This is a genomic window from Candidatus Dormiibacterota bacterium (assembly GCA_035544955.1).
Lineage (GTDB): Bacteria > Chloroflexota > Dormibacteria > CF-121 > CF-121 > CF-13.
The window spans coordinates 171889-228361 of record DASZZN010000033.1; the positions used below are offsets into that span (position 1 = coordinate 171889).

At 66.4% G+C, this 56473-nt stretch carries 61 protein-coding genes, 3 pseudogenes and 1 riboswitch (2 of these 65 running past the window's edge); of the genes and pseudogenes, 12 read left to right on the forward strand and 52 right to left on the reverse strand.

Annotation, left to right across the window (positions count from 1 at the left end; all coding sequences use genetic code 11):
- The 7 genes in view from VHK65_12055 to VHK65_12085 are tightly spaced (at most 60 nt apart) and all read left to right on the forward strand, a layout consistent with a single transcriptional unit that may run on beyond the window.
- Positions 1–390 carry the final stretch of an ABC transporter permease gene (locus tag VHK65_12055; GenBank protein ID HVS06877.1) on the forward strand. The gene continues 657 nt to the left of window position 1, outside the view, so the window shows 390 of its 1047 coding nt (coding positions 658–1047); its start codon lies off the left edge, out of view; the stop codon is at positions 388–390.
- Positions 387–2015, forward strand: coding sequence for a hypothetical protein (locus VHK65_12060; GenBank protein HVS06878.1), 1629 nt, complete (start codon positions 387–389; stop codon positions 2013–2015). The genes VHK65_12055 and VHK65_12060 overlap by 4 nt, the downstream gene beginning before the upstream one ends.
- A gap of 27 nt (positions 2016–2042) precedes the next feature.
- Positions 2043–3041: an AAA family ATPase gene (locus tag VHK65_12065; protein ID HVS06879.1), complete on the forward strand. Its 999-nt coding sequence runs from the start codon at positions 2043–2045 to the stop codon at positions 3039–3041.
- A 2-nt stretch (positions 3042–3043) separates the two neighbouring features.
- Positions 3044–3922, forward strand: a complete 879-nt coding sequence (locus VHK65_12070; protein ID HVS06880.1) for a DUF58 domain-containing protein — start codon at positions 3044–3046, stop codon at positions 3920–3922.
- Positions 3919–5742, forward strand: a complete 1824-nt coding sequence (locus VHK65_12075) for a VWA domain-containing protein (GenBank protein ID HVS06881.1) — start codon at positions 3919–3921, stop codon at positions 5740–5742. Before VHK65_12070 ends, VHK65_12075 begins: the two co-directional genes overlap by 4 nt.
- A complete protein-coding gene (locus VHK65_12080) occupies positions 5732–8437 on the forward strand; it encodes a VWA domain-containing protein (GenBank protein HVS06882.1) in 2706 nt (901 codons plus the stop codon). The genes VHK65_12075 and VHK65_12080 overlap by 11 nt, the downstream gene beginning before the upstream one ends.
- Positions 8438–8497: 60 nt before the next feature.
- On the forward strand, positions 8498–9004 hold the full coding sequence (locus VHK65_12085) for a YggT family protein (protein HVS06883.1): 507 nt from the start codon (positions 8498–8500) through the stop codon (positions 9002–9004).
- On the opposite strand, the gene VHK65_12090 is transcribed toward VHK65_12085, so the two are convergent.
- From VHK65_12090 to VHK65_12140, 11 genes are all read right to left on the reverse strand, one after another.
- Positions 9001–12564: a DNA polymerase III subunit alpha gene (locus tag VHK65_12090; GenBank protein HVS06884.1), complete on the reverse strand. Its 3564-nt coding sequence runs from the start codon at positions 12562–12564 to the stop codon at positions 9001–9003. The two genes, VHK65_12085 and VHK65_12090, sit on opposite strands and share 4 nt — an antisense overlap.
- Positions 12561–13793: a class I SAM-dependent RNA methyltransferase gene (locus VHK65_12095; protein ID HVS06885.1), complete on the reverse strand. Its 1233-nt coding sequence runs from the start codon at positions 13791–13793 to the stop codon at positions 12561–12563. Before VHK65_12095 ends, VHK65_12090 begins: the two co-directional genes overlap by 4 nt.
- Positions 13793–15244, reverse strand: a complete 1452-nt coding sequence (gatB, locus tag VHK65_12100) for an Asp-tRNA(Asn)/Glu-tRNA(Gln) amidotransferase subunit GatB (GenBank protein HVS06886.1) — start codon at positions 15242–15244, stop codon at positions 13793–13795. The genes VHK65_12095 and gatB overlap by 1 nt, the downstream gene beginning before the upstream one ends.
- Positions 15244–16716 (reverse strand): Asp-tRNA(Asn)/Glu-tRNA(Gln) amidotransferase subunit GatA, encoded by a 1473-nt coding sequence (gatA, locus tag VHK65_12105; GenBank protein ID HVS06887.1) that lies wholly within the window; start codon positions 16714–16716, stop codon positions 15244–15246. Before gatA ends, gatB begins: the two co-directional genes overlap by 1 nt.
- Positions 16713–17015: an Asp-tRNA(Asn)/Glu-tRNA(Gln) amidotransferase subunit GatC gene (gatC, locus tag VHK65_12110; protein ID HVS06888.1), complete on the reverse strand. Its 303-nt coding sequence runs from the start codon at positions 17013–17015 to the stop codon at positions 16713–16715. Before gatC ends, gatA begins: the two co-directional genes overlap by 4 nt.
- 10 nt (positions 17016–17025) lie before the next feature.
- Positions 17026–17148 (reverse strand): hypothetical protein, encoded by a 123-nt coding sequence (locus VHK65_12115; protein HVS06889.1) that lies wholly within the window; start codon positions 17146–17148, stop codon positions 17026–17028.
- 209 nt (positions 17149–17357) lie between these two features.
- Positions 17358–20810 (reverse strand): EAL domain-containing protein, encoded by a 3453-nt coding sequence (locus VHK65_12120; GenBank protein ID HVS06890.1) that lies wholly within the window; start codon positions 20808–20810, stop codon positions 17358–17360.
- Positions 20811–20939: 129 nt separating this feature from the next.
- Positions 20940–23000 (reverse strand): NAD-dependent DNA ligase LigA, encoded by a 2061-nt coding sequence (gene ligA / locus VHK65_12125; protein HVS06891.1) that lies wholly within the window; start codon positions 22998–23000, stop codon positions 20940–20942.
- A complete protein-coding gene (locus tag VHK65_12130; protein HVS06892.1) occupies positions 22997–25195 on the reverse strand; it encodes a UvrD-helicase domain-containing protein in 2199 nt (732 codons plus the stop codon). Before VHK65_12130 ends, ligA begins: the two co-directional genes overlap by 4 nt.
- Positions 25196–25273: 78 nt before the next feature.
- A complete protein-coding gene (locus VHK65_12135; protein HVS06893.1) occupies positions 25274–26740 on the reverse strand; it encodes a DUF4388 domain-containing protein in 1467 nt (488 codons plus the stop codon).
- Positions 26741–26790: 50 nt separating this feature from the next.
- Entirely contained in the window at positions 26791–27429 is a 639-nt protein-coding gene (locus VHK65_12140; GenBank protein ID HVS06894.1) for a phosphoribosyltransferase family protein, read from the reverse strand.
- Positions 27430–27446: 17 nt separating this feature from the next.
- Here VHK65_12140 and VHK65_12145 point away from each other — a divergent pair, with 17 nt between their 5' ends.
- Both VHK65_12145 and VHK65_12150 read left to right on the forward strand, forming a co-directional pair.
- On the forward strand, positions 27447–27605 hold the full coding sequence (locus VHK65_12145) for a redoxin domain-containing protein (GenBank protein HVS06895.1): 159 nt from the start codon (positions 27447–27449) through the stop codon (positions 27603–27605).
- A 12-nt stretch (positions 27606–27617) separates the two neighbouring features.
- Positions 27618–27956, forward strand: a pseudogene (locus VHK65_12150) (redoxin domain-containing protein).
- A 41-nt stretch (positions 27957–27997) separates the two neighbouring features.
- Here VHK65_12150 and groES read toward each other — a convergent pair.
- The 14 genes from groES to cdaA form a co-directional block, all read right to left on the reverse strand.
- Complete coding sequence (gene groES, locus VHK65_12155) at positions 27998–28300, reverse strand: co-chaperone GroES (GenBank protein ID HVS06896.1); 303 nt, start codon at positions 28298–28300, stop codon at positions 27998–28000.
- A gap of 116 nt (positions 28301–28416) precedes the next feature.
- Positions 28417–29286: an SGNH/GDSL hydrolase family protein gene (locus VHK65_12160; GenBank protein HVS06897.1), complete on the reverse strand. Its 870-nt coding sequence runs from the start codon at positions 29284–29286 to the stop codon at positions 28417–28419.
- 68 nt (positions 29287–29354) lie between these two features.
- Complete coding sequence (gene tsaD / locus VHK65_12165) at positions 29355–30338, reverse strand: tRNA (adenosine(37)-N6)-threonylcarbamoyltransferase complex transferase subunit TsaD (protein ID HVS06898.1); 984 nt, start codon at positions 30336–30338, stop codon at positions 29355–29357.
- A gap of 20 nt (positions 30339–30358) precedes the next feature.
- Positions 30359–30901 (reverse strand): ribosomal protein S18-alanine N-acetyltransferase, encoded by a 543-nt coding sequence (gene rimI, locus VHK65_12170; GenBank protein HVS06899.1) that lies wholly within the window; start codon positions 30899–30901, stop codon positions 30359–30361.
- Complete coding sequence (gene tsaB / locus VHK65_12175) at positions 30898–31542, reverse strand: tRNA (adenosine(37)-N6)-threonylcarbamoyltransferase complex dimerization subunit type 1 TsaB (protein HVS06900.1); 645 nt, start codon at positions 31540–31542, stop codon at positions 30898–30900. Before tsaB ends, rimI begins: the two co-directional genes overlap by 4 nt.
- Positions 31526–31954, reverse strand: coding sequence for a tRNA (adenosine(37)-N6)-threonylcarbamoyltransferase complex ATPase subunit type 1 TsaE (gene tsaE / locus VHK65_12180; GenBank protein ID HVS06901.1), 429 nt, complete (start codon positions 31952–31954; stop codon positions 31526–31528). Before tsaE ends, tsaB begins: the two co-directional genes overlap by 17 nt.
- A 10-nt stretch (positions 31955–31964) precedes the next feature.
- Positions 31965–32930 carry a thiamine-phosphate kinase gene (gene thiL / locus VHK65_12185; GenBank protein HVS06902.1) on the reverse strand — a complete coding sequence of 322 codons (966 nt, stop codon included), beginning with the start codon at positions 32928–32930 and terminating at the stop codon, positions 31965–31967.
- 26 nt (positions 32931–32956) lie between these two features.
- Positions 32957–33937: a sulfur carrier protein ThiS gene (gene thiS, locus VHK65_12190; protein HVS06903.1), complete on the reverse strand. Its 981-nt coding sequence runs from the start codon at positions 33935–33937 to the stop codon at positions 32957–32959.
- Entirely contained in the window at positions 33937–34602 is a 666-nt protein-coding gene (thiE, locus tag VHK65_12195) for a thiamine phosphate synthase (GenBank protein ID HVS06904.1), read from the reverse strand. The genes thiS and thiE overlap by 1 nt, the downstream gene beginning before the upstream one ends.
- Positions 34603–34624: 22 nt before the next feature.
- Positions 34625–34728, reverse strand: a riboswitch (TPP riboswitch).
- 3 nt (positions 34729–34731) lie between these two features.
- Entirely contained in the window at positions 34732–35838 is a 1107-nt protein-coding gene (gene alr / locus VHK65_12200) for an alanine racemase (GenBank protein ID HVS06905.1), read from the reverse strand.
- Positions 35835–37061, reverse strand: a complete 1227-nt coding sequence (locus VHK65_12205; protein ID HVS06906.1) for an NAD(P)H-hydrate dehydratase — start codon at positions 37059–37061, stop codon at positions 35835–35837. The genes alr and VHK65_12205 overlap by 4 nt, the downstream gene beginning before the upstream one ends.
- A gap of 5 nt (positions 37062–37066) precedes the next feature.
- On the reverse strand, positions 37067–38899 hold the full coding sequence (gene glmS / locus VHK65_12210; GenBank protein HVS06907.1) for a glutamine--fructose-6-phosphate transaminase (isomerizing): 1833 nt from the start codon (positions 38897–38899) through the stop codon (positions 37067–37069).
- An 89-nt stretch (positions 38900–38988) separates the two neighbouring features.
- A complete protein-coding gene (locus tag VHK65_12215) occupies positions 38989–39885 on the reverse strand; it encodes a CdaR family protein (GenBank protein ID HVS06908.1) in 897 nt (298 codons plus the stop codon).
- 85 nt (positions 39886–39970) lie between these two features.
- Positions 39971–40810, reverse strand: a complete 840-nt coding sequence (gene cdaA, locus VHK65_12220) for a diadenylate cyclase CdaA (GenBank protein ID HVS06909.1) — start codon at positions 40808–40810, stop codon at positions 39971–39973.
- 25 nt (positions 40811–40835) lie between these two features.
- Between cdaA and VHK65_12225 the strand changes: the two genes are divergently transcribed.
- Genes VHK65_12225 through VHK65_12235 form a run of 3 tightly spaced genes read left to right on the forward strand, consistent with a single transcriptional unit; the run spans position 40836 to position 43120 of the window.
- The gene (locus tag VHK65_12225; GenBank protein ID HVS06910.1) at positions 40836–41621 is read left to right on the forward strand and encodes an alpha/beta hydrolase; all 786 of its coding nucleotides are present in this window, start codon (positions 40836–40838) and stop codon (positions 41619–41621) included.
- 49 nt (positions 41622–41670) lie between these two features.
- Entirely contained in the window at positions 41671–41811 is a 141-nt protein-coding gene (locus tag VHK65_12230) for a hypothetical protein (protein ID HVS06911.1), read from the forward strand.
- A gap of 49 nt (positions 41812–41860) precedes the next feature.
- On the forward strand, positions 41861–43120 hold the full coding sequence (locus VHK65_12235) for an MFS transporter (protein ID HVS06912.1): 1260 nt from the start codon (positions 41861–41863) through the stop codon (positions 43118–43120).
- A 29-nt stretch (positions 43121–43149) separates the two neighbouring features.
- On the opposite strand, the gene rpsI is transcribed toward VHK65_12235, so the two are convergent.
- The 27 genes and pseudogenes from rpsI to rpsC all read right to left on the reverse strand — a co-directional run.
- Positions 43150–43548 (reverse strand): 30S ribosomal protein S9, encoded by a 399-nt coding sequence (rpsI, locus tag VHK65_12240; protein ID HVS06913.1) that lies wholly within the window; start codon positions 43546–43548, stop codon positions 43150–43152.
- Positions 43538–44011 (reverse strand): 50S ribosomal protein L13, encoded by a 474-nt coding sequence (gene rplM / locus VHK65_12245; GenBank protein HVS06914.1) that lies wholly within the window; start codon positions 44009–44011, stop codon positions 43538–43540. The genes rpsI and rplM overlap by 11 nt, the downstream gene beginning before the upstream one ends.
- Before the next feature lie 4 nt (positions 44012–44015).
- A complete protein-coding gene (gene truA, locus VHK65_12250) occupies positions 44016–44741 on the reverse strand; it encodes a tRNA pseudouridine(38-40) synthase TruA (GenBank protein ID HVS06915.1) in 726 nt (241 codons plus the stop codon).
- Entirely contained in the window at positions 44738–45094 is a 357-nt protein-coding gene (gene rplQ, locus VHK65_12255; protein ID HVS06916.1) for a 50S ribosomal protein L17, read from the reverse strand. The genes truA and rplQ overlap by 4 nt, the downstream gene beginning before the upstream one ends.
- 14 nt (positions 45095–45108) lie before the next feature.
- The gene (locus VHK65_12260) at positions 45109–46065 is read right to left on the reverse strand and encodes a DNA-directed RNA polymerase subunit alpha (protein ID HVS06917.1); all 957 of its coding nucleotides are present in this window, start codon (positions 46063–46065) and stop codon (positions 45109–45111) included.
- 25 nt (positions 46066–46090) lie between these two features.
- Positions 46091–46717, reverse strand: coding sequence for a 30S ribosomal protein S4 (gene rpsD, locus VHK65_12265; protein HVS06918.1), 627 nt, complete (start codon positions 46715–46717; stop codon positions 46091–46093).
- Positions 46718–46719: 2 nt separating this feature from the next.
- Complete coding sequence (gene rpsK, locus VHK65_12270) at positions 46720–47112, reverse strand: 30S ribosomal protein S11 (protein ID HVS06919.1); 393 nt, start codon at positions 47110–47112, stop codon at positions 46720–46722.
- A 3-nt stretch (positions 47113–47115) separates the two neighbouring features.
- Positions 47116–47499, reverse strand: coding sequence for a 30S ribosomal protein S13 (rpsM, locus tag VHK65_12275; protein ID HVS06920.1), 384 nt, complete (start codon positions 47497–47499; stop codon positions 47116–47118).
- Between the two features lie 8 nt (positions 47500–47507).
- Entirely contained in the window at positions 47508–47621 is a 114-nt protein-coding gene (rpmJ, locus tag VHK65_12280) for a 50S ribosomal protein L36 (GenBank protein HVS06921.1), read from the reverse strand.
- A 3-nt stretch (positions 47622–47624) separates the two neighbouring features.
- Positions 47625–47831: a translation initiation factor IF-1 gene (gene infA, locus VHK65_12285; protein HVS06922.1), complete on the reverse strand. Its 207-nt coding sequence runs from the start codon at positions 47829–47831 to the stop codon at positions 47625–47627.
- A 127-nt stretch (positions 47832–47958) separates the two neighbouring features.
- Positions 47959–48729: a type I methionyl aminopeptidase gene (gene map / locus VHK65_12290; protein HVS06923.1), complete on the reverse strand. Its 771-nt coding sequence runs from the start codon at positions 48727–48729 to the stop codon at positions 47959–47961.
- Positions 48726–49394: an adenylate kinase gene (locus VHK65_12295; protein HVS06924.1), complete on the reverse strand. Its 669-nt coding sequence runs from the start codon at positions 49392–49394 to the stop codon at positions 48726–48728. The genes map and VHK65_12295 overlap by 4 nt, the downstream gene beginning before the upstream one ends.
- A 25-nt stretch (positions 49395–49419) precedes the next feature.
- On the reverse strand, positions 49420–50721 hold the full coding sequence (gene secY, locus VHK65_12300) for a preprotein translocase subunit SecY (GenBank protein HVS06925.1): 1302 nt from the start codon (positions 50719–50721) through the stop codon (positions 49420–49422).
- Positions 50722–51041: 320 nt separating this feature from the next.
- Positions 51042–51482 (reverse strand): annotated as a pseudogene (gene rplO, locus VHK65_12305) (50S ribosomal protein L15).
- Complete coding sequence (gene rpmD / locus VHK65_12310) at positions 51479–51661, reverse strand: 50S ribosomal protein L30 (GenBank protein HVS06926.1); 183 nt, start codon at positions 51659–51661, stop codon at positions 51479–51481. The pseudogene rplO and the gene rpmD overlap by 4 nt, the downstream one beginning before the upstream one ends.
- A gap of 2 nt (positions 51662–51663) precedes the next feature.
- Entirely contained in the window at positions 51664–52239 is a 576-nt protein-coding gene (gene rpsE, locus VHK65_12315) for a 30S ribosomal protein S5 (GenBank protein HVS06927.1), read from the reverse strand.
- Between the two features lie 10 nt (positions 52240–52249).
- Positions 52250–52618, reverse strand: coding sequence for a 50S ribosomal protein L18 (gene rplR, locus VHK65_12320; protein ID HVS06928.1), 369 nt, complete (start codon positions 52616–52618; stop codon positions 52250–52252).
- A complete protein-coding gene (gene rplF / locus VHK65_12325) occupies positions 52618–53178 on the reverse strand; it encodes a 50S ribosomal protein L6 (GenBank protein ID HVS06929.1) in 561 nt (186 codons plus the stop codon). Before rplF ends, rplR begins: the two co-directional genes overlap by 1 nt.
- A 3-nt stretch (positions 53179–53181) precedes the next feature.
- A complete protein-coding gene (gene rpsH / locus VHK65_12330; protein ID HVS06930.1) occupies positions 53182–53580 on the reverse strand; it encodes a 30S ribosomal protein S8 in 399 nt (132 codons plus the stop codon).
- A gap of 16 nt (positions 53581–53596) precedes the next feature.
- Positions 53597–53782, reverse strand: a complete 186-nt coding sequence (locus VHK65_12335) for a type Z 30S ribosomal protein S14 (protein HVS06931.1) — start codon at positions 53780–53782, stop codon at positions 53597–53599.
- 12 nt (positions 53783–53794) lie between these two features.
- Positions 53795–54418 (reverse strand): 50S ribosomal protein L5, encoded by a 624-nt coding sequence (gene rplE / locus VHK65_12340; protein HVS06932.1) that lies wholly within the window; start codon positions 54416–54418, stop codon positions 53795–53797.
- Positions 54415–54774, reverse strand: coding sequence for a 50S ribosomal protein L24 (gene rplX / locus VHK65_12345; protein ID HVS06933.1), 360 nt, complete (start codon positions 54772–54774; stop codon positions 54415–54417). Before rplX ends, rplE begins: the two co-directional genes overlap by 4 nt.
- A gap of 1 nt (position 54775) precedes the next feature.
- The gene (rplN, locus tag VHK65_12350; protein HVS06934.1) at positions 54776–55144 is read right to left on the reverse strand and encodes a 50S ribosomal protein L14; all 369 of its coding nucleotides are present in this window, start codon (positions 55142–55144) and stop codon (positions 54776–54778) included.
- Positions 55145–55152: 8 nt separating this feature from the next.
- A complete protein-coding gene (gene rpsQ, locus VHK65_12355; protein HVS06935.1) occupies positions 55153–55428 on the reverse strand; it encodes a 30S ribosomal protein S17 in 276 nt (91 codons plus the stop codon).
- Complete coding sequence (gene rpmC / locus VHK65_12360) at positions 55425–55691, reverse strand: 50S ribosomal protein L29 (GenBank protein ID HVS06936.1); 267 nt, start codon at positions 55689–55691, stop codon at positions 55425–55427. Before rpmC ends, rpsQ begins: the two co-directional genes overlap by 4 nt.
- A gap of 272 nt (positions 55692–55963) precedes the next feature.
- Positions 55964–56365, reverse strand: a pseudogene (gene rplP / locus VHK65_12365) (50S ribosomal protein L16).
- A gap of 3 nt (positions 56366–56368) precedes the next feature.
- Positions 56369–56473, reverse strand: partial view of a 30S ribosomal protein S3 gene (rpsC, locus tag VHK65_12370; GenBank protein HVS06937.1) — the end only. The gene runs 879 nt beyond the window's last position; only the last 105 of its 984 coding nucleotides appear in the window; its start codon lies off the right edge, out of view; it ends in the stop codon at positions 56369–56371.

The following is a 56473-nucleotide window of genomic DNA, read 5'->3' on the forward strand; positions in this document are numbered from 1 at the left end:
GCCGTGACATATCTGAGTCCCCTGATTCCCCTGATTACGATCGGGACCAACGGGCCCATCACGAATTTCGGGGTGCGCAACGGCGGCCCGCTGTACGGGACCAGTGGCAGCGGCACGACCACGTGCTCCATCACGCCCGGCGGCATGAAAAGCTGCTACCAGGTCGGCCCGACCGGACCGATCGGAAAAGGCATCATCACGGCCTACCCGGCGCAAGCCACCGGGACGGTCATCCCGAGCGGGCTCTTCACCGGCTGGCAATACTGGCAGGCGACCGTCACGTTGCAGCTCGCCATCTGTCTCGTCGCCCTCATCGTGGGTGCGATGCTGATCCCACCGATTCGCCACCTGCCATGGCGGAGGCGCGCCCCGATAAAGGTCAAGCCATGAACTCGCTCGACGCGATCATCCGCGAACTCGGACGGGCCGCGGCCCGCGCTCGAGCCACGCGCTATGGCGTGCACGCGCTGGTCGCGGCGCTCGCCTGGGTCACCCTGGTACTGGCCATCGCCCGACTCACCCCCTTTGAGGGGCGCGCACTGGTGGCCGCCGTCGGCATCCCGGTCGTGCTGGCCATCGCGGTGCTCGCCTGGCTGATCCGCCGTCCGAGCGCGGCCGTGCTGATGCGGCTCGCCGATTTCCGGCTGGGCCTCAAGGAGCGGCTCTCGACGGCCTGGGAGCGGCGGACCGAATCCGGCCCGCTAGACGATGTGCAGCGGGGCGATGCCCTGCGGCAGGCCGCGGGCGCCCGGCTCGGGACGGCATTTCCCGTGCGGGTGAACCGAGGCGAGGCCTCGCTGATTGCCGTCCTCGCGATCTTTTCGCTGGCGCTCGCGCTGCTCCCCAACCCGATGGACCAGGTCCTGGCGCAGCGCCAGGCCGACCGCCTGAGCCAGGCGCGCGCCGCCAAGGCCCTGCAGACGGCGCAGAAAAAAATCGCCGACAGTCCGAAACCGACGCCGGTGGACCCGCAGGTGCAGAAGATCCTCAAGGATGCCGCCGCCAAGATTCAACAGGCCGACAGCCCCCGCAAGGCCCTCGAATCGATCACGCCGGCCGAACAGCAACTCCAGAGTCTGACCGACCCCGGGACGCCGGCCCTGAGCAGCAGTGCGCAGAACCTCGCCAATGCCTTGAGCGCGACGGCGGCCGGCAAGAGCGCCGCCCAGGCGATCGCCAGCAGCCCGGCCAAGGGGGCACAGTCCGTGCGCGACCTCGCCTCGCAACTGCAGAACCTCTCGCCCAAAGATCGCGAGGAGCTGGCGAAGGCGCTCGCGAAGGCCTCCCAGCAGGCGCAAAACAGCCAGATGCGCGACTCGTTGAGCAAGGCCTCGTCCTCGTTGAAGAGCGGCGACACGACCTCGGCGGCCCAGGCCCTCAATGACGTCGCGAGTCAGCTGGACTCCCTCCAGCAGCAGCAGAACACCGACCAGGCAGTCGCCTCGGCGATCAACGGGCTGGAGTCCGCCCGTCAGGAGCTCGCCACCCAGGCGGACCGCGACGCGAAAGGCCAGGGGGCGCAGGCGAACGCGGGTAGCAGCGCATCGCCGGGCGCAAGTCCCGGGGCCGGTGCCAGCGCGAGCGGTAGCGGCACGGGGACGGGCACGGGGACCGGCACGGGCACAGGGACAGGCACCGGGACCGGGACCGGCACCGGGACCGGGACCGGCACCGGCACTGGGACGGGCACAGGGACCGGCACCGGCAGCGGTGGGTCCGGCGGTTCCGGCGGCACCGGCTCCAATGGCTCGGGAACCGGCGGCGGTTCCGGAGCGGCGAGCACCGAGCGCGTCTACGTGCCCGGCCAGCCGGTGCCCGGTCAGTCGCAGAACGATCCCACGCCGCTTGGCCCGGGACAGGATGTGCCGCTGAGCCCCTACAGCCAGGTGATCCAGGCCTACCAGCAAGCGGCGCTCGACGCCACGGAGCAGAGCCTGATCCCCGGCAGTGAGCGCGACCTCGTACGCCAGTATTTCTCGCAGCTCGGTGAGCAGAGTGCGGCCGGCCCCCGGTAAGGCGCCGTCGCCGCTCGAGGGAGGATCATGATCGCCGAAGAACCGCGCATCGACGCCGCCAGGGTGACCGAACTGGCCCAATCCCTCGAGACCGAGCTGGCCCGTCTCATCGTGGGACAGCAGGCACTGCTTCGCGACACCGTCATCGCCCTAATCGCCAACGGCCATGTCCTGCTCGAAGGCGTGCCGGGTCTGGGCAAGACCGTACTCGTCCGATCGCTGGGCGAGGCGCTCTCGATGAGCTTTTCCCGCGTCCAGTTCACGCCGGACCTGATGCCCGCCGACATCGTGGGGACCAACGTCATCGGCGACGAGGCCGGCCGGCGGGAGTTCCACTACCAGGCCGGACCCATCTTCGCGAATCTCGTCTTGGCCGACGAGATCAACCGTGCCACGCCGAAGACGCAAAGCGCACTGCTGGAAGCGATGCAGGAACGCACCGTCACCGTCGGCACCCAGACCCGCCCGTTGCCGTCGCCGTTTTTCGTCCTCGCCACCCAAAACCCGATCGAGCTCGAAGGGACCTACCCGCTGCCTGAAGCGCAGCTGGATCGGTTTTTCTTCAAGGTCCTGGTGCCCTTCCCCAGCGAGCGCGACCTGCTCGAGATTGCGCGGCGTACCACCGGCGGGTCGACGCCGAAGCTTCGCCCGGTCGCCGATGCCGAAACCGTCCTTGCGGCACAACGGGTGGCACGCGAGGTGCCGATCGCCGAGCACGTGCTGTTGTATGCCGCCCGCCTGATCGGCGCAACCCACCCCGACCGTACCGAGCTCGACAGCGTGCGCCGCTACGTCCGCTGGGGCGCCAGCCCCCGCGGCCTGCAGACCATGGTGCTTGGCGCCAAGGTGCGGGCGCTGCTCGAGGGACGCTACAACGTCGCCTTCGACGACCTCAGCGCCGTCGCCCAGCCGGCGTTGCGACACCGGATCTTTCTGCAGTTCGAGGCCGAGGCCGACGGGATGACCGCGGACCGTCTCATCAGCGAGATCCTGGAGCACACCGTCAAGGAACCGGCGAAGGCCTAGCCGTGACGCCGGCCGTCCTCCTGGAGCCCGCCCTGCTTCGCCGTCTCGAAGGCCTTGCGCTCCAGGTCCGGCGCGCCGTCAGCGGGCAAATGAGTGGCGAACGGCGCTCACGCCGCCGCGGCCAGTCTGTCGAATTCGCGGATTTTCGCAACTACACCGCCGGCGACGACTTTCGGCTGATCGATTGGAACGCGTATGCCCGACTCGACCGGTTCATGCTGCGCCTCTTCGTCGCTGAAGAAGAGTTGCCCCTGAGCCTATTCGTCGATCTCAGCGGGTCGATGGACTGGGGCAAACCGAACAAAGCCGAGGCGGCGAGGCAGCTGGCCGGTGCCATCGCCTACGTCGCCCTGGCGGCGTTGGACCGCGTGCGGCTGACGGTCTTTGCGGACGGCCCGACGTCCGGTGGAGCACCCTACCGCGGCCGGCGCGCCGCCGCGGAACTGTTCGCCCGGCTGCAATCGCTGCCGGCGGGCGGCGTCACGAACTATCAGAAGCTGGTCTGGCCGATTGGCCGGCAGCGGCCGGGCATGAGCGTGCTCATCAGCGACGGCCTCGGCGAGACGTCGATGGATCCGGCGCTGATGGCGTTGCAGCGCGCACAGCAGGAAGGCGCGGTCCTGCAGCTGCTTGCCCCACAGGAGCTGACGCCGGACTGGTCAGGCGATGCCCGCCTGAAGGACGCCGAGACCGGGCTGGAGCGGGAGTTTACCGCCACGCCGCTGACCCAGGGCAGCTACCTGCGTGCGCTGGCCCAGCGCACGGATGATATCGAGCGGGCCGCCCGTCGGCGGGGCCTGCGCTTCGCTCGCCTGTCGACGGCAGAACCCATCGACGAGATGGTGCAGATCACGCTGCGCCGCCTCGGGCTGCTCGGATGAGCTTCCTCGCCCCGGCGGCCGCGATCCTGGCGCTGACGCTCCCGGCCATCGTCGCGTTGTATTTCTTAAAGATCCGGCGGCCGACGCGGATCGTGCCCGCGCTGCATCTGTGGCCCGATCAGATCCGCGACCGCCAGGCCAACGTCCCCTGGCAACGGCTTCGTCCCAGCTGGCTGCTATTTCTCCAGTTGCTCGCCGCCGCGGTCCTGGTGGCGGCGGCCGTCCAGCCGGCGCTCCCCGCCGGCGCCGCGCTGGCCCGCCACAGCATCGTGCTGCTCGACGCGTCGGCATCGATGCAGGCGACCGACGTCGCGCCGTCGCGCCTCGAGGAGGCGAAGCACCAGGTCAATGCCATCATCGACCAGCTCGGGCCACAGGACCGAATGACGGTGATCGCCGTCGGGCCCGCCGCCCGCATCGTCGCTTCTGTCACTGGCGACCGGGACACGCTGCATCGCGCGGTCAACGCCGTCCCGGCGAGCAATGGCGCGGCGGACTTATCAGCTGCTTTGGCGCTGGCCGCGGGCCTGGTCCGCGCGGGCGACGACGCCCGCGCCTACCTGTTCGCCGACGGCATCGTCCAGCCGCTGCGCGCGTCGTTCGCGGCCGGCCTGCCGTTTCCCGTCGAGTACCATCGGGTCGGCGTCTCGGGGGAAAACGTCGGGCTGACGTCGCTAACGGTCCGGACCAGCGCACAGTTGCGAGCCGCCTATCTGCACGTGCAGAACTTCGGTCAGCAGCCGCGCTCGGTCACCGTCGAGTGGCGGGCCGACGGCCACCTGCTCGATGTGCGGCCATTGACGCTCGCGGCCGCCCAGGCGCAGGACCTGGTCCTCCCAGTTCCGAGCGACGCGACGTCGGTCTCCGCGCACCTCGCCGGCAACGACATCTTCGCGCTCGACGACGGCGCGACCGCGGTCGCCAGCACGCCCCGCGCCTTCCGCGTCCAGCTGGTGACCCCAGGCAACGTCTTCCTCGAGCAGGCGCTCCGCCTGCGCACCGACCTCCAGATCGATGTCATCGTCCCGGCGGCCTACCGGGCGAGCGCCGCCTATGCTCTGACCGTTTTCGACCGCTTCTCGCCGCCGCTGCTGCCCGACGGCCCGTTCGTCATGGTCGATCCGCCGTCGGGGTCGGTGCTGGCCGGCGGGCAACCGATCGGCGTCGGGCGCGTCCGTGCCGTCGACGCCGGCGATCCCCTGCTGGCCAATGTCGACCTGCAGGACGTCCATGTCGCCCGCAGCCAGGACTTGAGCAGCTCGACATTCGGCCGGCCGCTGATCAGCAGCCTGCAGACGCCCCTGGTCCTCGTCCGCGACGAGCCGTTTCGTCAGGTGCTGGTCGGTTTCGATCTGCACGAGTCCGACCTCCCGCTGCGCATCGCGTTTCCGATCCTGGTCCAGAACCTGAGTGAGTGGCTGCTGCCCCCGAGCGTCCCCAGCCACAGCTTCCATCCGGACGAACCCGTCACCATCGTGCCCGAGGCGGGTGCAACGTCGGTGACCGTGGTCCGGCCGGACGGCAGCCGCCGGCCCATCGCGACCGCGTCCATTGCGACCTTCGGCGAAACCGACCAGACGGGCCTCTACACCGTCGAACAGGTCGTCGCCGGCAAGGTGGACCGCTCCTGGTTCAGCGTGAATTTGTTTTCTGATCCGATTTCGCAGCTCAAGCCACCCGACCGGCTGACGCTGCCGCCGACGAGGACGACCGTGGTGCAGGCGACCCATCGCGGCCAGCTCGAGATCTGGCCGTGGATCGCGCTCGCGGCGCTTGCCGTCGTGACGGCCGAATGGCTGGCCTTCCACCGTGGGCTTTGATGTAAGCCGCCCCCTGCTGCTGGGGGCGGGCGTGCTGGCGCTGGTCATCATCGTCGCGATCTGGCGCTTCTTTCCGCCGCCATTACCGCCGCGGCGTGCGCGCATCTCGTTGGGGCTCCGCACCCTGATCGTGCTGCTGCTGACGGCCGCCCTCGCGGGCTTGCAGGTCCAGACGACGCCGGCGGCCCAATCGCTGCTGGTCGTGGCGGATCTTTCGGCAAGCGTGCAGAGCGCGTTGGACAGCGAAGCCGCCACCGTGCGACGCATCCTGCAACAGCGACAGGGCGACAACCGCGCCGGGGTCCTGAGCTTCGGTCGCGATCCTCAAGTGGAAGTGAACGTCAGTAAGGACCCGCAGTTCGGCGAGTTCCAGAGCCAACCCAACCCGCATTACACGGACATCGCCGCGGCGCTCCAACTCGGCGGATCGATCCTCCCGGATGACAGCCGGCGGCACATCGTGCTGATCAGCGATGGGCGCGCGAACCTCGGCGACGCGGTCGGCGAGGCGCGCCTGCTCCGTGCGGAGGGGGTTCGGGTCGATACCGTTGCGCTGCCGGTGCCACTCGGCGCCGAGGCCTACGTCGATCGCCTCGACGCGCCGCGTACCCTGACCCAGGGCCAGCAGGCCGATGCGCAGGCGCTGATCGTCAGCAACACGGCCACGCCGGCAACCGTCCGCTGGTACCTCGATCGCACGCTGGTCAACACGGTGCAGCTCAACCTCCCGGTGGGTGAGACGACGGTCAAACAGACCGTCAAGCCGGCCGAGCCCGGATTCCACGCCGTTCGAATCGTGATCGATCCGGTGCGCGATACGTACGCCGAGAACAATCTCGGCGAGGCGCTGATCCAGGTGGTCGGACCGCCACGCGTCCTGCTCGTCGAAAACACGCTGGGCGAGGCAGCCAGCCTCGAGGCGGCGCTGCATTCGACGGGGATCGGCACCGCGGTCGTCACCCCTGACCAGTTGCCCCGCTCGGCCGCGGACCTCGCCGCCTACCAGGCCGTGGTCCTCGTCAACATTCCGGCGACGAGCCTGGGCGTCGACGGCATGGCGCTCTTGCAGGCATCCGTCCGCGACCTTGGCACGGGCCTGGTCGTCATCGGCGGCACGGAGAGCTACGGTCCCGGCGGATATGCCGGCACGACGTTGGAAACGGCACTTCCGGTCCAGATCCAGCTCCCGCTGGACATGCAGAAACCGCCGGTGGCGGTCGTCCTCGTGTTGGAATCAACAGAGAGTGGCCAGGGTGACCAGATTCTGCGTGGGGCGGCCGAGTCCGTCGTCGACCAGCTCACCCCGCGCGACAGCGTCGGCGTCACCGACGGCGGGATGGGCATGGTCATCCCGCTCGCCCCGCTGACGGACAAGGCCGCGGTCAAGCGCAAGATCGAGGCGCTGGGCCTCGGCGACCCGATGAGCTACGCCCCCGACCTGGGCGCGGCCGACCAGGCGCTGACCAAGACGAAGGCGGCCATCAAGCACGTCATTCTCTTTGGCGATGGCGACACCTTCGACCGCAACTATCAATCCGCGATCACCGCGATGTACAGCCGCGGAATCACGGTGTCGACCGTCGCGATCGCGGCCAACGCGACCGATGCGTCCGCGATGCAGTCGATGGCCGGCTGGGGACACGGCCGCTTCTATCAGAGCAACAGCCTGCAAGACGTGCCGCAGATCTTCTTGAAAGAGACGCGCGAGGCCCTCAAGCCCTGGATCGTCGAAGGACAAATCGCGCCACAGCTCGCGTCGCTGGCGGACGTGATTCCCGGGGTACCCCTCGACAGTTTTCCGACGATATCGGGCTACGTAGCGACCACGCCGCGGGCCGCCGCGGACATCGTGCTGAAGAGTCCCCAGGGCGATCCCTTGCTGGCGACCTGGCAGTACGGCCTGGGCCGGGTGCTGGCCTGGACCAGCGATGCGCAAGGCCGGTGGACGGCGGGCCTGCTGCAATGGCCGTCCGCCAATCGCTTCTTCGGGGATATCGTCCATGCGAGCCTGCCGCAGGCCGGCGACCCCGCGCTGCAGATCGAGACCCGGGTCCAGGGCGACCACACGCACCTGCTGGTGACCGCGCCGACGACCTCCGGCGCCACGGTGACGGTCAACGCCGTCACGCCCGACCTCGCCGGTGCCAGCCTGACGCTGTCGCCCACCGGCCCAGGCCGCTTCGAGGGCGACCTGCCCACCGACCAGGTTGGCAGCTACCTGCTCCACGTGAGTGAGTCGGCCGGCGGCGTGGTTCGACACACGACGACGAGCGGGCTGGTGGTTCCCTATTCGCCCGAGTACCGAGACCTTGGCACCAACGTCGCTACGCTGACCGCGATCGCGCAGGCCGGGGGCGGCGTCGTGCTCTCGGACGTTTCGCAGGCATTCCGCCTCCCGGTACCGAGCGTGCATGCCGCCCAGCCGATCAGCGAGCTCCTGCTCGTGCTCGCGATCCTGCTCTTCCCGATCGACGTCGCCCTGCGGCGGCTCATCTTCCGGCTGGAAGACATGCCGGCCTGGCGCAAAGCGCTGCAGCGAGCGCCGGCGCCCGCCGTTCCCGCCGAGGCGACCGTGACACGGCTCCGGGAACGCGTCGAGGGCGTCCGCGCCGCCAGGGCGGCGCAACCCCGACCGCCCAAGAAACCCCCGGATGATCCCACCGGCGAGCTGCTGTCCCGCCGGCGCCGGCGTTGATTCTTAGGCTGCGTTTATGAGCAGAACGTAAACTAGGCCTCGATGTTTCCTGGTGCCAGCTTGATCCAGATTCTGATCCAGATTCTGATCCTGCTCTTGATCGTGCGCGCGATCTTCTCCTGGTTCCCGCAGATGCTGTACACCGAGGCCGGGCGGATCGTCGTCATGGCCACCGAGTGGTACCTGGCGCCGCTTCGCCGGGTCATCCCCCCGGCCGGCGGGCTGGATCTCTCTTTCCTCGTCGGCATCATTCTGCTCTATGCCTTGCAGGCCTTCATCGGCACGGCGAACATCGCGGTCGCCCTGCTCGTCATCGTCCGCTCTGCCCTTATCTTCTGCATCATCCTGGTGCTGATCCGCGTGTTCTTCGGGTTCTTTCAGATGGATCCCTGGCATCCGATCACGCAGATGGTGATGCAGGCGACCGAGCCCTTTGCCCGGCCGTTCCGGCAGTGGTTTCCGAAACGCCCGCGCGAGTTCGATTGGGCGCCGATCGCGGCCTTCGTCGTTTTGCTGGCCGCCCTGGTCCTGGTCTCGACCCTGGCCAGCTTCTTCGGGATCGGCTAAGAACTCGCCGAGCCGACGAGCGTCCGCGGCTGCCGGCCGCCGTTGACCTGGCGCTCAGGTGCGCGCCGCCGAATAACCTCGAGACGCCAGACGGGTCGTGAAAACAGCGCGTCGATTTCGCGTTGGGCACGGTCGCCGGCGAGCCCGCCACCCTGCACCCGGAACTTTTCGCCGAGGTCCATGTCGACGATCTGATCGGCGCGTTGCAGGTGCAGCACGACGCGGTCCGGGCCGGCGCAACGACCGATGATCTCCTGGAGGGCCGCCATTTGATCCGCTGTCGCCTCGGCCGGCACATCGAGGTGGACGACCTGGTTGCGCACCCAGAATTCGTGACCCGCGTCATCAAACGCGAGAATCTCGTCCGCGATGACTTTCGCGACTTCGCCGCGCTCCTCGTCCTCGCCGGCCGCGCTGCGCGCATCGACCTTGCCGCGGACAATCACGATGTTGTCCGAAAGTAAGAGCGCGCGGCTCTCCTCGAACAGCCTGGTGAAGACGATGACTTCAATCGTGGCTGTCAGGTCCTCGAGCTGGACGAACGCCATCGGCTTCCCGGTCTTGGTCACGATCGGCCGCACCGCCTTGATGACGCCGCCAATGCGCACCTCGTAGTCCTCCATGTCGGGCGTGACCTGGTTGGCATAGGTGTCGACCTTGGCGTGCAGCTCCTGCTCGATGCGCCGCAACGGATGATCCGACAGATACAGACCGAGCAGCTCCTTCTCGCCCCTGAGTCGCTCCTCGTCGGGCATCGGCGGCATCGCCGAGACCAGGCCGGCCGCCGGGTCGTCCAGCTCGTCTGCGTCGGGTAGCATGCCGAACAGGTTCGTCTGGCCGCTCTCCCGTTCGCTGATGATCTGTGCCGCGCGGTCGCTGACCCGATCGATGCTCGCCAGCAAACGGCCACGCTCACCCAGGCTGTCGGTCGCGCCGGAGCGGATCAGGCTCTCGAGGACACGCTTGTTCATTTCGCGCGGGTCGACGCGGACGGAGAGATCAAGCAATGACTTGAAGGAGCCGTTCGCCCGCCGCTCGTTGAGCAACAGCTCGATCGCGTGGGTGCCCACGTTCTTGATCACGGCCAGGCCGTAGCGAATCTTTCCATCCTGGACGGAGAAGCCGGCCTCGGAGCAGTTGACGTCGGGCGGCAGAACCTCGATGTCCCGCGCGTGGCAGTCGAGGACCGCGGCCGCGACTTTGTCGTAGTTGCCGGCTTCGTTGTTGAGCAGCGCCGCCAGGTACTCCAGGGGGTAATTGGCCTTGAGATACGCGGTCTGGTACGAGATGACCGCGTAGGCGGCGCTGTGCGCCTTCGGGAAACCGTACCCGGCGAAGTAGGCCATCAGGTCGAAGATCTCGGTGGCCTTCGACTCGCCTACCCCCCGGTTGGTCGCACCCTCGATGAACTTGGCGCGCATCTTCGCCATCTCTTCTTTCTTTTTCTTGCCCATTGCCCCGCGCAGCACGTCCGCCTCGCCCAGGCTGAACCCGGCGAGCTGGCGGGCGACGTTCATGACCTGCTCCTGGTAGACGATGACGCCGTAGGTCTCTTTGAGAATCGGCTCGAGCTGCGGTAGCAGGTAGACGATCTCCTCCTCGCCGTGCTTGCGCTTCACGTACTGGTCGACCAGGCCGCCCTCCAGCGGTCCGGGGCGGAAGAGTGCGTTCGCGGCGGTGATGTCATCGAAGGTAGTCGGTCGCATGTCCTGCAGAAGGCGGCGGAGGCCGGCCGACTCGAGTTGGAAGACACCGTTCGTGTCGCCGGCTTGCAGCAACCGGAAGGTCGCTGGATCATCCCACGGGATCTGTGCGAGGTCCAGTTTCAGCCGTCGTGTCGCCTCCAGGTTTTTCAGCGTGTCCTCGATGATCGAGAGGTTGCGCAGCCCGAGGAAGTCCATTTTCAGCAGCCCGATCTTCTGAACGGCATTCATCTCGTATTGCGTCATCACCGCCCGTTTCTCCTGGCCGTTCTTCTCGCCACGGGTGATGCTGGCTTGCAGTGGCACGTACTGCTGCAGCGGCTCCGGCGTGATCACGATGCCGGCCGCATGCGTCGAGGCATGGCGGACAAGGCCCTCGAGCTTCCGCGCGTTCCTCAGCAGGCGCTCGTAGAGCGGATCCTTCTCGGCCTGGGCCAGCTCTGGAACCATCTGAATCGCCTTGTCGAGCGTCATGTTGAGCGTGGGCGGCACCAACTTCGCGAGGTGGTCGACCTCGCGCAGCGGGACGTCAAGGGCACGCCCCACGTCACGAATGACCGCGCGCGCCTTCATCGTGCCGAACGTGATGATCTGGGCGACGTGATCCTGCCCATACTTCTGGCCGACGTATTCGATGACGCGATCGCGATTCCTGTCGTCAAAGTCGACGTCGATATCGGGCATCGAGATCCGCTCGCGGTTGAGGAAGCGCTCGAAGATCAGCCCGTGCTGCAGTGGATCGAGAGTCGTGATGCCAAGCCCGTAACACACGATGCTGCCCGCGGCCGATCCGCGTCCGGGTCCAACCGCGACACCGTTGGCCCGGGCGTAAGCGATGAAGTCGCTGACGATGAGGAAGTAGGGCGCGTAGCCCATCTCCTGAATCACGGACAGCTCCGTCTCGAAGCGATCACGCACGACCTGGCCCATCTCGGGATAGCGTGTCTTGAGGCCTTCTTCCGCCAGCCGCCGCAGATAGCTTTCGGCATTCTCTCCGGCCGGGACCTCGAAGCGAGGCAGCAGGGGCTTGGTGTCGAGCTCGAGATGGCAGCGCCCCGCGATCGTCACCGTGTTGGCCACCGCCTCCGGGAAATCGCGGAACCGCTCGGCCATCTCGGCGGGCGTCTTGAGGTAGAACTCGTCGTTGTGGAATCGCATACGTTTCTGATCCGAGACGACCGTGCCCGTCTGCAGGCAGAGGAGGATGTCGTGCGCCTCGGCGTCGTCCCGTCGCGTGTAGTGCGAGTCATTGGTTGCGACCAGCGGGATCCCCGTGCGCTGGGACAACCGGGCGAGCCCCTCGTTGACCCGGGCCTGCTCCTCCATGCCGTGGTCCTGGATCTCGAGGAAATAATCGTCGCCGAACATTCGCTGGTATTCGAAGGCGGCCTGCTCCGCGCCTGCCTCGTCACCCTCGAGCAACCGGCTGGCCACCTCGCCGCCGAGGCAGCTCGAGAGCGCGATGAGTCCCTCGGTGTGCTCGGCCAGGAGGGCTTTGTCGATCCGGGGCTTGTAGTAATACCCCTCGAGGTGGGCCAGGCTGGAAAGCTTGATGAGGTTTCGATAGCCGGTCAGGTCCTTGACGAGCAGGATCAGGTGATAAGGATCACGGTCGGCGCGACCTTCCTTCTGGTGGCGCGAGCGAGTCGCGACGTAGGCCTCCTGGCCGATGATCGGGTTGATGCCGGCTGCCTTGGCCTGCAGGTAGAGATCGACGGCACCGTAGAGCACGCCGTGATCAGTGAGCGCGATCGCCGGCATTCCGGTCTCCGCGGCGAGGCGGACCATCTCCGAGATCCGGCTCGCGCCGTCGAGCAAGCTGAATTCGGAGTGCGTGTGAAGGTGGACGAAGCTCATGCGTTCCGTTCGAGCTTGACGACCGCCTCGATGTGGAAGGTCTGGGGAAACATGTCGACGAAAGCCACCTCCACTAGGGTATAGCGTCCGGCGGCACAAAAACGATTGACATCTCGCGCCAGCGTCGACGGATCACACGAGATGTAGACAATCCGTTCGGCCCGCAAGTTCGCCATCGCCTCGACGGCGGCCTCGGCACAACCGGCGCGTGGCGGATCGAGGACCACGACGTCGACGGCCTCATCGACCTGGCTCACGATATCCTCCACCCGGCCGCGGCGGTAGCGGACATTGCCACAGGCGTTGAGCTGCATGTTGAGCTCACCGAGCCGGACTGCGTAGGGACTCTCTTCTACCGCGATGACATTCGCGGCATCACCGGCGAGACGAGCCGTGAGCATCCCGATCCCTGCATACGCGTCGACGACCTGCTCGCGACCACTGAGCTGCGCAAACGCGACCGCGCGCTCGTAGAGCACGTCGCGCTGCCGCGCGTTGACCTGGACGAACGCCTCAGGACGCACGCGAAAGTGCCGGCCGGCATCGTCCATGCCGATGGAATCGTCGTTGAGATTCAACTCCGGAATCCAACCCGCGGCCCGGGTGCCGAATCCAGGATCGGCCGTACCCGGTGGATAGGGCGCCCAGAGGAGATCGCTCGTGCCGGGCGCCCAGGTGAACTGCAGGGCCGTGACCCGAGCCGCCGCCGGATCCTCCGCGGCACGCGCGAATGCTGGGAGCGCCCGCTCGATCGCTTCGGCGTGGATCAGGCAGGCGTCGATCGGCAGCGTCTGGTACGTGTGCTTGCGGTAGAAGCCAAGGCTGACCGCTCCGCCGCGACGCAGGACGTGGAACTCGCCGCGGAGCCGGTAGCGCCAGGGATCATCCATCCCCAGGACGTCGATGCGATCGATCGGAAATTCCAGGTGGGCACGCTCGAGCTGGCGATGCAGCACCTGGCGTTTCTGGGCGAGCTGCTCAGGATAGGCGAGGTACTGCAGCTGACACCCGCCGCATCCCGCCTTGAAGTACGGACAGGGTGGCTCGACGCGCGCGGCTGCGGGGTCCAGCACCGCGGTGGCCTGGGCGCGCCAGAAGTCCTTGCGCCGATGCGTGACCTCGGCCTCGACCGTCTCGCCGGGGATGGCCCCTTCGACGAACACGACGCGGCCATCGATGCGCGCCACCGCCGCCCCGCCGTGGGCGAGCTCGCCAACCGTCAGTTGCACTATTTGATCTTCTCTCGGAGCGAGGCCTCGAGCCGCTGCGGGTTGGCCCGGCCTTTGGAGATCTTCATCCCCTGGCCGATGAGGAACTTCAGGGCCTGTTGCTTGCCCGCCTTGAAGTCCGCGACGGACTTGGCATTTTCGGCGATGACCTGCTCGGCGATGGCCTCCAGCTCGGCGTCGCCGCTGATCTGGCTCGAGCCCTTCAATGCCGTCAGCGCCGGCGCTGGGTCGGGCGCGCGGTACATCACCTCGAAGGTCTCCTTCGCCATCTTGCCGCTGATGACGCCCGAGTCGATCAGCTCGATCAATTGCTGCAGATGGGTGGGCTTGACCGACGCCTCCTCGATCTCTTTGTGGTCGGCATTGAGCAGCCGGCTGAAGTCGCTGAGGATCCAGTTCGCCACCGCCTTCGCGGGAGCACCCAGCCGGACGGTTTCCTCGAAGTAGGCAGCCATCGGCTTCGACGAGGTCAGCAACGAGGCATCGTAGGGAGTCAGGCCGTAGGCGGTGATGAACCGTTCCCGGCGTGCCGCCGGCAGCTCGGGGAGGCTCGACCGGATCTCCGCCACCCACTCGCGGCTGACTTCGAGCGGCGGCAGGTCCGGCTCTGGAAAGTACCGATAGTCTTCGGCGAACTCCTTGGTGCGCTGCGACACCGTCAGTCCCCGGGCATCGTTCCAGCCGCGCGTCTCCTGGACCAGGCGGCCCCCCGTGTCGAGCACCTCGGTTTGCCGACCGATCTCGTACTCGATCGCGCGGTGAATCGCCCGAAAGGAGTTCATGTTCTTGACCTCGACTTTGGTACCGAACTCCGCCTGGCCGACCGGCCGCAGCGACACGTTCGCGTCGCAGCGAAGTTGTCCTGACTCCATGTCGCCGTTGTTAACCCCGATGTACTGCAGGATCGCGCGCAAGCGCATGACGTACTCGCGCGCCTCGTCGGCGCTGCGCAGATCGGGCTCCGAGACGATCTCCATCAAGGGCACCCCGGCGCGGTTGAAGTCGACGAGCGAAGACTGGGACTCCTCAATCGCGCCGGCATGCTGCAGCTTGCCGGTGTCCTCCTCGAGGTGGACGCGGGTGATGCCGCAGCGCCGCGCCTCGCCTTTCACGTCGAAGTCGAGGTGACCGTTGCGGCTGAACGGCAGGTCATATTGCGAGATCTGGTAGCCCTTGGGCAGGTCTGGATAGAAGTAGTTCTTGCGATCGAACTTGGAAAATTCGGGAATCTCGCAGTTCAAGGCGAGCGCGGTGCGGATCGTCGCCTCGACCGCGCGTCGGTTGATCACCGGGAGCGATCCGGGGAGCCCGAGGCAGACCGGGCAGGTGTTCGCGTTGGGCGGCGTGGTCAGGTAGTCGGTCGAGCAGCCGCAAAACATCTTGCTCTGGGTCAGAACCTGGGCGTGTACCTCCAGGCCGACGACGACTTCGTATCGGGTGGCTACGGCCATCAGGCCGCCGACCGCATCAGTGGAGACTGCAGCTTGCGGAAGTCGGACGCCGCCTCGAAGGCATAGGCGACCTGCAGCGCGACCTCTTCCCGGAATCCGGGCGCGATCACCTGCAGGCCGATCGGCAGGCCGTCGGCAAGGCCGCACGGCACCGAGATGCCGCAGACGTTTCCCAGGTTCGCCGGGATCGTAATGATGTCGTTGAGGTACATCGCCACCGGATCCTGCGTCTTCGCTCCCAGAGGGAAAGCGACGGTCGGGGAAGTGGCCCCCAGCAGCGCGTCGACTTTCTGGAAGGCGGCTTTGAAGTCCTCGATGATCAGGGTGCGGACCTTTTGGGCCTGCAGGTAGTAGGCGTCGTAGTAGCCGGAGCTGAGTGCGTAGGTGCCGAGCACGATCCGGCGCTTGACCTCGGGGCCGAAACCCTGCTGACGCGTGAGCATGTACTCCTCGATCAGATTTTTCGCGCCTTCCGCCTGGTAGCCGTATCGGACCCCGTCGTAGCGCGCAAGATTGGAGCTGGCCTCGGCCGGCGCGATGACGTAGTAGGCGGGCAGGGCGACGTCGCTATGGGGCAGGCTGACTTCCTCGATCGACGCCCCCTGCTGCTCGAGGAGGCGTATCGCGTCGCGGACCGCCTGCTCGACCGCCGGCTCCATCCCGGCGACGAAGTATTCCTTCGGCACCCCCAGGCGCTTGCCCTTGACGCCATTGCGCAGGGTCGCCAGGTAATCGGGCACCGGGCGCGTCGAGCTGGTGGAGTCGCGAGGATCGTGCCCAGCGATCGCCTGCAGCAGGACGGCGCTGTCGGCGACGTCGCGCGTCATCGGGCCGATCTGATCGAGCGATGAGGCAAACGCGATCAGTCCGTAGCGGCTGACGCGCCCGTACGTCGGCTTAAAGCCGACGATGCCGGTCAGCGCCGCCGGCTGCCGGATGGAGCCGCCGGTGTCGCTGCCGAGCCCCCCGATGGCTTCGCCGGACGCGACCGCCGCGGCCGACCCGCCGCTCGAACCGCCCGGGACCCGGTCGAGCGCCCAGGGATTGTGCACCGGCCAATAGCCCGAGTTCTCGTTCGAGGAGCCCATCGCGAACTCGTCGCAGTTCGTCTTGCCCAAAAAGACGGCCCCTTCGGCCTCGAGACGCTCGACCACGGTCGCGCTGTAGGGCGGCGAAAATCCTTTGAGGATCTTGGACCCTGCGGTGGAAACGACGTCCTGTACGCAGAGGACGTCCTTCAGCGCGATCGGGATCCCGGTGAGCGGCTTCACATCGCGTTTGGCGCGTAGCCGCTCGTCGGCCGCCTTCGCCTGGCGAAGCGCCAGGTCGCGGGTGACGACCAGGTAGGCCTTCGTCTTCTCGCCGACTGCCGCGATCTGGCCGAGCACCGACTCGGTCAGCTCGACCGACGAGATCTCTCGGTCGACCAGCATCTGGTGCAGCTCGCGGATCGTTCGCTGAAAGAGCGTCATTCCTGGATCGCCTTGACCTTAAAGTACGGGCCTTCGCGGCTGGGAGCATTTTTCAGCGCCGCCTCGGCCGGGAGCGAGGGTTCCCTTACGTCCTCCCGCATCACGTTCCGCTCTTCGAGCGGGTGCGCGGTCGCCGGCACCTTCGAGGTATCGGCCCGTTTCAGGGCGTCGATCGCGGTCAGGATGTGGCGCAGCTGATCCCGGTAGCGGACGACTTCTTCTGGTGTGATCCCCAGTCGCGCCAGGCGGGCAACGTGCTCGACCTCGCGGGACGAAAGCTCAGACTCGGGTTCGGGCAAGACCTATAGGTTACCGAAGCAAGCCGGTCACCTGGAGCAGTAATCCGAGGACGTAAAACCCGACGAGCATGCCGGCGACGATCGACAGCTTCTGGTGGGTCGCATCGGCCGGCCCCTGCGCCGATTGGACCAAGCCACCGCCGTCCCGAGCGCCGCGCCGCCCGCCCCAAAAAGACCAACGAAGAACGATTGGTGAAACACCAGCAAGATGACGAACGAAAGCAGGACGATGAACAAGAAGCCGGCGCCCGCGAACCACCACGGGTGCCGCATCGCGTACGTGTTAATTCGTCGGTTGAGGGTCAGCACCCCGCTACTGTCCTGAACCGAGGGTACTAAGAACTAGGCGCTGAGCGCGCCGTTCAGGGCAGCACGCGCCCGTAGCCACGGCCCAAGAAGGCCGGCCGCGGCTGGGCGGGCGATGTGGAAGCCCTGGATGAAGTCACAGCCGTACTCGCGCAGCAGCGCCTCGGTCTCCTCATCCTCGACGCCCTCCGCCACGACTTTCATCCCCAGGTTGTGCCCGAGATCGATCGTCGAGCGCACGATGGCGGCGCCGTCCCCGTTTGTCGCCATGTCCAGGACGAAGGACTTGTCGATTTTGATCTCCTGTACCGGCAGGCGCTTGAGGTAGGTCAGCGACGAGTAGCCGGTGCCGAAGTCATCGACCGAGATCCCGACGCCCATGGCGTGCAGTCGCTGCAGCGTTTCCTCCGCCTCAGTCGATGCGATGATCGACCGCTCGGTGATTTCGAGGCTGAGCATCTCGGGAGCCACCTGCCACGTGCGTAGCAATTCTGCCACGGCATCGGGAAGCTCCTCGTCGAGCAGGTTTCGGGCCGAGAGATTCACGGCCACCCCGATGTCGATGCCCGCTCTCGACCAGGCATTAACCTGGCCCAGGGCCTCGTTGAGCACCCACGCGGTCAGCGGCTTGATCAGGTTGGTCTGCTCCGCGGAGGGGATGAAGTCATCGGGTGGCAGCAACCCGTGGCTGGGATGGCCCCAGCGAACCAGCGCCTCCACCTTGATGGGAAGCCCGTCCGTCGCTGACACGATGGGCTGGTAGTGAAGCACGAGCTCGAACTGGTCGATGGCGTAGCGCAGCTTGCCAATCAGCGGCACGCGTCCGCCGTTTTCACCGCCCTCCTGGTCGGCCGAGTAAACGCTGAAACCGCTCCGGGCGCGCTTGGCCGCGTACATCGCGACATCCGCCCGGCGCGTCAGGGCGTCGGCATCGTCGGCGTGCTGCGGGAAGATTGCAATCCCGATGCTCATAGGGACGGTGATGGGCTGGTCGTCGATGGTAAAGGGGTTGTCGACCGCCTGCAGGATCTTTTCCGCGATCAGTACCGCACGGGTAACATCGGTCGCGCCCCACGGCACGACAGCAAACTCGTCGCCACCATAGCGGGCGATGGTGTCCGCCCTGCGGAGCACGCCACGCATCCGCTGACCAACCTGCTGCAGCAGCCGGTCGCCTGCCTCGTGTCCGAGGCTGTCGTTCACGCTCTTAAACCCATCAAGGTCCATCAGCAAGACCGCACACGGTTTCATCTCACGCTCACCGGCGCGAATCGTCTCCTCGAGCCGCTCGCGGAGAAACGTCCGATTAGGCAGGCCCGTCAAGGGATCGTGCAGCGCGCGGTACTGCAGCGCCTCCGTCTCCGCCTTGCGCTCCGAGAAGTCGCGCAGGCTCCCGATCACCAACCGCTGCGGGCCGAGCCGGCCGACGTTGAACTCCATTGGGAAAGCGATGCCATCCTTCCGGAGGCCCGACGTCTCGTGGCGGCCCATCATCACCTCGCGCTTGTGCGGGCGCAAGTAGGCGCGAAGCTGCGGCTTGATTTCTCCGCGGCACGCATCGGCGATCAGACGCGCGAACTCCTTTCCGATCACCTCTTCCGGGGCGTAGCCAAAGAGCCGCTCCGCCGCCGGGTTATAGGAGCGGATGACCAGGCGCTCGTCGATGGTGATGATGCCGTCGGCAACGTTGTCTAGAATCGCGCGGATCCGGTCGCCGCTGCGTCGCAATTCCTCCTCGGCCCGACGCCGCTCGATGAAGTGGCCGATCTGGCTGCCGATGTCGGCCATCACCCGGATGGTAGGGCGGTCCAGTGAGTGCCGCTCGTTGCTGAAGAGGGCAATGACGCCGGTGACCTTCCGCCCATTCGTGACCGCAAAGGCGAACTTGGCGTGCAGCCCGGCGCTCAGCGCCGCCGAAGTGCGCGGCGAAACGCGGTCGCCGGCGACATCCTCGATCGACGTGGCACGGCCGGTCGCCCACACTCGACCGACCAGTCCGGCCCCGCGGGCGAACGTTAACTCGCGGCTGGCGGCTTCGAACGCCGCGACATCCTTGGTCGGCCGGTACCACCCAAACTCCAAGCGCAGGACATTCGCCTCCCGATCCACCGCCCAGAACTCGCCGACCGTCCAGCCCAGCGTCTCGCAGATGCCCTGCAGAACTTGGGGTGCCGCCTCCGCCCAGGTTGCGGCGTTGGCCAGCGGCCGGGTGACGGCAAACTGCACGCCGCGCAGGCGCTCGGCCATGCGTCGCTGGCTGACATCGCTGACGAACGCAACGAAGGCCACGTTCGCGCCGGAACGCGACGTCGCCGCGACCGAGATCTCGACGGGAAATTCATGGCCGTCCCGGTGCAGCCCCGCCAGCTCGACCGTCTTGCCGACCAGCCGGCCGTCGCCGGTTTCAATGAACCGTGCCAGCCCCCGCTGGTGGGCCTCCCGATAACGACGCGCAATGATCGTGCCCGTCATGGTCCGTCCCATGGCTTCATCGTGCGACCACCCGAAGATCTGTTCCGCCTTCCGGTTCCAGCCGGTGATGAGGCCGCTTTCGTCCGCCGTGATCACGGCACTTGGTGACGTGTCGATGATGACCTGAAGCCGTTGCTGCGACACCTTGAGCTGTTCCACGACCCGCAGTTGGACCTCGGCGTCCTGGCGGGCGGCGTTATAGAGACCGACCGTGCCCACCAGGAGGGCGGCGCAGGGAAGCACCGTCAAGGCATGCCCGACGTACCAGAATCCGTCGTACCGAGCCTGCATGAACATGAAGACCATGGTCTCGATGCAGACGAAGATCAAACCGGCGATCACACTCGTCGCGATGCGGCGGTCCGGGCCACGCGCGCGGCGATAAGCGAGGGCGACAAAGGCGATGGCGAGAAACGGGCCGCCCTGAAGCAGGGTGTTGAATCCGGTGAAGCGGCCGTCGACGATCAGCGGAGGCAGGATGGGAGCGAGACCGGCTGTGACGGCGACGGCCGCGAGACTCACACCCAACGCCAGGGCAACGGCCCTGACCAATGACCGCCGCGGTTCGGCCAGCGGACCGGCCCGGTGGAAGAGGATCCAGGCGAAGAGCACCGGTGTGCCGATGTGCGCGACGTGAAAGAGGACGGGCGCTGTCTGGTTGGTCACGAACGGCATCATGAACGGAGCGACACCCGGGAAGGTCAGCATGTGCTGCAGCCACAACACGCCGAGCACGATGCTGACGAACGCCAGGGGAAGCGACCGGCCATGGCGGCGGATCACCACGTCGGTCGACGAGAGAAGGAGGACGACGGCGAGCATGACCACCATGGCGCTGTCGAGCACCGGCACGTACCAGGTGAGGGGCAGGGTGGCATCGGGCAAGAGGGCTCCGAGGACCGAAACCACCATGATGATGGTGGCCGCCAGCAAGGCGACCAGACCACGGGCGCCGATCTTCTTTAGGCGACCGACGGCGCGACCGCCGGGCACCGCCAGGACGGGCGGGATCGACATGCCCGCAATATGCGTCGCGCCCCGCGAAAGAAAGGTTAAGGACCTGTCACGAGTCGTTACAAATTCTGATAGCGTTCACCCAGCGTTATCTGCGATCCCCTGTATCCCCGAGTGACCGTGCCTAGGTTGTCAGGAGACGTTCCCGAGGAGCTCGAGGAAGGCCGCCTCGTCGAGGATGGGAATCTTGAGCCGTTGTGCCTTCTCCAGCTTCGAACCGGGGTCGGCGCCAACGACCAGGTAGTCGGTCTTCTTCGACACGCTCGGCCCGATTGCTCCCCCCAGGCCCTTGATCCGCTCCTCAGCCTGCCCTCGGGTCAACGAGCTCAGCGTGCCGGTCAGGACAAAGGTCTTGCCGGTGAGCGGGCCCTCGCGCCGTTCGGGTTTCTTGATTTGGATGCCCGCCGCGAGCAGCCGCTCGAGCAACCGCCGAGACTCGGGCCGCTGAAAGTATTGGTGGACGTCTTCCGCAACGGTCGGGCCGACGCCGCCGATCGCCCGAAGGTCCTCGATGCTGGCGGACCGCAGGCGGTCCAGGGTTCCAAAGTGGTCGCCCAGCAAGCCGGCCATCGTCCAGCCGACATGGGCGATGCCGAGCGCAGCGAGAAACCGGAGCAATGTCGTCGATTTGCCGGCGGCGATCCGGTCGAGGAGGTTTTGCGCCGACTTGTCGGCAAATCCGTCGAGGGTGAGCAACTGCTCCTTCGTCAGGTGATAGAGGTCGGCGGGGTCCTTAACCAGCTTCCGATCGATCAGTTGCTGGAGGGTGGCGTAGCCCAGGCCCTCGATGTCGAGCGAGCCGACGAAGTGCCGTAGGTGTTCCAGGACCTGGGCGGGGCACGTTGGATTGATACAGCGCGTGGCAGCCTCACCGGGCTCGCGCACTAGGTCCGTGCCGCATTCGGGGCATTTCTTCGGCATGTGCCACGGCCGGCTCGACTTGGCGCGCTTCTCCTTCAGCACGCGGACGACTTCGGGGATGACGTCGCCGGCGCGCTGGATGATGACCTGGTCGCCCGGCCGCACGTCTTTGCGCGCCACCTCGTCCTCGTTGTGTAAGGTCGCGCGGCTGACCGTGACCCCTCCGATCTGGACAGGCGTCAACCAGGCGACCGGCGTAATTGCGCCGGTTCGTCCGACGTACACCTTGATCTCCTCGACGACGGTCTGCGCCTGCTCCGGCGGAAACTTAAAAGCGAGGGCCCAACGAGGGCTGCGCGAAACGAAGCCGAGCTCCGCCTGCTGGCCGAGGTCGTTGACCTTGATCACGATCCCGTCGATCTCGTAATCGAGCCCGTCTCGTTTCTCCTGCCACTCGTCGAGAAAGGCGATCACCGCGTCGATATCGGCATGGAGCCGGCGGTTCTCGTTGACGTGGAAGCCCATCTCCGCGAGGCGCATCAAGATCTGCTCCTGGCTCTCGGCCCCGCCGGGCGGGTCAAGCGCGTAGATGAAGGTGTCGAGGCGGCGGCGGGCCGTGATGCGCGGATCGAGCTGGCGGACGGCTCCGGCGGCGGCATTGCGTGGGTTGGCGAAGAGGGGCTTGCCTTCAGCGGCCAGCTCGGCGTTGAGCCGTTGAAAGCTCCGCTTCGGCATGTACACCTCGCCACGAACTTCGAACGCCTTGGGAAACTCGGCCGGGATCGTCACCGAAAGCGGAACGCTGGAAATCGTCTTGACGTTCGGCGTCACGTCCTCGCCGACGTAGCCGTCGCCGCGGGTGGCCCCGATCTTGTAGCGGCCGTCCTCGTACAGCAGGCTCATCGCCAGCCCATCGATCTTCAGCTCGGTGACGTACTCGACCTTGACGTCGCCTAGCGCTCGGCTAACTCGCTTGTCGAACTCCCGCACCTCATCGCGGTCGAACGCGTTGGAAAGACTGAGCATCGGCGTCCGGTGCGTGACCTTCGCAAAGGCGTCCGAAGGCGGCCCTCCGACCCGCTGCGTGGGTGAGTCCGGCGTGATCAGTTCCGGGTACTGCGTTTCCAACTCGACGAGCTCGCGGAACAGTGCGTCGTACTCCGCATCAGTGATCTCGGGCTGGTCGAGCTCGTAGTACTGCCGGTTCGCGCGCTCGATGAGTCTGCGCAGCTCCAGCGCGCGGGCCCGCGCCTGCTCCGGGCCCGCCGGCCCACGCGAGCCGCGCGGAACGTGCGATGCCAGCGTTTGAGGCGTTTGCTGCGGCTTGCTCACACTTTGACGATGGGCGCCAGGCTGACCGCGAGGATCTTCATGCCGACCCGGTCGAACTTCACGATGATCTCCTCATCGGTGCGGGTCATCGTGCTCTTCAGCACGGTGCCGCGGCCCCACGAGCGGTGCTCGACCTGGTCGCCCGGCTGGTAGCGCTGCACAAGCTCGACCGGCGCCGATGGACGCGCTGCCTCGATAGCGCGGGCCGGTGCCATCCCGCGCTCGGGAACGCCTTGCGGAATGCCCGCCGATCCGTCGACCAGGTTCGGCGGTATGTCCTTGAGAAAGCGGGACGGCAGGTTCAGGTTGGCGCTGCCGAACAGATGTCGCCGGAAGGCGTGAAACAGGTAGAGGCGGTCCTTCGCCCGGGTCATCCCGACATACGCCAGGCGCCGCTCTTCTTCGAGTTCTTCGGGCGAGTCGAGGCTCCGACTGTGGGGGAAGAGCCCCTCTTCCATGCCCAGCATGAATACCACCGGAAACTCGAGGCCTTTGACCATGTGCAGCGTGATCAGGGTCATGCCCTGCGCGCGTTCGTCCATCGTGTCGACGTCACTCATCAGCGCGGTCTCCTCGAGGAACGCCTGCAATCCCTCGCCGGGGGGCAGCCCGTCGTACTCCGAGGCCAGCCCTCGCAGCTCGAGGACGTTCGCCCAGCGCTCGTCGCCGTCGGTTCTGGTCTCTTTGACATACCGCTCGTACCCGGTCCGCAGCAGCAGAAGGTCAATCGTCTCCACGAGCCGGCGCTCCTGCGAGGCGGCGCGAACCTCGTCGATGAGGTCGCGAAAATCGGCCAGGGCGCCGCGAGCGGCCGGGGCCAGCTCCGACATCTCGTCGAGGCGAGTGAGCGCGTCCCATGCCGTCGTGCCATGGGCGTCGGCCCAGTAGCCAAGCTGCGCCAGCGATTTCTCGCCGAGTTTTCGGCGCGGAACGTTGATGATCCGCGAGAAGCTGAGCGTATCCTGCGGGTTGGCGATCAGGCGCAGGTAGGCCATCACATCCTTGACCTCGCGCCGCTCGTAGAAGCGGAGGCCGCCGATGAGCCGGTAGGGCACGCCCCGACGGAGCAGGACCTCTTCCAGCGCGCGGGACTGCGCGTTGGTGCGATAGAGCACGGCGATGTCACCAAGGCGGTGGTCGCCTTCCGCCACCAGGCGTAACGCCTCGCGCGCGACCGCCTGCGCCTCCTCCTGTTCGTCGTAGGTCTGCGCCACGACGAGCTTCGCCCCGCCCGGCCGCTCGGTCCAAAGCCGCTTCGCAGCCCGGTTGGGATTGGCCTTGATGACGTGGTAGGCGGCGTCGAGAATGACCTGCGTCGATCGATAATTCTGTTCCAGCTTGACGATCTGCGCATCCGGGTAGTCGTGCTCGAAGGACAGGATGTTGCGCACGTCGGCGCCGCGGAACTTGTAGATCGACTGGTCATCGTCCCCCACGACGGCGAGATTGTGGTGCTTACCGGCGAGATGCCGGACCATCAAGTACTGCGCCCGGTTGGTGTCCTGGTACTCATCGACCATCACGTACTTGAAGCGCTTCTGGTACTTCTCGAGCACCTCCGGGTGCCGATCGAACAGCCAAACCGTTCGCATCAGCAGATCGTCGAAGTCGAGCGCGTTGTTCAGTTCGAGGAAGGCGTCATAGCGGAGCCGGATCCGCGCCGCCAGCTCCTCGTTGTGGGTGCCGGCCGCCTTCAACTGGTCCTCCCCGTTGATGACCTCGTCTTTGGCGCGGGAGATCAGCGCCACCATTCCACCCGGCGGATAGCGCTTCTCATCGAGACGCAGCTCGTTCATGACCCGCTTGACGACGGACAGCCGATCGCCCTCGTCGTAGATGACGAAATGGCGATCGATTCCATCGGCGCTCCCGTCGCGCCGCAGGATCCGAACGCCGATGGCATGAAACGTTCCCATCCAGATCGCGCCCGCCGCCAGACTCAGAAGATTCTCGACCCGGCTGCGCATCTCGCGCGCCGCCTTGTTGGTAAACGTGACGGCCAGGATCTCGCCCGGCTCGGCGCGGCCCTGCTGGATCAGCCAGGCGATCCGGTGGGTGAGCACGCGGGTCTTGCCGCTACCCGCGCCGGCGAAGATCAGCAGCGGCCCGTCGTCGGCGGTCACGGCCGCCCGTTGCGGAGGGTTCAGCCCGGCTAAGAGATCGATCGCCCGCTCCGCGGCAGGCGAAGAAGACACAGTCAATACGCAGTCAAGTCTACCGGGCACAGTTAGCGCAGAAACGAAAACGCGCGAAAGGGCGGCGCGGCGGACGCGCTAGTGGCGGCGGCCGCGACCGCGCATCCGGCCGGCGGCCATGTTGTCCGTGTCGTCGTCGTCCTCGGCGTTCCTCTTTTGCCTGGACGCCTTGAACGACTCCGAGAAGGTGCTGATGAACTGATCGCGCAGTTCCATCGTCGAGACCTCGAATGCGTCCTTCAGCGTCCAGTGGTCGTCCGGCGAGTACTTACGCTCGCACGCCCAGAGCAGGAACGTGATCAGTTGCACATTGATGCTCGCCATGAGCTTCGAATCGCCCTTCGTCTTGGCGGTCTTATCCTTGCCCTTGCGTTTTGGGCCGGCGGCGGCCGGCGGTGGAGCCACGGTACCATCACCTGTTCGGACACCCCAGGTCGGCGCGCTCGGCGCGGGCGCCACAGCCGGCGCTTGCGCGACCAGGCTGGCGCGCAATGACGCCAGGTCGTCCTTGGGGGCCGTCTTGGCAGGCTCGGGAGCGGCCGGCGCCGGCATCGGCGCGGCCGGCGGCTGGTACGAGGGGATGGCGTCTCGTTTCTTGGGAATTGCCATCGGCGGCACCGAAAAGCTCTGCGGCGTCAGCGGCCGAGTCGGCGCCGCGGGCGCAGCCGGCGGTGGAGGCCCTACGGGCGGCATCATTGGCAGCGGCATCCCCTGTGGCGACATCGCTTGCTGGGGCATTGGCTGCTGCGGCATCGGCTGCTGCGGCATTTGCTGCTGGGGCATCCCCTGCTGCGGCATTTGCTGCTGTTGAGGCATCCCCTGCTGGGGATAGGCCGGGTAGCCAGGCTGGGGCTGGCCGGGATACCCCTGCTGCTGAGGGTACGGCTGGCCCTGTGGCTGCGCGCCCGGGTATTGGGCGCCCTGCTGATAGGGGGCGGCGGGATAACCGGGTTGCTGGGGGTAGCCGCCAGCGCCCCACGAGGGAGCTTGCGGCATTCCGGGCTGCGGAGCCGGCGGCCAGCCCTGAGGGGCTCCCTGGGCAGGTGCGCCAGGATACTGGCCCGGTGGCGGCCCCTGCTGTGGCCACGGTGGCACCTGGCCTGGCACCGGCTGCGAGTAGGTCCGGTAGACGGGCGCGATCGGCCGCTGCTGATCGGGCGGGATGTAGGGAGCCGAGGGGCCCTGCAGCACCGCCTGACTGCGTCGGAGCAGGTCCAGCAGGCGGCCCTTATCGATATAGAGGTTGCCAGCGAGGGTGGGATTGACGCCCGGCGTAAAGGTGAACTCGCCGCTCTGGAACTCCCAGAGGAGATCGAAGGCCTGACGGGCGCCACGGACACGGCCCCCGCGGGCATGTGTCAGCGCACCGGACTGAAAGGCATAGACCCACTCCCCACGAGGCTCTCGGAGCTCCAGGACGCCAGATTGGCTGTTGTTGACCACCTGATCGAGGAGTCCGAGCAGCCCAACACGATCGATGGGGCTGAACGCCGGGGCTTTGGACCGGGCAGCCGGCTCCCCTTTGCCCTTGGCGAAGAGCTTCACACCGCTGTAACCGGCGATGGGAGGCTGTCCTTGCCCGTGTAAAACCCCCGCTACAACGTGTTACCGGCCAGCAGCAGTGCTCTAACCTCGTCGTCGGTGACCTGTGGCCATTCCTCGAAGAAGTTCCCGACCGCGTAGAACGGCTCCGGAGTCGCCAAACAGACGAATTCATCGACCAGCGGATCGAGCCAGGCGGCGGTATCCGGCGGCGCGACCGGGGCTGCCAGCACCACCCGCTGAGCGCCACGGCGGCGAACCGTCTGAATACCTGCCTGCGCCGTGTACCCGGTGGCAACGCCATCGTCGGTCAGAATCACGGTTCGGCCCTCGAGCGACGGCATCGCCCCCGCGCCCAGCGCCGCCAGCCAGGCGCGCAGTTCCTCGCGCTGGTGAGCAGCCGCCTGGAAGAGGTCGTCCTCGGTGAGCCCGAGGTGCTGGCTCAGCCGGCGATCGAAGACGAGTACCGCATCATCGTCGACGGCACCGATGGCGAGCTCGGGATTGCCGGGCGCGCCAAGCTTTCGAACCGGGCAGATCCCGAGCGGTAGATGGAGATCGACTGCGATCGCCTTTGCCACGACCGTGCCGCCGCGTGGAATGCCAAGGACGACCGTGCGTCCCTGGTCACGGTAGCGCTGCAGCGCTGCCGCCAGCTGCTCGCCAGCATCGACCCGATCGCGAAAAACCACCGAACTACAATAAGTCGATGTCGATCGCCACGCCGACCATGCCCGGCGTCGGAGACCTGGCACCCGATTTCACCCTGCCGGGGACGCCCGACGGGGATCCGGTTGCCCTCTCCTCGTTCAAAGGCAAGAAGCATGTGCTGCTGGCCTTCTACGTTTTCGACTTCAGCCCCGGTTGAACGAATGAGCTCAGCTCCTTGCGAGGTGATTACCCGCAGTTCGTGAAGGCCGAGACCGAAATACTCGGGCTCAGCGTGGATCACATCTGGGCGCATAAGGCCTATGCGAAGAGCCTGGGCGACCTCCCGTTTCCCATCCTCGCGGATTGGGACAAGTCTGTCGCCCGCCGCTACGGCGTCCTCAACGAGGAGCGCGGCGTGGCCCAGCGATCACTGTTCCTCGTCGACTACCGAGGCTACGTCCGCTGGCGCAACCCGCACTACGACTGGCGCAGCCAGGAGCAGTACGCCCAGGTGACCGAGGCAATGCTGGCGTTGCCCATGATCCCCCGAGCGAAGGAAGGGAAATAGAAAAGGCCAGCCCGAAGGCTGGCCGTTCATGGTCGAGTGGGTTAGCTCTTGCCGTTGGCGACGACGGCCAGAATGTCCTTCTCGGAGAGGATCAGGTACTCGGTCTCGTCGAGCTTGATCTCGCTGCCGGCGTACTTGGCGTAGACCACGCGGTCGCCGACTTTGACGTCCAGCGGCTCGCGCTTGCCGGTCGTCTCGATGAAGCGGCCGTTGCCGACGGCCTCGACCAGGCCTTCCTGCGGCTTCTCCTTGGCGGTGTCGGGCAGCACGATCCCGCTCTTGGTCTTCTCTTCCCGCTCGACGGGCTTGATTACGACGCGATCGCCCAGTGGACGTAGCTTCATGAAACCCTCCTTAGATGGTGACAGTACATTAGCACTCAGTGAGCCCGAGTGCTAATGATACTCGCTTTGGCGAGGCCCTTCAAGGGGCCCGGCGCTGGCCGGACCCCCTGCTGCGGTTAGTCGTCGTCCTCGCGGGTGTAGCCAGAGGCCTGCCACAGCGTCAGCGCCATTGCGGCATAGCCGGCGTTGGTCGGGTGTGTGTCATGGAGCGATGTGCAGATGGCGGTCAGCAGGCACAGGGTAGGAACCTCCGCCGGCCCGCTGGGATTGAAGACGGGGAACACATCGGCCACCCGCGCACCCTGGGACGTCGCGGCGAGCTTGATCGTATTGTCGATAAAGGTGGCGAATTGATCGGACGCGGGAATCGACACCGCCAGGGGATTGTAGAGATCGAGAACGATGATCTCGCTCGTCGGCGATGCGGCATGAAGCGTCGCGACAATCGTGGCGAGATTGGTGCCGACCTTATTGAGCAGAGCGGGCAAACGCGCCGTGACGCACGCCACGAAGGTGTTCGGGTCGGGGCATGCCTCGATCAAGTCGTGGGTTGCGTCGTTCGATCCCAGGTCGATCGTGATCGGGCTTACTCGGTTGGGATGGGACCCCAAAAAAGCCAAAGCCGTTGCGAGTTGCGAAGGTTGCGTGTAGGCGTTGTGGAGGGCAAAGGGATAGGGACAGGGCCCATTGATAAACGAAACCGTCGTCTCACCCGGGCATCCATAGTTGACCGTCTTGATGCCCGGCCTCGCGGACTTCAGCAACCGGGCGAAATCATTCGTGTATCCGGTGTGAAAGGCGTCGGGGCGCTCATTTGGGTAGATCCTGTTGAAGGTCGCCTGTTGGAATCCGAACGCCAGCGAGTCGCCAAGCGAGAGATAGTATTTCCCGGGTTCCGTCTGCTGATTGGATGATGCCGCCGCCGGCATGGCGCCGGCAACGACGGCGAGCAAGGCGACCGAAATCGCGGCAAGGCGTAAGCGCATGGGTATCCCTCCTGTTCGGTGGACGCGATCTATTCGATACCACGACAACGCTTCGGCGTCAACGCAGGTTACGTAAAGCCGAGGCCTGGGTCGGCGTCGAAGGGCGCGGGATCGGGTCCTCTCCGGTCCCACTCGATCAATGCCGCGGCGCCGATCATCGCCGCGTTGTCGGTGCAGAGCTCCGGCGCGGGGATGACGAGACGAGCAGTCTTCCCCAGACGCGCCTGCGCGGCCTGCCGGAGCCGGCGGTTGCGCGCGACGCCCCCGCCCAGCACGATGGTCGGCGCAGGGTCGGCGGCCTGGGCGGCCTCGACGCGCTGGAGGAGAGCATCGACGATCGCCTCCTGGTAGCTGGCGGCCAGATCGGCGCGGTCCTGGTCGGAGATCGACGTCCGTTTACGGACCTCGTAGAGCAGCGCGGTCTTGACGCCGCTGAAGCTGAAGTCGAGGCCGGGAGCGCGGGGTCGCGGGAATCGGACGGCGCTGGGATCACCGTCGGCCGCCAACTTGTCGATCGCCGGACCGCCTGGGAACGGCAGGCCGAGAATGCGCGCGCCCTTGTCGAAGGCCTCACCGGCCGCGTCATCGATCGTCCGACCGATCACGGTGATGTTGCCGTCCTCCTGCCAGCGGATCAGGTCACTGTGACCTCCGGAGACCACCAGCCCGAGTACGGGGGGGCGGACCTCGGGCTCCTCGAGCTGCGCGGCGAAGACGTGGGCGGCGAGATGGCTGACGCCGATCACCGGCAGCTTGCGGGCCCAGGCAATCGCCTGGGCGAGGTTGACGCCGACCAGCAGGCAGCCAATCAGCCCAGGGCCTTTGGTCACCGCGACGGCGTCGATCTGCTCCCAGCGGGTAGCCGCGTTCTCTAACGCTCGCTCGATCACCGGGACCAGCGTCTGGAGGTGCGCGCGTGCCGCGATTTCCGGCACGACACCGCCAAAGGGCGCATGCAGGGCATCCTGCGAACGAACGACATTCGAGAGCAGCCGCGGCCCGCTGGCGATGACCGCCGCGGCGGTTTCATCACAGGAGGTCTCGATCGCCAGGACGCGCCGGTTCGTGAGCGCTACTGCGGTGTGCTGGTGTCGAGCCCTTCGATCTCGAGCGTTTGCAGAATCTCGTTGAACCGCTTCTTGAAACCGGGCGCTTGGATGGAGTCCGACCACATCACGATGGCATCCTCGTTGTTGTCGGTGTAATAGCCACGGCGGCGACCGATGACCTTGAAGCCGAACTTCTCGTAGAGGCGGACGGCGACGTCGTTGGACGGCCGCACCTCGAGGGTGAGCCAGCGCGAGCCCAATTGATAGGCGCGCTGGATCAGCGCCGCCATCAGGGCATGGCCGTACCCCTTGCCCTGCTGATTGGCGCGCACGCCGACGGTGGTGATATGCGCCTCGTCGCTCATCTTCCAGAGACCCGCATAGCCGACGATCTCCTCGTCGCGGCGCAACACGAGATAGTAGGCCGAGCGATTGTGATGGAGCTCGCGATAGTAAGCATTGCGCGGCCAGGGGGTCGGAAAGATCTGACGCTCGATCGCCTGCACCTCGGGGATGTCCTCCTCGCGCATGGCGTCGACGAGCGTTCGGGACTTCAACTGCATCATGGGGCCTTCCTTCTGCGCTCCTCCGCGGCCGCGGGCTGAACGTAGAGCGCCTGCACCTCATCATATCGCAGCGGTTTTTGAGAATCGAAGGTCCAATTGGCGGAGTCCAGCAGCGCCGCGCTCAGGGGCCGCCGTTCAGCCGGGGGCACCTCGAGATGAGCCAGGCCCGGGACCCAGCCAGCCAGGCTGCCGGCGGGCTCGACCATGACCCGGGCGGCGGCGGGCAACCAGCCAGCAAGCTCATCCACAGGCAGGCGCCGGGCCGCCTCCCCTTCGCGCCAGGCATAGACCTCACGCCGGCCCGCGTCGCGCAGCGCCACGCTGGCCGGATCGCCGGTGGCTCGGCGGGCGAGGATGGGCAGGCTATCGGCGACGTACAGCGGGATATGCCGGGCGTACGCCAGCCCGGCCGCCAGCGAGAGGCCGACTCGCAGGCCCGTGAACGACCCCGGGCCACGCGCTGCCACCACCGCGTCGAGGTCGTCAGGCGTGCCGCCGGCCCGTCTCACAACGGCGTCCAGGCGGACCAGCACCGGCGGATCCGCTCGATCCCTCACCCAGTCGTCGGCCGCGAGCAGCCGGCGGCCGTCGAGAACGACCAGCGACTGGTCGACGCCGGACGTGTCAATCGCCAGGCGCATGTTTGAAGACCGTCAAAATCCGGTCGGGCCCGCGCACCAGGGTGAGCCGGCGCCGCGTCTCCGCCGTGCTGTTCAACCGGATACGGACCGTCGCCCAGTCGTCGAGCACGTCGGCGCGATCCGGCCACTCGATGACGGTCACCGCGTCCGGCGCCGGTTCGTCGAGACCCGTGTCCACCCAGGCCATCCCCTCCAGACGATAGAGGTCGTAATGCTCGATGGGCAGACGGCCCTGGTAGCGGTGGTGCAAGACGAAGGTCGGACTATGCACGCCGCTCGTGACGCCGAGCGCCTCCGCGATCCCCTTCACCAGTTCGGTCTTTCCCGCACCGAGGTCGCCTTCGAGGGCGATGACGTCTCCCGCCTCGAGCACCTGTCCGAGGCGGCGGCCGAGCTCGCGGGTCTCCTCCACCGATCCCGTCTCAACGAAAGTGCTCGTAGCCGGCTCCTTCGACGCTTTCGAGACGCGTGCCGTTGCGAAGCCGAATGCCCGGCCTGGCTTCGATCTCGCCGACGACCGTCAAGGGGAGGTCGATCCGCTCGAGGACGCGCCTGGCGGCGGCGATGCGAGCGGACGGGGCCGCGCAGATCAGTTCGAAGTCCTCCGAATCTTTGACGGCCAGCCCCCATTCCTTCGGACGCAGGCCTCGCGCCAGTGGGAGCCGCGTGACGTCGATGGTCGCCCCCAGCCGCGCGCCCTCGACCAATCGCTCGACCTCACGGTAGAGGCCGTCGCTGATGTCACCGCCAACCCGGATGCCCGACTCGACGAGGACGCGGCCGGCGACGACGCGGGGCGTCGGATCGAGCTGGGCCGAGACCCAGGCACGCTCGTCGCGGGTCTCGGGCCCGCGCCCGGATTCGAGGAGCCGCAGACCGGCGGCGGCGCCACCCAGGGCGCCCGTGACGGCGAGGAGCCAGCCGGGCCGTGCGCCTTGCCGCCTGAGCATCGACCGCGCCGAGTCGAGCCGGCCGATCAGCGTCGCCGTGAGGGTGAGCAGGCCCAAAGTCCCGCTCAGGTCTCCGCCGGCGATCGCGCAGCTGAAGCGTCGCGCTTGTTCGGCGACACCTAGGTAGAGACGCCGGACGTCGGCAACGGGCAAGGTGCCGCGCAGCGTCAATGCGATAAGCGCATAGCGCGGCTCCGCGCCCATCGCCGCCAGGTCGCTGAGGTTGATCGAGACCAGCCGCCGGCCGAGGGTGCGGAAATCAAAGCCGGGCCATTGCAGGCGAAAATCGATCTCCTCGACCATGGTGTCGGTGGTCGCGACCACGAAGGGATCGCCGCGCCACACCGCGGCATCATCGGCTGGCGCCGCAACCAGCAACCCACGTGACGGCGGATCCAGGTAACGACCGATCGACCGCAGGAGGCCGCGCTCGCCCACATCCGCAAGCGTCCGCGGCCGGCGGGCTATACGGGAAGACCCTCGACGGGGCTGCTGGCGACGGCCTTCAGGCCGATGTGGGCCCGGCCCGCCTTGAAGGCCCGCCGGCCGGCAACGACCGCCTCGGCAAAGGCGCGCGCCATCTCGGGTGGATTCTGCGCCCGAGCGATCGCCGTATTGACGAGGACGGCGGCGGCACCGGCCTCGAGGCAACGCGCCGCTTCGGAGGGAACGCCGAGACCCGCGTCGACGATGACCGGCACCTTGACCTTGCTCACGATCAGCTCCAGGTTCAAAAGATTTTGCAGCCCGAGCGTCGTGCCGATGGGGGCGGCGCCAGGCATGACGGCGGCCGCACCCGCCTCATAGAGCCGAATCGCCTGCACCACGTCATCGCTCGTGTAGGCCATGACGATGAAGCCCTCTTTGACCAGCTGGCGGGTCGCCTCGAGGGTCGCCTGCGGATCCGGAAGTAGCGTGTCTTCGTCGCCGACCACCTCGACCTTGATGAAGTCGGAGAAACCGGCGGCGCGGGCCAGGCGCGCGAGGCGCACGGCCCCTTCGGCGTTGGTCGCGCCCGCGGTGTTCGGGAGGAGCGTGTAGCGGCGCAGGTCGATCCCCTCCAGCTCGGAGCGACCGCCCTCGAGGTTCAGGCGGCGGATCGCGACCGTGATCATGTCCGGTTGAGCGGCCTCGAGGCAGCGCGCGAGCACGTCGTTCGAGGCGAATTTCCCGGTGCCGTGGATCAGCCGCGACCGCAGCAGCCGCCCGCCGACAAGGAAGGCATCGTCGGCTGGTGATCCACCACCCACGAAGTACACCAGCTCGAGCTCGTCGCCGTCGCACACCTTCGCCGTCTTGAAGTCCTCTTTGCGGCGGATCTCGCGATTGTGCTCGATCACGACCCGGGAAGGCTGCACATCCAGCTCCTTGAGCAACTCCAGCAGGCTTATCCCTTCGGGGACCTTCCGCGGCTTCCCATTGAGCGTGACCGTGACGTCGCTCATCAGCGTGCTACCTGGAGTCGTGTCATGAGGGCTTCATGCAGGCGCCGGGCCGCTTCCGCAGGATCCGCCGCGTCATAGATCGCGCGAACGACGGCGACGGCTGGCGCACCCGCGTCAACGACGGAGCCGACATTATCCAGGTCGATGCCACCGACCGCGAGGAATGGCCGATCGATAACCGCGGCGACGCGGGACACGAGCGCCGAGCCCACGGCGGGACGGCCCTCCTTCGTCGGAGTTGGAAAGACGGGTCCGACCGCAACGTAGTCGACGCCCTCGTGGACAGCGAGTTGCGCCTGGGCGAGACTGTGCGTGGAACGGCCGATCAATCGTCCTTCAAACCCCGGAAGGGCTCGCACCACCTGAGGTGGAAGATCGTCCTGACCGAGGTGAACCCCATCTGCGTCGGCCGCGATCGCAAGAGCCGGATCATCGTTAATGATGAGTAGGGCCTCGTGCTCAAGGGTCAGCGTCCGCAGCGCCAGCGCCAGCCGGTATTGCTCGGGCTTCGGCATCAACTTTTTCCGAAGCTGGATGCCGGTGGCGCCGCCTTCGAGAGCCGCTTCCACGATGCGCGCCGTCTCGACCGCATCACCGCGATCGCCGGTGATCACGTAGAGGCGCATGCGAGCGAGTCGCTCACGTCGTTCCTTGGCTACTCCCATATGTCCAGTGTCCCGGCAGTAGCGGAATGCTCGAGCCCCTTTCCTCCGCAGGTATCACCTGATCAGGTTCCAGCGTCAGCCGGCGAACCGACTTTCTCAGCGCATTCCGCTCCGCTAGGGCTGCATAGATTATAGGTATCGGCGCGGGACCCGGCTCGAGATCGCACACAGGACTTCGTAGGAGATCGTTCCCGACGCCTCCGCGAGATCGTCCGCGCTCAAGGTGGCGCCGCCCTCTTCGCCGATCAGTGTCACGACGTCACCAACTGCGACCTGGGGGACGGTTCGGACGTCGATCGCGGCCTGGTCCATGCTGATCGTGCCGGCGATCGGGACGGCGACGCCCCGGACGATCGCGCGACCGCCAGCCGACGCGCGCCGGTGCAGGCCGTCGGCATAGCCGACGGCGATGGTCGCCACCCTCGCCGGCTCGCGGGCAATGAACTTGCGCCCGTAACCGACGCTCTCGCCAATCGGCACCGCGACGACGTTGGTCACGATCGTTTGCCAGCACAGTGCCGGGCGGAGCCCAGGCAGGTCGGCCCAGCTGGGGACCGGCCGAACACCATAGATGATGAGGCCGGCGCGCACCAGGTCCAGTCGTGCCTCGGGAAAGCGAAGGAGTCCCGCCGAGTTGGCGGCATGGCTGAGAAATCCGGTGACACCGGCGCGGACCAGGGCGGCGCGGGCGTCGAGAAACACGTGCAACTGCTCCCTTGTAAAAGCGGGGTCCTGGTCCGCGTCGGCAAAATGCGTCCAGAAGCCCTCCAGCCGCAGGTTCACATCGGCATCAACCTCTGCGGCGAGCTTGACGGCCTCCGCGGGCGCGGCGCCCAGGCGGTGCATCCCGGTGTCGACCTTGACGTGGACGGGAATCTCGGTCGCCGCGGTCTTGAGCAGCGCCAGGCCGTCGCGATCGTAGACCGTCATCGCCAGTTTCGCGGCGATCGCCGCCGAGAGCGCGGATGGCGGCGTGTACCCGAGGTTGAGGATCGGCTCGACGATGCCGGCCTTGCGCAGCTCGATCCCCTCCGGTACCGACGACACCGCCAGCCAGGTCGCGCCACCCTGTAGCGCCGCTCGGGCCGTGGGCACCGCGCCGTGCCCATAGCCGTCGGCCTTCACCACCGCCATCACGGCCGTCTTCTCACCGACGAGCTGCTTGACGAGACTCGTGTTGTCAGCGATCGCCGACGGATCGACGTCAGCCCACTTCGTCGCGCCGTGTTCGGTCAGCGCAACCGCTCCATCACGCGCGGAACCTGTGGCAGCAGGTCGGACGCGAGCACGCCGGCCTGACCCAGCGACGCCTCGAGGTCCAGCCCCGCAAGACTGTGCAGGTGCACGCCTGTGACGGCGGCCTCGAAGGGCGGCAGCTTTTGGCCCATCAGTCCGCCGATGAGCCCGGCGAGGACATCGCCAGTGCCGCCCGAAGCCAGCGCCGGCGTCGCGATGGGGTTCAGGGTCACGCGTCCGTCCGGGGCGGCGATGACGGTGCCGGCGCCCTTGAGCACCACCACCTTGTTCCACACCTTGGCAAAGCGCGACGCGATCCCACGCCGATCCTGCTGCACCGCCGACGTCTCGAGGCCGGATAGGCGCCCGAACTCCGCCGGGTGCGGGGTGAGCACGATCTGCGGCGACAGGCGCGGCAGGATCGTGCGGTGTTCGGCAAGCAGGTTGAGGGCGTCTGCGTCGAGCACCAGCGGCGCCGCGACGCGCGGAACGAGATCCTCCACCAGGCGCCGGGTCGACGCATCGCGTCCCAGCCCGGGCCCGATCACGCCGGCGTCAGCCCCCGCGAAGCCACGAAGGATCCCGCTGAGCGACGCGTGCCCGACCACCCCGGGCGAGATCTCGGGAACGGGCCCGACGATGACTTCGGTGCACTTCTCGGCGAGGATCGGATAGATCGACTGGGCGACCAGGAGGCGGACGATGCCCGCGCCGGATCGCGCCGCGCCCATGCTCGCCAGGTAGGCGGCGCCGGTATAGCCCTGCGACCCCGCCAGTACGACGACCGTCCCAAAGGTCCCTTTGTGCCCATCGCGCGGTCGGGCGGGGAGCCGGAACCCATCGGGCAGCGCGCCGCGTGGCCGAATCGCCTCGGCCTCCGGGATCACGGCCACCGCAACCGCGAAGTGGCCATCGTGGGCGATGCTGACGTCCACGCTGCGTCCCGTCAGCGTGGTTGCCGCAGCCACGCGCACATGGGGCCGTCCGTCATCGCTGGGGAGAATCTCGACATCGCGCATACGGGGGCGCACCACGCCGGTTGGCATCGCCTTGCCGATCGCTTCCTTTGCCGCCCAGCGGCCCGCCCAGCGCTCTGCGCTGCCGCCGCAATAGTCGATCTCCCGGTCGGTAAGGAACTTGTGCAGGAACCGATCCCCGAATCGCTTCTGGGCCTCCGCAATGCGCGGAATCGCCGCGACATCTACGCCGACCCGAGGGGTCACGCTCCTTACTCTACGGTGACGCTCTTGGCCAGGTTGCGGGGCTGGTCGACGTTGCAGCCGCGCTCGGTCGCGACGAAATAGGCAAAGAGCTGCAGCGCGACGACATTGGGGATGGGCGACAGGAACTCGGAAACCGCCGGCACCTCGATACGGTCGAGCTGCACCTCGGCGAGCGTGTGATCGCCGTCCGTGATCAATGCCAGCACCGGCGCGTCCCTGGCAATGACCTCCTGGATGTTACTGACCATCTTCTCGAGCGTCGCCGCCTTGGTGGCGATCGCGAAGACGGGGAAATTCTGATCGAGCAGCGCGATCGGCCCATGCTTCAGCTCACCGGCCGCATAGCCCTCGGCATGCAGGTACGAAATCTCCTTGAGCTTCAGGGCGCCTTCGAGGGCAATCGGGTAGTTGATCCCCCGGCCGATGTACATGAAGTTGCGGTAGCCGGAGTACTTCCGCGCGAGCGCCTGGAACGCCTCAGCCCGATCGAGGACCTGCTGGACGGCGACCGGCAGGGCCTTCAACTCAGCCGCCAGCTCGCGCAGACGCTCGGGCGCCAGCCGGTGGCGGACCGCCGCCAGCCGGATCCCCAGCAAATACAGCGAGGTGAGATGGGCGATGAAGGTCTTGGTCGACGCCACGCCAATCTCCGGTCCGGCGTGCAAGTAGATGACGCCATCGCTTTCCAGGGCCATCGAGCTGCCGACGACGTTGGTGATGGAGACCACCTTCGCCTTGCGCTGCCTCGCCTCGCGGATGGCGGCCAGCGTGTCGGCGGTCTCGCCAGACTGGGAGACACCGATCACCAGCGTGTCCTGATCGATGATCGGCTGCCGGTAGCGGAATTCCGAAGCCGGCTCGACTTCGACTGGGATGCGCGCCAGGTCCTCGATGATGTATTTGCCGAGCAGGGCGGCATAGTACGACGTGCCGGCCGCCACCATCTTGATGTCGTGCACCTTGAGGAGCTGGCGATCGGTCAGTCCGAATTCCTCGAACGTGACCTCCCCCTCGTCGCTCAGGCGTCCCCGCAGCGCGTTGGAGACCGCCTCAGGCGCCTCGTTGATCTCCTTGGCCATGAAGTGCGGGAAGCCCCCCTTCTGGGCCTGGCTGATATCCCACTTGACCTCGATCACTTTGGGCTTGACGGCGGCACCGCCGATGGTGCTCACCTCGGGCCCGAGCTTGGTGATCGACACCATCTCGCCTTCGCCCAGCAGCAGGACCTTCTTCGTATACGGGATGACCGCGGTGATGTCGGAGGCGACGAACCATTCCTTGTCACCGATCCCGACCACGAGTGGGGCATTCAGGCGGGCGCCGATCAAGAGGTCGGGGTCGCGCTGGGAGAAGATCGCCATCGCATAAGCGCCCCGCAGTTTCGCCAGCGCCTCCCGGACGGCCGCCACCAGGTCGCCCTTGTCGAACTCCTCGATCAGGTGGGGCACGACCTCGGTGTCCGTTTCGGAGATGAAGACATGGCCCTTCGCCTGCAGGTCCTTCCGCAGCTCCGCAAAGTTCTCGATGATGCCGTTGTGGATCACCATGATCTGCCTGTGGCAGTCGGTGTGGGGATGGGCGTTGATGACGGTGGGGCGGCCGTGCGTCGCCCAGCGGGTGTGGCCGATGCCGAGCCGGCCCTGGGGCATCTCCTCGGTGAGGCGCTCGACCAGCGTGTCGACCTTGGCGGCGCTCTTCACCACGGAGGTCTGGCCGTCCGCCTCGTTGAAAATGGCGACCCCGGCGGAATCATAGCCACGGTACTCGAGCCGCTTGAGGCTCTCCATGATGATGGGCGCCGCCGAGCGCTCGCCCAGGTAGCCAATAATCCCGCACATACCCCGGCCTCCTATGTTCCCACTCCGGACACGCTCAAACGAGCGAACTCAGTTCGCTGTTTTGGTTAAACGGGCGTGTCGGCCCAAAGTTACGGGCTGGAGCTAGGCGAGGCTCCGGCGATCGGAGCGATAAAGACATGGACCTGGACCGTCTTCTGATTCACCGTGACCCCATCCGGCGGCCGGATGTTAACCGTCCTGACGATGTCGGCCTTGGCGCCGGTGAGGTCGATGGGATCGGTCGCGAGCAGCGCCAGCCCGGCCAGGATGTTGGCGAGGCCGGTCGCTTGCACGACTTGGGGCGCGACCTGGACGCCGGTCAGCCGGTAGCCTGTGGCTGGCTGCCCGGTGAGCGTGAACCCGACGCCCTTGTCAACGGTGATGGCGTCGGCCTGGACGACCATTTTCACCGTCACGTTGGCCGGGCTCACGGTCATCGATTTTGTCACGGGTTTCTTGTTCTGGTCCCAGAGGACGACCGAGAACGGCTGCGTGAAGCCGGGGGCGTTGACCGAGTCCATTTCAATGAGAACCACCGCCTGGATGCCCGCCAACTGGCTCTTCGGTCCGTCGACGCGGACGCTCGGCGGTGTCACTGTGGTGGCGGCGGTCTGCTCATGGTAGCCGGACACAAGGGCCTTGACCCGTTCGATCGAAACCGGCAGGTTGCTCGATCCCAGCTCGTCGATCGTGACGGACACCGAGCTGGGCGCGACAACGGTGATCGACGGGTCGGAGTTATTGACCCGGATAGGGACGTCATTCTTTCCGACCTTTACTCCGGAAAAATTGCCGGTGATATGCAGCATGCCCGGGTTGACGCGCAGCAGGGCATCAAACGACCGCATATGGTCGGTGGTCCCGATGGCGGTGATCGTGACCGACGGCACGTCGCCGACCAGGACGAGCCCAGAAGGCACCGCGGGCGTGTCCATCTTCAAGCTGTACTTGTGATCCTGAGTAGGGTTCTGGGCGTAGGCGACCACGCTCCAGAGCGCGACAGCAAATGCGATCGCCAGCAGCTTGAGTCGGAGGTTGGCGAGCAGGATGGTTATCTTACCCGGCCCCGCGCTATCGACGCCAGACAGGGAGCGGCGGACGATGGAGCTCGGTACGGGGCTGGAGCAGCGAGGTCAGCACCTGCCGCAGCCGGTCGGGGTCGAGGTTGCGCAGGAGCTTTCCCTCGTGGGCCACGGCGATCTGGCCGAGCTCCTCGCTGAGGATCAGGACGACGGCGTCCGTCTGCATCGAGAGGCCGAGCCCGGCGCGGTGGCGGGTTCCCATCCGTTCGCGGACTGTCCCTTCCTCCGCCAGGGGTAGGACGCAGCCGGCGGCCAGGATCTGGTTTCCGCGGACGATGACGGCACCATCGTGGAGCGGCGAGTTCGGGAAGAAGATCGCCTCCAGGAATTCCGCGGTGAGCTCGCCATTGATCCGGATGCCGCTGTTGGCGTAGTTCTCCAATCCGGTTTCCTTCTCGAAGACGATTAGCGCTCCGGTGAAGCGCTGCGTCAGCTTGGTGGTGGCCCGGATCACCTCGTCGATCATCCGGTTGAAGATCTGGAGGTTGTAGTGCGCCAGCGGGCGGCCGATGAAACCGATCCGCCCGAACTGGTCGAGCGCTCGGCGGATCTCCGGCTGGAAGAGCACGATGATGCCGACCAGGATGGCGGGGGCGGCATTACGGAAGATCCAGGAGAGGAGGCGCAGATCGAGCAGGCTGGCGAGCAGGCCGATCAGGGCGAGGAGGAGCACGCCGAACATCAGCTGGACAGCCTGGGTCCCCCGGACCAGCAGGAACAGCCGGTAGAGGAAGAACGCCACCAGGCCGATGTCGATCACGTCGAGAACGTGCCGCCAGATGTTCCCGCTCTGAAGGAACACCAGGATGTCGCGCAAGATGACGTCCACTAGCGGTCACTAGTATCGTCTAACCTTGGCCGAGCAGCCACCCGACTTCCGTCCGCTCAGGGTGGTGTATTCCGTCCCTGGGATGGATCGGATTCAACGCCAGCGTGACCTCGTTTACAAGTCATTGCCAGCCGGGACGCTCCTCATGGATATCTACCGGCCTGCCCCCGCCGCGGGAGGGGCACTCCCGGCGGTGATCCTTGTCCATGGAGACGGCCCGGCGGACTGGTTGAAGGACATCAAGGACTGGGGCCAGTACGTGTCGTGGGGAGAACTGCTCGCGGCATCAGGCTTGGTCGCGATTACGTTCAACCACCGTTCAACCCAAGGATGGATCCGCATTCCTGACGCAGCAGTGGATGTCGAGGATCTCGTGGCGCTCGTCCGGGCTCGGGCGAGCACCTGGAATGTTGATCCCGATCGACTCGCCATCTGGGTCGCGTCAGCGGGAGGCTTCCTGGGTGCGCACGTGGCGGTCACGAACCGACCGGGCGTGCGAAGCCTGGTGGTTTATTACGGATCGATGGTGCCGCCACCTGTGGCTGGCGTTGAGCTCGAGCGGTTTTCGGCGCCACTCCGGATGGGCAAGAATGGGCCATCGATCTTCGTGGCCAGGGCGGGACTTGACCATGCGGGACTCAACGAGACGCTCGATCGTTTCGCAGACTCGGCCCTGAAGGCGGGCCTCGACCTAGAACTTCATAACCACGCCGATGGGAGGCACGCATTCGATGTCCTCGACCCTAGCCCCCGGTCGCGCGAGATCATCGCCCGCAGTATCGACTTCCTGAAATCGCGGTTATTGTCTTAGGCCAGCTGAGCCTAGGCCAACCGTTTAGACTCCAAGGATGATTTTGAGTATGGCGGCCGCTCTCATCGTGCCCCTGATCTCGACGGCTATTACGACCAGCAAGATCATCGCCGGCGTGGTGGTCCTGGTCATCCTCATCGCCGCGGTTGTCTGGTGGATGTCGCGGCGTCGAGGTAGCCCTCGAGCGTAGCCCGGATCTAACCGTCGGCGTCGTCATCGGCTGCTAGCCTGTGCCGGCAATGCTGGGAGGCAGTCGGCTCTGGCGTCACCCCGACTTCCTGAAGCTCTGGTCGGGCCAGACCATCAGCGTGATCGGCGGCGAGATCACCGTGCTCGCCTTGCCCACCCTCGCCATCCTGCAGTTCCACACCAGCGCGATGGTCATCGGGCTGCTCGTCGGGACCCAACGGCTCCCCTTCCTCGTCCTCACGCTCTTCACCGGCGTCCTCGCCGACCGTGTTCGACGCCGGCCCCTGATGATCATCGCCGATGCCGGACGAGCGATCGCGCTGGCGTCGATCCCGCTGGCCTTTCTGCTCAACGGCCTGACGCTCGCCCAGCTCTTCGTGGTCGCGCTCTGCATGGGAATCGGGAACGTCCTCTTCGACGTCGCCTACCTCGCCTACCTGCCCTCCCTCGTCGGCAAGGCGGACATCGTGGAGGGAAACAACAAGCTGAACACGAGCTTCTCCATCGCCCTGCTTGCCGGGCCGGGCCTAGGTGGCGTCCTCGTGCAGGCGATCGGCGCGGCGCGCACGATCGGCATCAACGCCTTCTCCTACGTGATCTCGGTTCTTACGCTGCTCTGGATCCGCGAGCCCGAACCGCTGCCCAGGAGGGTCGGCGCGCAATCCAGCGTGATGGCCGAGCTGCGGGAGGGCATTCGCCTGGTCTTTCACCATCCGCTCCTACGCAGCCTGCTGGCCATGATGACAAGCCTTTCGATCGCGGAGCAGCTCGCCCTTCCGATCTACCTCGTCTTTTTCTACCGCCAGCTCCACCTGACCCCGGCCGAAGCGGGCCTCATCTTCGCCGCCTTCGGGGTTGGCGCCCTCGTCGGCTCCGTACTGTCCAGCCGGTTGGTGGCGACGCTGGGCCTGGGGCGCGCGATCCTCGTGGGGGTGAGCGGCTCGCCGGTCGGTCTCGCCATGATCCCGCTCGCACTCTTCCTCCCCCCGGTCCCCTGGCTCTGTTTCGCGAACTTCGTCGCCGCCGTCGCGATCACCGTGATGGACATTCAGCAGGTCAGCCTCAGGCAATCGTTAACCCCCTCCCATCTGCAAGGACGCATGAACGCGACCTTCCGCACGTTCTTTTGGGGCGTCTGGCCTCTGGCCAATTTCGCCGGCGGCTTCCTCGCCGATCGCATCGGATTCGTGCCCACCTTCCTGATCGCCGCCGGGGTGGGACTGCTCCCGGTCATCATCGTGATCGCGACGCCGATCGGCCGGCTGCGGACCCACGCCGAGGTCGCGCCCGAGCGGGCACAGCCCGGGTAACAGGAGTGAACGCGGCCGGCCGCGTCCGGTTAGCGCTTGGTGTACTGCGGGGCTTTGCGGGCGCGCTTGAGGCCGGGCTTCTTCCGTTCCTTCATGCGCGGGTCGCGGGTCAGCATACCGTGCTTCTTCAACACGGGCCGCATCGCCAGGTCGGCCACGCACAAAGCGCGGGCGATGCCGTGCTGCACAGCCCCGGCCTGGCCGGACATGCCGCCGCCATCGACCATGGCGCTGACGTTGAAACGCTTGCTGGTCTCGGTGAGCTTGAGGGGCTCGACCACTACCATCTCCAGCATCCGCCGGCCGAAGTACTGCAGCGGCGGCTTGTTGTTCACCGTGATCGTGCCCTCACCGGGATAGAGGCGAACACGCGCGACAGCATTCTTGCGCCGTCCGGTGCCGTAGTAGTAGGTGGCGTTATCGGCCAATGACTTCTATATCTCCTTTACTTCCGAAGCGGATTGGCACCGGCTGCTGCGCCTTGTGCGGATGCGCGTCGCCGACGTAAACCTTCAAGCGGCGAAGCTGTTCCTTGCCCAGCGTCCCATGCTGCAGCATCCCGGACACCGCGTGCCGGAAGGGATAGGTCGGATGCTTGACGACCATGTCGCCGTAGGCGCGCTTGCGAAGGCCGCCGGGATAGCCGGTGTACGAGGTGTAGATCTTGTCGGTCGGCTTCTTGCCGGTCACCTTGATTCCCTTGACGTTGACGACGATGACGTGGTCGCCCGTGTTCAGGTGTGGGGTGTACATCGGCTTGTGCTTGCCGCGCAGCACTTTCGCCACGTTGGCCGCAAGCCGGCCCAGCGTCTGCCCGTTGGCATCCACGATGTACCAGCCGGCCGTGATCTCCGATGGTTTGGCGGTGTAGGTCTTTCCTGGTTGTGGCATCGCTCTAGTACTCCACCGCAACCTGTACCAGCCCCTGGGCTGGCGCGAGGCGTAATCCGGTCGTCGACCCGCCCAGCAGGGCATCGATCCATTCCACCGGCTGGCGGCGGCGACCGACGTCGACCAGCGCACCGGCGATGCGGCGCACCATGCCGTAGAGAAAGGCGTCGGCCGCGACCGCGATCGTGACCCAGTCGCCGGCGCCGCTCACCTTGACCTCGTGGACATGGCGCACGGTGTGGCCGCCGGGTCGCGGGCTCCGGCCGAATGCGCGGAAGTCGTGCCTCCCGGCCAGGCGGTCCCCGGCCGCCTGCATGGCGGTGACGTCCAGCGTGTCATGCAGGCCCCAGGCGTACTGCCGCTGGTACGCGCCCCGGGGGAGCGCCTGGCGGATCCGGTAGGCGTAGAGGCGGGCCCGCGCCGAGTAGCGGGCGTTGAAGCTGTCATCGACGGCTTCGGCACGCCGAACCGCGATGTCCGGAGCCAGGCGGGCGTTGAGCGCGCCAGGCAATTGTTCAACCGGAAACGCGCGCTCGAGGCGGAAGTTGACCACCTGACCGAGCGCATGCACGCCGGCATCGGTGCGGCCGGCAGCCGTCAGCAGCGGTGATTCGCCGGTGAGGGACTGGACCGCCTCCCGCAACGCCCCTTCGACCGTCGGTGCGCCCGCCTGTGCCTGCCACCCCTGGTAGCGCGTGCCTTCGTACTCGATGGTGAGTTTGACGTTCATCGGTCGACGAGCTCTACCAGGACCATCGGCGCGCCGTCGCCCTGGCGTGGGCCAATCTTCAGCACACGGGTATAGCCGCCCGGGCGCTCCTTCATGCGCGGCATCAGCTTGGTGAAGAGGCGCTCGGTGACCTCACGGTCTTCCACGATCGCGTCCACCGCCCGGCGGGCGGCGACGTTGTCGTTCTTGGCCGTTGTGATGACCGTCTCAACCCAGCGGCGCAGCTCCTTACCCTTGGCCTCGGTTGTTTCGATGCGGCCGTGGTCGAGCAGGGACGTGACCAGGTTGCGGCGCATCGCCTTGCGATGCGCCGTGCTCCGGCTGAACTTGCGTCCCGCCTTCTGATGCCGCACCCGCCGCTGGCCTCCTAGACCAGGACCTTGGTCAGCTCTTCCGGCGTCAGGAAGCCGCGCTGAACCAATTTTTCCTTGATCTCGTCCAAGGACTTCCGGCCGAAGTTGCGCAGGCTCAGCAGGTCCTCCTCGCGCAGCGCTACCAGCTGGCCAATCTTAGTGATCTCATTGGCTTTCAGGCAGTTGAGGGCGCGAACGGAAAGATCGAGGTCCTCGATCGGCGTGTCCGCCAGGCGCGAGGAGACGTCATTTCCTTTCTGCTGAGGCACGTCGGCATCCTTGATCCGCTCGGTGAAGCGGGTGAAGAGGCCCAGGTGCGACGTGAACTGCTTGGCCGCCTCGCTGATGGCCTGATCCGGAACGATCGTCCCATCGGTCCAGACCTCGAGGATCAGCTTGTCCCAGTCCGTTTCCTGGCCGACGCGGGTCTTCTCGATGAGGAAGTTGGCCTTCACTACCGGGCTGAAGATGGCATCGATCGGAATCACGCCGATCGGCTGGCCTTCCTTCTTGTTCCGCTCGGCGGGCACATAGCCCTTGCCGCGCTCGACCGTCAGCTCCATGCGGAGCCGGCCCTTGTTGCTGTCGAGGGTGCAGATGTAGAGCTCGGGGTTGACGATCTCGACGTCACTCGGCGCCTGGATGTCCGACGCCTTGACCTCGCGCGGGCCGGTTACGTCCAGCGTGAGGCGGACGGGGTCGTCACTGTAGGAGATCAGGTTCAGCCCCTTGAGGTTGAGGATGATCTCGGTCACGTCTTCCTTGACGTATGGGATCGAGGAAAACTCGTGCGCCACACCCTCGATCGAGACCGAGGTGACGGCGGCGCCCTTCAGCGTGGAGAGCAGGACGCGGCGCAGCGCGTTGCCGAGCGTTGTGCCGAAGCCGGGCTCCAGCGGCTCGATCTCGAACTTTCCATAAGTGGCGGAGTTCTCGATGCTTTTGACTTGGGGTTGGGCGATATCGATCATGGTTCTCCTTGTATGAATGGGTTCGCTAGCGCGAATAAAACTCGACGATCAGTTGCTCCTGGATGGTCTGGTCCATGTCGTCGCGTCCGGGTTGCGCGGTGACCTTCGCGGTCATGTTGTCTTTGTCCAGGCTCAGCCAGGGAACGACGGGCCGCTGCTCGCCGGCGTCGAGGGCATTCTTGATGCGATCGACCTCCTTGCTCTTGTCCTTGATCGCGATCACGTCGCCGATGCGCACGGCATAGGACGGGATGTTGACGAGCCGGCCGTTGACGGTGACGTGTCGATGCGAGACGAGCTGCCGGGCATCACGCCGCGAGGCGGCGAAGCCAACCCGGTAGACGACGTTGTCCAGCCGCGTCTCTAGGAGGCGGAGCAGGTTGAGGCCGGTGACGCCGGCCATCTTCGCCGCGCGGTCGAAGTAGAGCCGGAACTGGCCCTCGAGCAGGAAGTAGATCCGGCGTGCGCGCTGCTTGGCCCGTAACTGGATCCCATAGTCGGACACCTTGCGGCGGCGGACCTGAGTGTGCATGCCGGGCGGCATCGCCCGCCGGTCGAGGGTGCACTTCGTAAAGCACTTCTCCCCCTTGAGGAAGAGCTTGACGCCCTCCCGGCGGCAGTGACGGCAGACGGGGCCTTCGTAGCGGGCCATCGCTAGACTCGCCTCCGCTTCGGTGGTCGGCAACCGTTGTGGGGGATGGGCGTGACGTCCGTGATCGCCGTGACTTCGAGACCCGCCGCCTGCAGCGAACGGATGGCGGCCTCGCGGCCGGCTCCCGGTCCCTTGACGAAGATCTCAATCTGCTTGAGGCCGTGCTCCATCGCGCGCCGCGCCGTCGCTTCGGCGGTGATCTGGGCGGCGAAGGGCGTGCTCTTGCGCGACCCCTTGAAGCCCTGGCTGCCGGCGCTGCCCCAGGCGAGCACGTTGCCCTGGGCGTCGGTCAACGACACCACGGTGTTGTTGAAGGTGGACTGGATGTGTGCCTGGCCCACCGTGACGTGCTTCTTCTCGCGGCGGCGGGTGCGGACGACTTTCTTCTTCGGCATGCCTTACTTCTTTGCCTCTGCCTTCTTGCGCACGCCGACCGTCTTGCGCGGGCCGCGGCGGGTACGGGCGTTGGTGCGGGTCCGCTGCCCGCGGACGGGCAGGCCGCGCCGGTGGCGCAGGCCACGATAGGTCCCGATCTCCATCAGGCGCTTGATATTGAGCGCGATCTCGCGGCGAAGCTCGCCTTCAACCTTGGCTTCCTTGTCGAGAACGTCGCGGAGGCGGCCGATCTGCTCGTCGTTCAGGTTCTTGACGCGCATGTTCGGATCGACGTTCGCGATCGTCAGGACACGCCGCGCGGTATGGGGACCGACCCCGAAGATGTAGGTAAGCGCGATTTCGACGCGCTTCTCGCGGGGAATATCAACGCCGGCAATTCGAGCCATCTACCCTCTTATCCCTGCCTCTGGTTGTGTTTCGGCGTCACGCAGATGACCCGCACCTGGCCGCCGCGCTTGATGACCTTGCACTTCGCGCATATTTTCTTGACCGACGCCCGAACTTTCATTTCTCACTCTGCCTTTCTGACGATTCGTCCACGCCCCGGATCGAGCGGTGACACCTCGACGCGGACGCGGTCACCCGGGATCACCCGGAGAAACCGAAGCCGCGCGGCCGGCGCCACGTGAGCGACGATCCTGTGGCCGGTCTCGAGCTCGACACGGTAGAGCGCGTTGGGCATCGGCTCCACCACTCGTCCGACGACAATCCCCGTCATCAGCAAATACCCATGACGAGATCGCCGGATTTCCGGCGCACGAACGAATAGCTTACCACAAGATCGGCAGGGCTAAACGGCCCCCACCCTACCCTCCCCCGCAACTGGGGCAGGGACTGGCAATCCCTCATTGGCGCGCCGGGAGGGCCTTCTTCGAGACCGTCAGGATCTCGGGCCCGTCTGCGGTGATCGCCACCGAGTGTTCAAAGTAGGCGGACCAGAGGCCGTCGACTGTGACCACCGTCCAGCCATCATTCAAGAGGGCCACATCGGGCCCGCCGGCGTTCACCATCGGCTCGATCGCGAGCACCATCCCCGGCTTCAGTAGGGGCCCCGTGCCGGCGACGCCGAAATTGGGGACCTGGGGGTCCTCGTGCATGTCTCGGCCGATGCCGTGCCCAACAAACGACCGGACGACGGAAAAGCCGGCCTGCTCGACGTGCCGCTGGACGGCGGCGCTGATGTCGCCGATCCGGTTGCCGACGCGGGCCTGGTCGATCCCGATGCTCAGGGACTCTCGCGTGACGTCCATCAGCCGCTGCGCCTCGGCCGAGATCTTGCCGATGCCGACGGTGAGGCCGGCATCCGCCCAGAAGCCCCGGTGGATCAGGCCGGCGTCCAGGCTCAGGAGGTCGCCCTCGCGGAGCTTGCGGTTGGAGGGGATGCCATGGACGACGTGGTTATTCACGGAGGTGCAGATGGCGTTCTGGTACCCCTGGTAGCCGATGAACCCGGGGATACAGTCGCGCCCCCGGATGAAGCGATTCGCCTCGCGGTCCAGCTCGAGCAGGGTGACGCCGGGCCGCGCCATCGACTGCAGGTGGGCGAGGGCCTCGCCCAGGATGGCGCCCGCCTCCCGCATCAAGTCGATCTCGGCCGGCGACTTGTAGATGATCATCGTGAGCCGGCCCCCTTGCGAAGCGCGCTGAGCCGGCGGGTGATGTCGGAGCGTACGGCCTCCACTGACATCTGGCCGTCGATGTTCTCCAGCTTGTGCTGGGCCGTGTAGTAGTCGATCAAGGGCGCGGTGTGGGTGAGGAAGACGTCGATGCGGTGCGCCACGATCTCGGTGCGGTCGTCCGGCCGCTGGTAGAGCTCGCCGCCGTCGAGGGTGCAGCGCGGCAGCTCGCGCGCCTGTTGCGGCGTGAAGGTGTAGACCGCATGGCACGTCTTGCAGCTGTAGCGGTGCGACAGCCGGTCGATCAACACCTGGCGGCTGACCCGCAGGTAGATCACCGCATCGACCCGCCGCCCCAGCTGGTCGAGCATTGCGTCAAGGGCTTCGGCCTGGGCGACCGTCCGCGGGAAGCCATCGAGGATGAAGCCGCTCTTCGCATCCGGCTTCTTCAATCGCGTCTTGATGATGTCGATCATCAGCGCGTCCGGCACCAGCTCGCCGCGGTCCATGTAGCCCTTGACCTGCTCGCCGAGCGCCGACCCGGCCCGCCGCTGCTCGCGCAGCATGTCGCCGGTCGCGATCGCCGGGATGTGGTAGGTCTCGATCAGGGATCCCGTCTGGGTGCCTTTGCCGGCGCCGGGCGCGCCAAAAAGAATCAGATTCATAGGGACAGTTCGCGACCTGAGGTCGCTACTTTATGAACCCCTTGTATTGACGCATGATCAGCTGCGTCTCAATCTGTTTCATGGTGTCGAGCGCAACGCCGACCACGATCAGGATCGCGGTCCCTCCGAGGTACATGTTCTGCGTTGGTATTCGGGTCAGTGCCGTGGCCAGTAGCGGAATCAGCACGGTCACCCCACCGAGGAAGAGGGCGCCGGCAAAGGTGATCCGCGTCATGGTGCGGTCCAGGTACTGCGCCGTGGCCACGCCCGGACGGATGCCGGGGATGAAGGCGGCGTGCTTCTTCAGGTAGTCGGCCGTATCCACCGGGTCGAAGGTGACCGCGGTGTAGAAGTAGGTGAAGCCGAAGATGAGGACGAAGTAGACGAAGTTATAGAGGATGTCGGTCGGGATGTTGGGACCGGTCGGCACCCAGTAGGTGCGCAGCACCCGCGAGATCGTCCCCCACGGGTCGGGAGCCGTCGCCAGGAAGTTCCCGATGATGACCGGGAAGAACATGATTGAGATGGCGAAGATGATCGGGATGACTCCCGCCTGGTTGACACGGAGCGGCAGATGGGAACTTCGCCCCTGGTAGATCTTTCGGCCCACCACGCGCTGTGCCGACTGTATCGGGATCTTCCGCTGGGCCTGCTGCACCTCGATGATGAAGGCGGTGACCACGATCGCCAGGGCGGCGAAGAGCAGCATCGGCGCCAGGTTCGCGGAGCCGCCGCCGGTCAGCAGGTTGTAGATGGTGTTCGGGATCCGTCCCACGATGCCGGCGAAGATCACTAGCGAGATGCCGTTGCCGATCCCATACTCGGTGATCAGCTCACCGAACCACATCAGCATCACGGTGCCGGCGGTCAACGTGATCATGATCTCCACGATGCCCAGCCAGCTGAGGTTGGACAGGACGCCCTGGCGGCTGAAGACCAGCGTGAGGCCCCAGGCCTGAAGCAGGCCAAGGGCGACGGTGAGCCAGCGGGTCCAGCGGGTGATCTTGCGCCGACCGAACTCCCCTTCCTTGCTGAGCTCCTTCATCCGGGTGGAGACGACCGTCATCAGCTGCATGATGATCGAGGCGTTGATGTACGGGTTCACGCCCATGGCGATGATGGAGAAGGTCGACAGCCCGCCTCCCGAAAACAGGTCGAGCAGACCGAGGAAGGCATTGGTATTGAAGAGCTTGTCGAGGGCGGCCTTGTCGGCGCCGGGCACGGCGATGTGCGCCAGGATCCGGAACACGAGGAAGAGTCCGAGCGTGAAGAGGATCTTGCGGCGCAGCTCGGGAATACGGAGTGCGTTACCGATCGCTTCTAACATGCCTAGCTCTTCTTTTTATCCTTATCGGGTTTCGGGGAATCCTCCGAACCGGACGCACGGGTCGCCTGGCCTTTCTCGCCTCGCTCGCGTTTCTCGCCTCGATCGCGTTTCTCGCCTTTTTCGGCTTGCTCGCCCGGCTCGCCCGGCCCGCTCGCTTCGGCCTTCGCGCTCTGCTCGGCCTTCGCCTTGGCCTTCTTCGAGGCCTTGGCGGCCGCGGCGTCGACTTCCGATTCCGCTGCCTTCTCGACCGGCTCGGGCTTGACCGGCTTCGGCTGGTTCTTCGCACGCTTCGTCTTCGGGCGGATCGGCGGGGGAACCTCGATGACGGCGGCCGTCCCGCCGGCGGCCTCGATCTTGCGGCGCGCCTCCGCCGAAAACTGGTGGGCGTGGATCGTCAGCTTGCGCTTGAGGTCACCCGTGCCCAGGACCTTGATGCCGGCGCCGACGTCCTTGATGATGCCGGCCTCCAGCAGCGTTTCCGGGCGAATCTCCGCGCCCTCCTCGAAGCGGTTCAGCCGGGTCAGGTTCAGCACCGCGAACCGTTTCTTCCAGCGGTTGTGAAAGCCGCGGAGCTTGGGCGTCCGCATGGTCAGCCGCGTCTGGCCGCCCTCGAACGTCTTCGGCAGATTCACCGAGGTGCGGGCGCGCTGCCCCTTCTGGCCTCGGGTCGCGGTCTTCCCGTGGCCGGAGCCCGGCCCGCGACCGACCCGCTTGCGGGAGTGGTGCGACCCGGGCGATGGCTGGAGCTCGTGGAGCTTCACTTTGTCTCCTCCACTTTGACCAGGTGCCGGACTTTATGCACCATGCCGCGCAATTGCGGGCTGTCTTCGTGCTCCACCGTCTGGTTCAGACGGCGGAAGCCCAGCGCCTGGACGGTCCGTTCCTGGTCGGGCTTCTGCCCGATCACGCTGCGGACGTAGGTGATCTTCAATCGCGCCATGGTTAGCCGACCGGCTCCTCCACCGGCGCCTCGGCCGCTGCCGCCACCGGCTCTGGCTTCCTCCCGCGCCGGCTCAGCCGCTCCATCTCGTCGGCGGGTTTGCCCCGCGCCTGGGCGATGCTATCGGCTGTCTGCAGCGCCTGCAGCGCGGCGATCGTGGCACGGACGGTATTGACCGGATTGTTCGTGCCCAGCGATTTGGTGATCATGTCCTTGATGCCGGACAGCTCGACGACGGCGCGCATCGCGCCGCCCGAGCGAATGCCGGTGCCTGGCGCCGCCGGCTTGAGCAGCACCTTGGCGGCCCCCTTCTTCAAACGAATCTCGTGGGGGATGGTGGTCCCAACCATCGGCACCGTGATCAGGTGCTTCTTCGCCGACTCCACCGCTTTGCGGATGGCCTCGGGCACCTCGCCAGCTTTACCGAGCCCGGCGCCGACGCGGCCGTTCTGGTCGCCGACCACGACGAGGGCGCTGAACGAGAAGCGACGGCCGCCCTTGACGACCTTCGCCACCCGGTTCAGGTGAACGACTTTCTCCGTGAATTCCGACTGACCTCTTCCGTACTGGTAACTCATTCCTTCCCTTTTAGAACTTCAATCCGGCGCTGCGGGCGGCGTCGGCCAGCGCTTTGACCCGGCCGTGATACGGAAAGCCGCCACGATCGAACACGACCGTCTCGATGCCCGCCTGCCGGGCGCGCTGCGCGATGGACTTGCCCACGGCGGCGGCGCCTTCCGCACCCGAGGGTGACTTCAGGCTCTTGCGCAGGTCGGCGTCGGTCGTGGAGGCGGCCGCCAGCGTTCGTCCCGAGGCATCATCGATCACCTGGGCATAAACGTGGTGCAAGCTGCGGAAGATCGCCAGCCGCGGGCGCGTGGGACCGCCCACCAGGTGAGTCCGCAGCCGAACGTGCCGGCGGATGCGCGTATTGCGGCGATCAGCCTGCTTGTGCATTACTTCGCCGCTCCGGCACCGGTGGTCTTGCCGGTCTTACCCGCCTTGCGGCGAATACGCTCGCCACGGTAGAGGATGCCCTTGCCCTTGTAGGGTTCCGGGGGACGGATCTTCCGCACTTCGGCGGCCACCTGGCCGACATCTTCCTTGTTGGCGCCCTTGATGTTGATACGGGTCGGCTCGGGGACGTCGATCGTGATGCCCTTGGGCACCGGGTAACGGACCGGGTGCGAGAACCCCACATTGAGGACCAGTGCCTCGCCCTGGCGGGTGGCGCGATAGCCCACGCCGACCAGCTCGAGCTGTTTCTCGTACCCCTTGCTGACGCCTTCGATCATGTTCCAGACGAGCGTCCGGGTGAGCCCGTGCAACGACCGGTGCAGCTTCGATTCGCTCGGCCGCTCGACGACGACGGTGCCGTCTTTGACGGTGACCTTCATCGACGGATTCAGTTCGCGGCTGAGCTCGGCCTTGCCACTCTTGACCACCACCGTGTGATCGGTGAGCGTCACCGTCACGCCGCTGGGGATCTTGACCGGCAGCTTTCCAATCCTACTCACGGGTCACCAAACGTAGCACACGACCTCGCCGCCGAGGCCGGCCCTGGTTGCCTTCTGTCCCGACATGACGCCGTGTGAGGTCGACAGGATGACGATGCCGAGTCCCCCGAGCACCCGCGGAATCTCGGTCTTGCGCGCGTAGACGCGCAGGCCGGGCTTGCTGATCCGTCGGAGGCCGGCGAGTGACTTGCCGCGAGGCGTCTTGGGCTTGAACGTGATGTCGAGCTTCTGACCCTGTTCCGCGGCAGCGACATCGTAGGCGGCGATGTAACCCTCTTCCTTGAGAACGCGCGCGATCTCGACGCCCACGCGCGAGGCCGGGATGGCGACGCGCGAGTGCCCGGCGGTATTCGCGTTACGGATCCGGGTCAGCATGTCCGCGATGCTATCGGTGCTCATCAGTCCCTTGACTCCCTCCTCACCACGACGACTTCTTCACGCCCGGGACCTGTCCCTGCGATGAGAGTGTGCGGAAGCAGATGCGGCAGATGCCGAACTTCCGCATATACGCGCGCGGCCGTCCGCACAGGTTGCAGCGGTTGTGCTGCGAGACCGCGTGCTTATGTTTGCGGATTCCGCGATTGATCGTCGACTTCTTAGCCACTCAGTCTCAGCCTCACTTCCTGAAGGGGAACCCGAGCTCCGCCAGCAGCGCACGCGCCTCGTCGTCGGTGCGCGCGGTGGTGACGAAGGTCACCTCGAGACCCCGTAATTTATCGATCTTGTCGTATTCGATCTCTGGGAAAACCAGCTGCTCGCGCAGCCCGAGCGTGTAGTTGCCATGGCCGTCGAAGCCGCCGGGCGAGATGCCGCGAAAATCACGGATTCGGGGCAACCCGACCGAGAGCAGCTTGTCGACGAACTGATACATCCGCGCGCCGCGGAGCGTAACCTTGATGCCGATCGGCAGGCCCGCGCGCAACTTGAAGTTCGCGATCGCTTTCCGCGATTTCAGCACCACCGGCTGCTGGCCGGTGATCTTCTTCAGGTCGGCGGTGGCGGCGTCCAGCGCCTTGGGATTGGAGATCGACTCCCCGATCCCGATGTTCGCCACCACCTTGACCAGGCGCGGCACCTGCATGGCGTTGGTGTAGGCGAAGCGCTGGATCAGTGCCGGGACAATCTTGCCCTGGTAACGCTGCTTAAGCCTGAGCTCCGTCCCGGCCGGGCTGGAAACGACGCTGGGACCCTTCGGGCTTGGAGCGGCCTTCACGCCTTTCGAGCTCGCGGCTACGTTCATACCTTGTTCCTCACGCGCTCGTAGATCTCACCGCAGTTCACGCAGACGATCGCCTTTGTCCCATTGGACAGCACCGTCTTGCGGATGCGCGTCGGCTTGTCGCATTTGTTGCAGACGAGCATCACGTTGGAGTAGTCGAGCGGCGCCTCGAAGTCCACGATGCCGCCCTGGCGGACGGTCGTCGAGCCCTTTTGCTGGCCAGCGCGGGTGTGGCGCTTCAGGATGTTGACGCCCTTGACGACGATCTTGCCCGACTGGGGCACGGTGCGTACGACCACGCCGCGCTTGCCACGGTCCTTGCCGGACATGACCTGCACGGTGTCGTCGCGATGAATGTCGAGATGAAGCCGAGACATACTAGAGGACCTCCGGAGCCAGGGAAACGATCTTCATGAAGTTCTTGTCGCGAAGCTCGCGCGCCACCGGGCCGAAGATGCGGGTGCCGCGCGGGTTGTTTTGCGGGCCGAGGATGACGGCCGCGTTCTCGTCGAAACGAATGGTGGAGCCATCCTGCCGGCGGAATTCGCGCGAGGTCCGGACGACGACCGCCTTGACCACCTCGCTCTTCTTCACCTGGCCGCCGGGCGTCGCGACCGTCACGGCAGCCGTGATGACATCGCCGATGGAGGCGTACTTGCGGTAATGGCCGCCCATCACCCGGATCAACAGGATCTCACGCGCACCCGTGTTGTCCGCCACCTTCAACCGCGACTCTTGCTGGACCATGGCGACGGCTATTTCGCCTTCTCCACGATGGCGACGACGCGCCAACGCTTGTCGTGCGAGAGCGGCCGCGTCTCCATGATGCGGACGCGGTCGCCGACCTTGCACTGGTTCTGCTCGTCGTGCGCCTTGAATCGGGTGGCCTGCTGGATGTGCTTCTTGTACTTCGGGTGCTCCTTGAGGGTCTGCACCCGGACGATGACGGTCTTGTCCATCTTGTCGCTGATGACGGTGCCGGTGCGCGTCTTGCGCATCGCCCTCTCCGTCGTGTTCTCTTGATCGCTCATACGGTCTCCTCCACGGCGGCCTTGCGCCGGCGGGGCTTGGGCGGTGCGGGCTCCGGCGTGGTCGCGGGCTCGCCGGTGCGCTCCTTCAGGAAAATCTCGGTCAGGATCTGGGCCAGGTCGTGGCGCACGTGCCGGATCTGGCGGTGGTTCTGCAACTGGCCGGTCGCCATCTGGAAGCGCAGGTTGAACAGCTCCTGGCGGGAGTCCTTGAGCTTCTTCTGCAGATCAGGCATAGAGAGGGCCTGGAGGTCTTTCATCTTCATTTCTTCCCACCACCCTTGGCCGGCTTGGCCGGTGCCGCGGCTTTGGGGGCGGCCGCCGCTTTCGGGGCAGCGCCGGGCGCGGCTTTCGGGGCGGCACCCGGGGCGGGCTTCACCGACGGCGCGGCACCCGGGGCCGCCTTGGGCCCACGCGCCGGAGCAGCGGCGGCGGTTGGGGCCGCCGCGGCACCCGCGATGCCCTCGACGCCCTCACCCGGCTTCAGCTCCGCCGGTCCCTTGATCTTCACGTCGGCGGCCGCTTTGACGCCCGACTTGATGCCCATTGTCCGGGTCTTCATCGGCAGCTTGTAGGCCGCCAGTTGGAAGGCGCGCTTGGCCATCTCGGGAGTCACCCCGCCCATCTCGAAGAGGACGCGTCCGGGCTTGATCACGACCACCCATCCCTCGGGCGCACCCTTGCCGCTGCCCATGCGGGTCTCGGCCGGCTTCTTCGTGACCGACTTGTCGGGGAAGACCCGGATGAAGACCTGGCCCCCGCGGCGCACGAAGCGCGTCATGACGCGGCGGGCCGCCTCGATCTGGCGATTCGTCATCCAGGCGGCTTCGGACGCCTGCAGGCCGAACTCTCCGAATGCCAGGTCGGCACCCTGGGTGGCCACGCCGGTGCGGCGACCCCGATGCAACTTGCGATGCTTGACGCGAGCGGGCAGCAACATCCGTTATTCCTTCTTCTTCGTCGCGCGGGCGCGCGGGGCTTTTGGTGCGTCGGGTTTGTCGGTCGTGGTCGCGCGGGCGCGGGTGGTCCGTTTCGGGGCGGCTTTCTC

What these genes read in the sequence shown, in the direction of transcription:
- rpsQ (HVS06935.1), bottom strand. Translation starts at nt 55,428, where the DNA reads ATGAGCGATCAAGAGAACACGACGGAGAGGGCGATGCGCAAGACGCGC.
- VHK65_12235 (HVS06912.1), top strand. Translation starts at nt 41,861, where the DNA reads ATGCTGGGAGGCAGTCGGCTCTGGCGTCACCCCGACTTCCTGAAGCTC.
- infA (HVS06922.1), bottom strand. Translation starts at nt 47,831, where the DNA reads ATGACGGGGATTGTCGTCGGACGAGTGGTGGAGCCGATGCCCAACGCG.
- rimI (HVS06899.1), bottom strand. Translation starts at nt 30,901, where the DNA reads ATGATGCAGTTGAAGTCCCGAACGCTCGTCGACGCCATGCGCGAGGAG.
- VHK65_12090 (HVS06884.1), bottom strand. Translation starts at nt 12,564, where the DNA reads ATGAGCTTCGTCCACCTTCACACGCACTCCGAATTCAGCTTGCTCGAC.
- VHK65_12295 (HVS06924.1), bottom strand. Translation starts at nt 49,394, where the DNA reads ATGAATCTGATTCTTTTTGGCGCGCCCGGCGCCGGCAAAGGCACCCAG.
- VHK65_12260 (HVS06917.1), bottom strand. Translation starts at nt 46,065, where the DNA reads ATGATCGATATCGCCCAACCCCAAGTCAAAAGCATCGAGAACTCCGCC.
- gatA (HVS06887.1), bottom strand. Translation starts at nt 16,716, where the DNA reads ATGACGCTCTTTCAGCGAACGATCCGCGAGCTGCACCAGATGCTGGTC.
- gatB (HVS06886.1), bottom strand. Translation starts at nt 15,244, where the DNA reads ATGGCCGTAGCCACCCGATACGAAGTCGTCGTCGGCCTGGAGGTACAC.
- rpmD (HVS06926.1), bottom strand. Translation starts at nt 51,661, where the DNA reads ATGGCGCGATTGAAGATCACCTACGTCCGCAGCGTGATCGGGCAGAAG.
- rpsM (HVS06920.1), bottom strand. Translation starts at nt 47,499, where the DNA reads ATGGCTCGAATTGCCGGCGTTGATATTCCCCGCGAGAAGCGCGTCGAA.
- rplE (HVS06932.1), bottom strand. Translation starts at nt 54,418, where the DNA reads ATGAACGTAGCCGCGAGCTCGAAAGGCGTGAAGGCCGCTCCAAGCCCG.
- VHK65_12160 (HVS06897.1), bottom strand. Translation starts at nt 29,286, where the DNA reads ATGCGCTTACGCCTTGCCGCGATTTCGGTCGCCTTGCTCGCCGTCGTT.
- thiE (HVS06904.1), bottom strand. Translation starts at nt 34,602, where the DNA reads ATGGGAGTAGCCAAGGAACGACGTGAGCGACTCGCTCGCATGCGCCTC.
- VHK65_12120 (HVS06890.1), bottom strand. Translation starts at nt 20,810, where the DNA reads ATGTCGATCCCGCCCGTCCTGGCGGTGCCCGGCGGTCGCGCCGTCGGT.
- rplM (HVS06914.1), bottom strand. Translation starts at nt 44,011, where the DNA reads ATGCCACAACCAGGAAAGACCTACACCGCCAAACCATCGGAGATCACG.
- VHK65_12075 (HVS06881.1), top strand. Translation starts at nt 3,919, where the DNA reads ATGAGCTTCCTCGCCCCGGCGGCCGCGATCCTGGCGCTGACGCTCCCG.
- VHK65_12145 (HVS06895.1), top strand. Translation starts at nt 27,447, where the DNA reads ATGTCGATCGCCACGCCGACCATGCCCGGCGTCGGAGACCTGGCACCC.
- rpsE (HVS06927.1), bottom strand. Translation starts at nt 52,239, where the DNA reads ATGAGTTACCAGTACGGAAGAGGTCAGTCGGAATTCACGGAGAAAGTC.
- rplX (HVS06933.1), bottom strand. Translation starts at nt 54,774, where the DNA reads ATGTCTCGGCTTCATCTCGACATTCATCGCGACGACACCGTGCAGGTC.
- glmS (HVS06907.1), bottom strand. Translation starts at nt 38,899, where the DNA reads ATGTGCGGGATTATTGGCTACCTGGGCGAGCGCTCGGCGGCGCCCATC.
- map (HVS06923.1), bottom strand. Translation starts at nt 48,729, where the DNA reads ATGATCATCTACAAGTCGCCGGCCGAGATCGACTTGATGCGGGAGGCG.
- rpsK (HVS06919.1), bottom strand. Translation starts at nt 47,112, where the DNA reads ATGCCGAAGAAGAAAGTCGTCCGCACCCGCCGCCGCGAGAAGAAGCAC.
- rplR (HVS06928.1), bottom strand. Translation starts at nt 52,618, where the DNA reads ATGCACAAGCAGGCTGATCGCCGCAATACGCGCATCCGCCGGCACGTT.
- tsaB (HVS06900.1), bottom strand. Translation starts at nt 31,542, where the DNA reads ATGCGCCTGGCGATTGACACGTCCGGCGTCGACCAGTCGCTGGTCGTT.
- rpmC (HVS06936.1), bottom strand. Translation starts at nt 55,691, where the DNA reads ATGAAGATGAAAGACCTCCAGGCCCTCTCTATGCCTGATCTGCAGAAG.
- rpmJ (HVS06921.1), bottom strand. Translation starts at nt 47,621, where the DNA reads ATGAAAGTTCGGGCGTCGGTCAAGAAAATATGCGCGAAGTGCAAGGTC.
- VHK65_12230 (HVS06911.1), top strand. Translation starts at nt 41,671, where the DNA reads ATGGCGGCCGCTCTCATCGTGCCCCTGATCTCGACGGCTATTACGACC.
- secY (HVS06925.1), bottom strand. Translation starts at nt 50,721, where the DNA reads ATGTTAGAAGCGATCGGTAACGCACTCCGTATTCCCGAGCTGCGCCGC.
- groES (HVS06896.1), bottom strand. Translation starts at nt 28,300, where the DNA reads ATGAAGCTACGTCCACTGGGCGATCGCGTCGTAATCAAGCCCGTCGAG.
- rplN (HVS06934.1), bottom strand. Translation starts at nt 55,144, where the DNA reads ATGGTCCAGCAAGAGTCGCGGTTGAAGGTGGCGGACAACACGGGTGCG.
- VHK65_12065 (HVS06879.1), top strand. Translation starts at nt 2,043, where the DNA reads ATGATCGCCGAAGAACCGCGCATCGACGCCGCCAGGGTGACCGAACTG.
- VHK65_12060 (HVS06878.1), top strand. Translation starts at nt 387, where the DNA reads ATGAACTCGCTCGACGCGATCATCCGCGAACTCGGACGGGCCGCGGCC.
- truA (HVS06915.1), bottom strand. Translation starts at nt 44,741, where the DNA reads ATGAACGTCAAACTCACCATCGAGTACGAAGGCACGCGCTACCAGGGG.
- thiS (HVS06903.1), bottom strand. Translation starts at nt 33,937, where the DNA reads ATGAGCGACGTCACGGTCACGCTCAATGGGAAGCCGCGGAAGGTCCCC.
- rpsD (HVS06918.1), bottom strand. Translation starts at nt 46,717, where the DNA reads ATGGCCCGCTACGAAGGCCCCGTCTGCCGTCACTGCCGCCGGGAGGGC.